Origin of the sequence: Lysinibacillus sp. CNPSo 3705, from assembly GCF_028674935.1 — a bacterium.
Taxonomy (GTDB): Bacteria; Bacillota; Bacilli; order Bacillales_A; family Planococcaceae; genus Lysinibacillus.
Genome location: NZ_JAQZSD010000029.1, coordinates 1 through 57,671, shown reverse-complemented (window position 1 = coordinate 57,671; position 57,671 = coordinate 1). Strand labels below are relative to the sequence as shown.

The window sequence follows — 57,671 nt, the reverse complement described above, 5'->3', positions numbered from 1 at the left end:
TTCAAAAATTCAAGAGCTGGAGGGGAGTAAATTTGAAAGATAAGAGCAAAGGTATTCAAAAATAATACAAATGCCATACTCCAGACAATCCATTTGACAATTGGCTTTCGTTTTTTAGGCTTTTTACCTTGCAGTAGTTCTTCTTGTTCTTGTGCCAGCGCCTTTTGCTGTTCAGCGAGGACAAGTTCTATTAATTCTTCTTCTGTCAATTCTTCATCTGTTGTTGAGCTATGTATATCATTCATAAAAACCCTCCTTACCCAAAATGAAAAGCGCCCAAGTAATTTTTATCAATTCTTTTGGGCCGCAGTTGTTAGCATTGTAGGATCTATACGATAAGGTCGATATTTTTACAAAATAGCGTTGTTGCCATTATCCACTGAGTGTGATAGCTAAATACCATCATAAAGGACAGTTGCAAATTAGACTACTTTAGCTATTTGTCTTCATTATACGTGAAGTATGTAGGTTATACGAATGTTATGAAAACCAGGTTTCTAGAAAGGTAATCTCTTTGCTAGTTGCATTGACACGTATACGTAAGCCTATGGGCATAGCATGCAAGGGATGAGTGTGGCAGCAATCAACATCAGCCATTATAGGCATAGTACGTCCATCTAGTTGCTCTAGCAACACATCATAAGGCTTTCTTCCGGTCCCTAAATCATCATATTGTTCATGTTTACCTAAAATAATTGCAGAAGCTTTGTCGAAAATGCCGTGTAGTTTTAGCATAGCAAAGTTTTTCTCAACAACCGCAATTGTTTTAGAAGTATCTTCGAGAAGTAAAATATCTCCTTTATTTATAAGAGGGAAGTAAGGCGTTCCAATGAAGCCGTACATCGTATTTATATTTCCACCTATTAAACGTCCCTCAGCAGTGCCATGTTGCACTGTAATCCATGAATTATGATGTTGAGTTTTTTCAGTCGTTTTTTCTAACCAATTTAGTCGGTCATCTGTCCAAATAGGTGGGATTGGCATAGTATAGGGAGTTGATAATGAATGTAAAAATAAATCTTTAAAATATTGCTCTGTATAATGGACAAAAGGTGGAAATTCACCAAAAGTAGAAGCAACAGAAGGTCCATAAAAGACAGGAATACTAGTCTTTGCATACATTGCGAGAAGTATAGCGGTAACATCAGACAAACCTATAAGTATTTTGGGATTCTGCTTAAATGCTTCATAATCTAGGTATGGCAGCATACTATTAGCGTTAGTACCACCCATAGTAGGTAAGATCATGTTGATATGGGAATCACGAAGTAGTGCATTCAGCTCTTCTGCTCGTTCTTTCGGTGTACCAGAGCGATAAAAATCTTCTTTTCCAGTTAATGAACCTTCCTTAATCGTAAAGCCAAGTGCTTGCAAACGTTTCTTACCTCGTTCATAGCGAGCTGTTGCAATAGTTGTAGCTGGTTTGGAGGGCGAGTAAATGCCAATGGTATCGCCTTTTTTTAATGGGGAAAACATAAAAACCCTCTTTCAATTTAAGATAAAAGCTATTATACATGATTTTTTAAAGAGTCGTATATAGATTTAAAAAGTTAGGGTTATAAAAGAGTTGAAATAATAATATTATGTAAACTTAATGTATTGAGAGTCCGGAATTTAGAAAAAATGGGTGGAGTTTAAATGTATCGCCAAGTGGATGATTTTTTACATGAGTGGTCAGCACAAGCTACTCTGCAAGTATTACCATCTAAAACTGATGATAAGCTAGAGCAAAGCGAAGTAAGGACATTGCTCACTAGGGTGGGGAGGGTGGCATTTAAATGCAAAAGTAAAAAATGGCAGTAACAATTATAAAAAAGGCACTTCTAGCTAAGTTATGATAGGAAGTGCCTATTTTTGTTGATCAAATGTTGTTTGACCATCCTTATCTTGTCTCTTTAATGGATATCCCTTTTTTAAATAATAAACCATCTAAAAATATTGCAATAAAGTCTTTGCTTTCTTGTAATAAGTCAAAATCTCTACCAAAGACTAACCAGTCATAAAGGGAACCTCGCATACAACGACTAATATAAATGACGGTTTGTTGAACATTTATTTGTACAGATAATTCACCATCTTTAATAGCTTTTTGTATAAATGAGTGTAAAATTTTATACAATTCTCGTTCAGAATAGGAAAAGAAGTTTTCGTCGTTTTCAATTAAGCCGCTTTTGTAAACAGAACGCATTAAATCCATTCCTAAATCATCTTTTAAATATTTCATTTGTGCATCAATTAAGGAGATAACCTTTTCCTTGAAGCAAAGATTGGTGGGCAGTGTAGTTATAAATTCCTCGTAAAAATGATCAATTTCTTTAAATTTTTCTAGGAAAATATCGTACTTAGACGAGAAATGACCATAAAAAGCACCTTTTGAGCTTTTGCTTTTTTGCACAATTTCATCAACTGTTACTTGATCAAAGCCTTGCGTTTCGAACAATTTAAGTGCTGTTAAATAAATATGTTTTTTCGTTTCTTGAGCCTGCAGTTTTCGCGTCTTTTTCATCTTCTTTATCACCTAATTTCCACGAGATAGTTTATTTAACTTTAGCATATAACGTATTCAACTAATGACTTTGTTTTCTGAATTATTAGAAAAAACATTGACAAATAATTGTTTTGCCAATTAATATACAGACTATAGTCTATGAAACTAGTTAAAGAAGGGGGATATCATGGATTTAATTTGGAATAGAACGAAGGGAGAGAATAGAGCAACAACCAATTAACTGGGGATAACGCTCGTATTGCTTGAAGAGAGTTATTTTTATTTCGTAGATCGTATAAAGGATATGATTAAACGTTCAGGTGAAAATGTGGCAGCGAGAAGTGAAGAGTATACTAACAGAGCATCGATTAGTATATGAAGCAGCCGTCATTATGAAGAGGATTTGATAGCGTATGTCGAGAACGCCTCGCAAAATTTAAGGCACGTACATCTGTCGGAAAAATTCAAAAACACGTTTTACGTAACGTTAGTTTTAGTTAAAACGAATGACATAAAAAATTGACTGTAGAGAGAAGGGATTTTTTGAAAAATGTGAAGATATTATTAGCAAGTTTAGCAGGATCAGTCATCGAATGGTACGATTTTTATTTGTATGGTACTGCAACGGGATTAGTTTTTACAACACTTTTTTTCCCTTCGACTAATCCAGCAATCTCGATTTTAATTGCATTTGCTACGTTTGGAGCAGGATATGCAGCTCGTCCAATTGGTAGTTTAATTTTTGGACATATGGGTGATCGTGTCGGAAGGAAAGCATCGCTTATGCTTACGTTAATAGGAATGGGCGGTAGTTCTTTTTTGATAGGTTTATTACCTACGTATGCACAAGTGGGGTTACTCGCGCCAACGCTATTAGTAATTTTGCGACTTATTCAAGGGATTGCACTTGGTGGTGAATGGGGTGGTGCCGTGTTACTAGCTACTGAATCAGCTACAAAGGGTGTACGTGGCTTTTTTGGTTCTATTCCACAGCTAGGTGTTCCAATCGGTTTAGTGTTAGGGACATTTAGTTTTACACTTATTTCTTCATTAACGACAGAAGCGCAATTTATGGCCTGGGGTTGGCGTTTACCATTTCTATTTAGCGCAGTTTTAATAGTACTGGCGATCTGGATTCGAAGTGGGATTGAAGAAACACCAGAATTTAAACGTAAAAAAGACAATGGCGAATTAGCTAAATTACCAATTGTCCAAGCTTTTAAATATAACAAAAAAGATATTCTCCGCATTATTGGATTAAAAATAGGGGATGGATTCTTTAATGTGTTTTTAATGTCGTTTATATTGGTGTATGCAACTACGTATATAGGCTATACAAGGGATGTCGCGTTATTTGCTCTAACGTTAAGCTGTGCAACAATGATTGTCACAATTCCACTTGTTGGGTATTTTTCAGATTTTATAGGTCGAAAGAAAATTTATATTGGCGGCCTTATCACAATGCTACTACTAGCAATTCCATATTTCGTAATGATTCCAATTAATTCAACTAATTTCTTTATATTGCAAATCATTTTACTTGGTGTCGTCTGGGCAGCCATTTTTGCGACTCAAGGTACGTTTTTCTCTGAATTATTCCCTGCGAATGTTCGATACACGGGGCTATCCTTTGGCTATCAAATCGCTGCGGCAATCGTCGGTTTTGGACCAATGCTATGGACATCTTTAGCAACAGAATATGGGGCATCACCATATTTATTTGGTGGTTTAATGATGGCGGGGCTATTGTTATCACTGCTACTTGCAGTATTTTCACCAGATACACGGATGATTACTCAATATGAAGAAACTGACGAGAAAGTACAAGAAAATAAACGCATGTCAGATGCCCAAGTGGAAGTAGCAATGACAACCACGTCAAAGTAATAGTGATCATACTTTGACAAGAAAAGCGAATTTAAAAAAACAGGGTTCTCCTTTTTGAATAGGAGAACCCTGTTTTGTTCTTTAGTTTAAGCCTTGGCTATCTTTCCACTCTAGGAATTCATCATAAGTTAATAGTTTATCTAAAATTGTACCGTCTTCACGGATTTCGATGACACGGTTTGCAATTGTTTGGATGAACTGATGGTCATGAGATGTGAAGAGCATTGCACCTTTGAAGCGCATAAGTCCTTCGTTTAATGCTTGGATTGACTCAAGGTCAAGGTGGTTCGTTGGCTCATCCAGTAAAATAACGTTTGCTGTTGCAAGCATCATTTTTGATAGCATACAACGAACTTTTTCGCCCCCTGATAAAACGGAAGGAGATTTTTTTACTTCTTCACCAGAGAATAGCATACGACCTAAGAAGCCGCGTAAGAAGCTTTCTGTTTCATCATCAGGAGAATATTGGCGTAACCATTCCACTAATGATTTCTCTGAACCTTCGAAGTATTTATCGTGATCATTTTCAAAGTAGCTTTGAGATGTTGTTACGCCCCATTTGAATGTACCAGCATCTGCTTTTCTTTCGTCCATTAGAATATCAAGAAGAGCCGTTTTTGCCATTGGATTACCAAGTAAAATGATTTTATCCTCTTTGTTCATTGAAAAGCGAATATCTTTAAATAGTGTTTCGCCTTCATTGCTTGCTGTAAGGCCTTCCACCGTTAACACATCATTACCGATTTCACGTCCAGTTTGGAAGTTGATGAACGGATATTTTCGGCTAGAAGGTTTAATGTCGTCTAGCTCGATTTTATCCAACATTTTTTTACGAGAAGTGGCTTGGCTTGATTTTGAAGCGTTCGCAGAGAAACGAGCAACGAATGCTTGTAGCTCTTTAATCTTTTCTTCTTTCTTCTTGTTTTGGTCTGCCATCATTTTTTGTGCTAGTTGGCTAGACTCATACCAGAAGTCATAGTTACCAACATATAATTGGATTTTAGAGAAATCAAGGTCAGCAATATGTGTACATACTTTGTTTAAGAAGTGACGGTCATGGGAAACGACAATAACCGTATTTTCAAAGTTAATTAAGAATTCTTCTAACCATTGGATTGCTTTTAAGTCAAGGTGGTTGGTAGGCTCATCTAGTAGTAGAACGTCTGGCTTACCAAATAGAGCTTGTGCTAATAATACTTTTACTTTGTCAGAACCTTCAAGGTCAGCCATTAGCATATAGTGAAGCTCGTCGCCAATCCCTAATCCGTTTAATAATGTTGCTGCTTCTGAGTCAGCTTCCCAACCATTTAGGTCAGCGAATTCACCCTCTAATTCAGCAGCACGCATGCCATCCTCATCAGAAAAGTCTTCTTTTGCATAGATAGCGTCTTTTTCAGATTTTACTTCCCAAAGACGTTTGTTCCCCATAACAACTGTATCTAATACATTAAATTCATCGTATTCAAAGTGGTTTTGTTTAAGGACTGATAAACGTTCGTCCTTACCCATCGATACGTGACCTTCTTGTGCTTCAATTTCACCAGAAAGAATTTTTAAAAATGTTGATTTACCAGCACCATTTGCTCCGATTAAACCGTAGCAATTCCCCGGTGTGAATTTTATATTTACGTCTTCAAATAGTTTACGATCGCCATAGCGAAGACCTACATTACTTACTTGAATCATGCAAGTTCCTCCTTTTTTCACAATGGCACTAGTATATCATGAAATATGTACCATAGTCTATAAACATTATTAAATCAACGTTTGTGTTATTGGTTCTCGGGTGTTTGAGTGGAATAGGAGAGTGTGAAAATGCAAATCAGCTACTTTTATATGTATTTTAACGTCACTAAGGTAAAGAACGCGAACGCGTAATAATAATGAAAGCCCTCTCTAGTAAGAAGGGCATGAGTTTACTACATTATTTCCTCATCCCTACTTTTGATTAAATTTGCCATCATACTAGCAATAAAAGTAAACTTCTCATGATTCCCTCTTAAGGTAAATATTCAAAGTTTTATTCGCATATATATCAAATGTAAATACTTTTTTGGTAATACAAGGGGATGTGGAGGTGATGAAATGCTATTAAGAAACAAATATTTTAGGCAGTTTATCTTTTCATTAATAGCAATTATAGCAATTGCTATATACAATATTTCATTTCTTAATAGAGCTTTGGAGGTTTTGTTTGTAGCTTTTCTATTAACGATAATTGCTGATCTTGCTTTTCAAAATAAAAAATTCCGAGACTTTTCATTATTACAGAAAATTGCCTTGTTTGTAGTAACTGTGGGCATATTTATATCAGTTTTCATGTACACAGAACCTGTTTATTTACCTAAATAATATCGATACTTAATGAAATTTAACTACCTGTAATTGGGTAATTTTTTTGATAAATTCTCACATAATGAAGAGACATATAGTTAAGGGACAATTAATTTTCTATAAATAAAGTAACCTTTTATAGATAGATTGGTAAAAGGTTACTTTAAATTGCTTAAAAACATTAAATATATGATTTTCTTCGATAAATACTTAGCGTCAAGCCGATAGCAACGCTGCCAAGTAGCATTGGAAAAACACCATAACTAATGAATGGGATTGGCATTGACATGAGGGGGACAAGTCCGAAAAGCATAAGTATGTGATATATAATTTGCGTTGTGACATAGGCAAGGCCACCTACAATTAATAAACGACCGTATTCGTTATGAATGGAGGCTAGTGTGTATGCTATACGGAAAATGATGAAGCCAAGAAGACATACAACGGCTACTCCTGCAATAATTCCATACGTTTGTAAAATCGTCAGTAATACATAATTAGTATGTGCCTCAATCTCCCATATTACCTTGCTGTTGCCAAACCATGTGAGGTTCTTCATCACGTTTGAAATATAGGATACACCATTATCTTCTAAACCTGGTGTATATATAGTCTTCATTCGAGCCAGCGAGAAGTTATAGGGGGCTAAAGGCACAACCATTAAGTAGCTTATTAAGGCAACAAATAGGAAACTAAAAGCTATGGTACAGGCTAGCTTTTGTTTGCGAGAAAAGCTACTCGCATAAAATAATATGGCAACAATCACCGTGTACGTACAGAATAATGAAAAGTCCGGCAATCGTATGTAGCAATATGCACCGATAGAATAAAGAATGAGCAACCACCATAATGATTTTTTTTGTTTAGCAAAAAATCCAGCAAATGCTATTAAAAAGAGAGGCAATGTCATCCAACCTTTAAGTTCAAGGGGACCTGCCTGAAAAAAGATCACATCATTCATCATTTGATTACCATTTAAGATAATAAGAAATACGAGACATCCTAGTACATACATATGCGTGGAATAGCGCTCTAGCTTGCGGAAATCGAGTCGCGTTAAGAAAATTGTCACAGCAATTCCACCAATAACAATGACGACATTACGCATGATAAAATGTCGTAACGAGAGCTCAGCTGGTAGGAGCGGTAAAAAGCTACACATCGCTGCCAGCACAAATGGAACAACGAGTAGCCAATCGATTTTCGGCTGATGAATCTGATTGAGTGAGACGCCGAGATTTGTCGCATTACCCATTTCATTTACAGCCTGTTGTTCCGCAACGGCATCGTTATAGCCCTTTTCCTGCCAAGCCTGTTTTGACTTCGCTAAATGATAGGTTAACTCCTTTTCAACAGCTTCATGTGCCTCCTTGTTCCGGATATGACCCTTTACTTGTTGAATAAATTCTTTAATCGTTCGCATAGCGTACCTCCTTCAGTAATAGCTGAAGTGAAGGGAGCTTGTCTGTTTCTTTGTTAAGCTTTGTCAGGACTTTAACGCCTTTACGTGAAAGAATATATCGCTTTTCGTTCCCGTACCATTCACTTATGATGAGTTGTTGCTGTTCAAGGCGATGCAGCGAAGCATAGATGATCCCTTCATTTAAACTAACTATCTCTTTGTTTTTTGTATATAGAAGTTGCGTAATCTCATAACCTGAGCGCATCGTTTGTAGTATTGGTAACAGCACCTGATCCGAAAGTTCCTCATGAATGCCTTTGCGCACAGCTTCCTTATGCGTCTCTGTAAATTGCATCTTTTTAAATTGGTTTTTCATAGCTTGTTTAAAACGTGTTTCCGTCAAATGGATTCCCTCCTAACGCTTTTTGTAACAAGGAACGTGCCTTACGAAGTCTTGTTTTCACCGTATTGTTATTCAATGATAAAAGGCTAGAAATTTCCTGGATCGAATAGTCCTCAAAATAATAAAAATAAATAAGTTCACGATACTTAACGGGGAGTGCCATTACTAAGTCAAATAACGCCTCGTCCTCACTATTTTTCACAACTTGCTCAAGCAAATCGCTCGTTTCTAACGTTTCCTCTAACACATTCGTTTCGATAACATCGACGTTTTTCTTGTACCAGCTCTTTATATAGTCCTTTGAATGATTAATAGCAATGCGCCATAACCAAGTTTTCAAACTGGCATGCCCCTGATATGTTGAGAGAGTCTTATAGCACTTGATAAAAATCTCTTGCGTCAAATCTTCAGCAAGAGCAGTATCATGTACATATGTATAAACAAGCTGCAGAATCGCTTGGCCATAATTGGACATTAACTCCTCAATCACCTGATCTCGTGATAAACCGCTTGCTGTTATTGTTTCCTCCATATCGTACCTCCTTACGTGTTCATTTATTAGACGATTGCCAAATAATACTGGTTTTACTTTTATTATATAAAAAGAAGTGTAAATGTGTTGTGAGTACTCGTAAGCTAAATAACCTTTAGGAAGAGTTCTAGCAGGTAAGGATGAGGGGTACATTAAATAGTAGGGCGAAATAGCAACTTTATAGTAGAAAGGGAGGGGATCTTGAAGAGACTTACATTAATTTTGATAATTACCGTAATGATTTGCATTGTCTTTAGTAAAAAAATATTTTCAATTGATGATCATATTCCCTCAGAATCTAAACTTTATATCAATGTGTTTGATCCTAAAAGTTTGAAGTTTACATTCTATCATTTTGATCAGAGTCAAAATAAAAGTAAAGTACTATTTAGTAAGGAAACGACGGATTTTACTGCTTTCGCTTATTCTGAACGTACTAATATATTGTATTTTGCTGATGGCATTTCAGATCATACAATACAATTATTTGAAAATGACCTAAACACGAATCAAATGAAACAATTAACCACTGTATTTCATAACGTTGACTTTATCCAAATAGACAAAGCGCAAAGAATTATCTTTATGAGAGTGCTATTAAGAGATGAACTTAAAAATTTTCATATGGCTACCTATAATCTTGATACGCAGAAAATACAAATATGGGACGAAGACAACAAGGATAGCAGTGTTTTAGATTTTAATTATAACCCGAACAATAATCAATTAATTGTGGTTTCTTTCTCCGAGGACGAAGATCAGAAAAAACTTGACGAGGTTAATAAAAATCAAACGAAATTACAACCGACCAAATACAGTTTAGATATTTATGATATGGAAGGACAAAAAAAGAAACATATAGCCGATGTAGAAAGATTTATTAGTGGCGCATCATTGGCACCAGATGCTAACTCTGTAATTATCAGCTATGATGAAGCTATAGACAGTCCTATTTCGCATGTTGTTGAAATAGATATCAAAACAAAAAAAAGTAAAGCACTTACTAGATAGTAGTAATATTTATTCAAAAATTCGCTCTGTTAAATTCGATGAAAAAAAAGAAGGGTTTTATTTCTTATCTAGTTTTATTGATGAAAAAAAGGGTTATAGTATTTTGGAAATACCTAAGGAGAGCGTACTCTCGTACTATGACATCAAGAAAAATAAGGTGCGAAATGTTTGGCGAGCTAAAAAAAGTGTTATTGTTAATTATTCAGCAGAACATTTTTAAGGTAAACATACATTTACTTCTTGATATTTCCGAAAAGACTGTTGACAATAATTAGTAGCTCGTGTAGAATATTTTGAAATTACAGTCAAATTCGATGAAAAAGAGAGTAGTTTATGGAGCTACTGGAAAGCGAATTAGGGATGGTGTGAGCCTAATGCAGCAGCCATAAATGAAACGCACTTTGGAGAAGGTTCTCGAATGAGTAGTAGAGAATATCGGGGAGTCACCTCGTTAACAATGGAAAGTGGTCATATTTATATGGCAACTAGAGTGGTACCACGGGATAACTATGCTCTCGTCTCTATATTTAGAGATGGGGGCTTTTTTTATTGAGAGGAGAATGAATATGCATACACAAATTGCGAAAAGTATCGCTGTGGCATTAAATAATGAGTTATCTGTTAATGACATTCAAGATCTACTAGAAAGACCGAAAAATTTGGGCTTAGGAGATGTAGCATTCCCGTGCTTTACACTGGCAAAAAAATTAAGAAAATCTCCAAACAGTATCGCATCCGACATAAAACACAATTTAAGCTGTAATTTAATACAAGAAGTTCAAGTAGTAGGTGGCTATGTCAATATATTTTACCATCAGCCAACGATTACACATCAAGTACTTTGCCAAATAGTAAAAGAAGAAAATTTATACGGGACTCATCAGGAGTCAAAAGGGAATGTAGTTTTAGACTTTTCTTCCCCAAATATAGCGAAGCCTTTTTCCATGGGCCATTTACGCTCAACAGTGATCGGGAATGCTTTGGCGAATATTGCTGAGAAAAATGGCTATCAAGCAATTCGTATAAATCATATAGGTGACTGGGGTACACAGTTTGGTAAGTTAATCGTTGCCTATCGAAAATGGGGCGATCAAAAAATAATTGAAGCTGCTCCAATAGAGGAACTGTTAAAAATATATATAAAGTTCCACGAAGAAGCGGAGCAAGATGTAACACTCAATGAACAGGGGCGTGCCGCATTTAAAGCATTAGAAGATGGTGATGGAGAGGCTTTAGCTCTTTGGCAATGGTTTAGAGATGCATCACTCGAAGAATTCAAAACCATTTATCAATTGCTTGGGATAAACTTTGATTCTTTCGCTGGGGAAGCGTTCTACAATGACAAAATGACTGCTGTTGTTAAAGAATTGAAAGAAAAAGATCTACTTGTGCAATCAGATGGTGCGTATGTCGTTGAAATAGACAATATGCCTCCATGCTTAATCACTAAAACAGACGGTGCTACGCTCTATGCTACACGTGATTTAGCAGCTGCTTTTTATCGTAAACAACAATATGATCCTAAAAAAATATTTTATGTTGTAGGGAACGAACAATCTCTTCATTTTAAACAACTATTTAACGTAATTGAGAAGATGGGATACGATTGGGCAAAAGACTTACAGCATGTATCTTTTGGGATGATTCTAAAAGACGGTAAAAAAATGTCGACGCGTAAAGGAAAGATTGTTCTATTAGTAGAAGTACTAAAAGAAGCGATAGCTACGGCGAAGCGAAATATTGAGGAAAAAAATCCAAATCTAGTGGATAAAGAGAACATTGCACGTCAGGTTGGTGTAGGAGCGGTTATTTTTAATGATTTAAAGAATGATCGTCTTCATGATATTGACTTTTCGATTGAGCAAATGATGCATTTTGAAGGTGAAACAGGGCCTTATATACAATATACGTATGCCCGTATCTCAACTCTTTTGGAAAAAGCAAATAAACATAGTTACGAAGTATCGTTTGAAGCATTAGGGGAGCAAGCATGGCCAGTTGTGTTACTACTGGAACAGTTTCCGAATGTAATTGTCAACGCTTTTGAGCAAGCAGATCCATCACAAATTGCTAAATATGCCTTACAATTAGCGCGTGTATTTAATAAATATTATGCTCAAAATAAAATATTGGTTGATGACAGCCAGAGAACATCACGATTAGCATTTTGTCATTGTGTAGCCATTGTTTTAAAAGAATCGTTAGCATTATTGGGCATTGCAGCGCCAAAAAAAATGTAAGTATCGTAAGCTGCCGTTATGTCTTATATTTTTTTCCTAATATTACCATTAAATTGACCGATACTAGAAAAAATGGTAAAAGGAAATAGTGAGAATTCTAAGGTCTAACAAATTTTGTTGAATTTTTAACCGTATCAATAGAGAGAAGGTATTTAGAAAGTATGGAGAACAAGCAATGGCGTGTTTCTATGGTACTTGTGGTTGTTAGTATTTTCTTCGTTGCGCTCAATATGCGCCCGGCAGTCACAGGGATAGGACCACTATTTAATGTACTTTTGGAATCACTCCATATATCAAATACAAAAATGAGCTTTTTAACATCTATTCCGGTGTTTTGTATGGGTCTCTTTGCACCATTTGCGGTACCTATTCAAAGGAAACTCGGAACAAAAACAGCTATTACGCTTTTAATAATGATCCTGGCATTTGCAAATGGGCTACGCTTTTTAAAAGAAAGTTATATACTACTTGTAGTCACAAGCTTTGCTGCAGGATTTGCCATTGCACTTATTGGACCCATGTTAAATGCCTATATAAAGAAAAAATTCCCGAATCGTTTTACAACCGTGGTAGGTGTTTATTCATTTGGAATAGGAACAGGGGCAACATTGAGTGCGGCACTAACCATAACATTTTTTAATCATTTTCATGAGAGCTGGACAATGGCGCTTGGTAGTTGGGCAATACTTGCAATTATTGCTCTTTGTATATGGTTACTAGCAATACAAAATCAAGAGCGGGTAGAGACAGGTGTATTGACACAAAATGCAGCACGAAATCCTTGGAAAAATGCACGTGCTTGGACCATTTTAATTTACTTTGGGATACAAACATCTTTGTTCTTCTCAATAATGTCTTGGCTAGCACCGATATTACAGGATAAGGGCTTTTCTCTTGTCGCAGCAAGCTCTATGCTAACTTTTATGTCTATTGTACAAATGGTTGGAAATATTTTGGTTCCTATACTAATGGAAAAATGGTTCAGTCGAATCGGTTGGCTCTTTTCTTTAGGGGGCTTAGGCGTGATTGGCTTTGTGTTGCTATGGTTAGGCTCAGGGACTTTGTTATGGATTGCCGTTTTCATAATAGGTATCGTATTAAGCGGCTTATTTCCAATTGGTTTATTGCTACCACTGGATGAGGCAAGAAATGACGAGGAGGCAAATAGCTGGTCATCTATGGTGCTTTCAGGAGGCTTTATGATAAGCTCCATTATCCCAATACTAATCGGCTATTGCTATGATGTGACTGGAAACCATACATTTACCTATTTAATTTTTTTACTATTAATGATTGGCATAATTACTACTACATTTATGCTTAAGAAAAAATAATGGGAAGGCATGCTTAAATGTACGAGCATGTCTTTTTTTAAAAAGCTCCATAATCGGCTTTTAGTTCACATTTTTATGATGAACTTTTATAAGATCTAGACGCCTCCGTACAATGTTCATTGTTATATATCTGAAGTAATGTTTCTGAGAACAAGTTGGTTTGGTCCATCATAATTCTATGACCGGCATTTGGAATGATAAATAATTTTTTATGGGGAGCATTAATTTTACTAAAGTATTCTTCGGCAATAACGTAGGGAGCCTGCCAGTCATCCCCACCTAAAATGAAATAAATGGGAATTTTATAATCTGAGGAGTCTGCCGCCAGGTCAAAGTCTCCTAAAAATTCATGGATTTTGCTATTTGCTTTTAGTCCTTTCGAAAATGCGAAAAGATCCGATAACTTAAAAATAGGACTTTTAAACGCTGATATAAAAACAGGAAGATCACTCTTCACAGCTAAACCATATAGCCCTTGAAGTTTTCGGATTTTCCTACATTTCTTTAAAAACTCACGATCAAATATTATTTTTTCTCCTGGATAAGTTCCTATAGCTTCAAGCTTTTTTAAAGCTTTTTTATCATTTGCCTTTACTATTTGTTCCTTCATTTTTGCATAAGCAACACGCTCATTTTCAAGAAGGGAGACAACTTGTGCCACGCCAATATAATAAGCAATATCTTCAGGATATAGCTTGATATATATACTTCCTAAAATAGTGCCCCAAGACCTTCCGAGTAAAACAATCTTTTCTTTATTATATTTCTGCTTTAAATATTGAATAATTCCATATAAATCTTCTAGCATGACATCAATTGAAGGGTACTTATCGGGGTTTTTAGTAAGCGTTTTTCCAGCACCACGCTGATCCCAATGTACAATCGTAAACGTTTCTTCTATTTTATATTGGAAAGCATGGGCAAAAAGAGATTCAACACTACCAGGACCACCATGTAAATAAAGCAATACTGGGTTATCATAATTAGTACCTGAATGAAATAAATAATGATTTACACCGTTAACCGAGACATATTCTTCACTATTAATTAACTTCTCGAATTTATTGTTCATTTCTCATTCTCCCTTTATATGATTTCTTCGTCTTTCAAACTCCTTTAAAACCTGTAGCTGAACGTCCATTTGATTTTCATCCATTGTCAAGTTACTGTGCTCTTCAAAACCATCTTGTTCTTCGCCATCAAAACTAAATAACTTCTTTAATAGCGTCCACATTGTTTCGAGCTCATTAGTAGAAAAATTTTTAAAAAGATCCGCTAAAAAATATGTTCCTTTTTCTCCTGCCTCTAACGCTACTTGTTTACCAAACGTAGTAATCGTCGTGTTGACCGCACGTTTATCATGCTGACTAGGGGCAATTTCGACATAGCCTTTATTTTTCATAGTAGTGACTAGCTGTTTTACATTCTGTTTAGTCGTTCCTAGTTTTCTTGCAATATTGTTGAACGATGCTTGATCTTCAGGTAAATGGGCAATAGCTAAAATAACCATAAATTGTCTAGATGTTAGTTTTTCTAAATATTGATCGGATTGTACTTGAATTTTATTGCCAACAGAAAAGAGGGCTGAATATATTTGTTGCATTAGAAATAAGTCATTGTTCATAAAGAAGTCCTTTCTTTTAGACAATATATTGTCTAAATTCATCATAATAAAATGGACAATATATTGTCTATAAAATTTATGAACGGTCATATTAGTAAGAAGACTTCTTTTATTAATAACATTTTAAGCGCAAATTATAAGCCATTTTTCATAGCAAATGTAAAAAAGAGATGTTTTTTATAGGTATAACGGAATGAATAAAAGGTAAGAGCAATATTCTTATAACAAATATCCTTAAATAATATTATTATGTAAACTTGAAACGTTTTGTAACCTTGTTTATGATAGTAAAGAAAGATGTTTAACTGGCATTTAGCTCTAAAAGTCATCACCACTATTGGTGATAAGTGGGTGCAGGGTGAGGTTATTGTTGCGGGTTTACAAATAACCGCTACTAAGATAGCGGAACTTAGGCTTTGAACTTGAATGCTAAAGTGACCAACATCGTGCCTTTGCGGAGGCAGATTTGATAGAAAGTTTTGGTGAATGTATGCGGAAAAAAATGCTCATTCTTGGAGCAACAGCTTTATTATTAACGGGCTGTGAAAATGAAACATTAACAGAGGTGTTTCATACTGAAAAGACCGATGTAAAATCGGAAAAGGCTGTGACGAAGCAGCAAGAAAAAATTGTACCAGAAGTAAAAGTAGTTGGGGAGAACGGAATCGGTGCAGGAGTCATTATTAAAAAAGAAGACACGAAGCTCTATATTTTGACAAATGGTGCGCTCGTCGCTTCCAAGCCAGTTGCGCTCGTGCAATTTAATAATGATAAACTGATGGAAGCCGAGGTGCACTATATATCTACCGCTTATAATATAGCCATTTTAGAAGTACCATATAACGCATCGGTAAAGGTGCCGAACGTCTATAAAGGTGAATTGAATCAGTTAGCTGTTTATGTTGATAGCTTACCATACATCATTAAAAAATATAGTGACAGCGTAGCAGCTTATTACATAGATGCAAAACAAAATACACTTATTGGGAGCCCGGTTCTAGAAGCAGAGAATGGTGAACTTGTGGGCATCTATTTTAAACGCCAGCAAAACGGTGGATCACAGCCGTTTATATTACCCTATAAAGATATTGTACAGTTATTGGATGAATGGATCTCAGGTACTATGAAGACAAGTGATCGACTAACCCAATCCAAAAACTTAAATCCATATATTGAACAAGGCGATAAAGAAGCAGTCCAGCAAGCTATTGATCAATACGGGAAAAATATTTTTGTTTATAATGCCGATGAAGTAAAACTTTTTTTAGATACATTTTATAAGCATTTAAAAGCGGCTGTTGAAAATCATGATGCTAGTGTCATGAAGCCTTTTGTAGGTTCAGACGATTTACAAAGCACGCTGGATAATATGGTAGCGCATTACGCAACTAAACAAGCGAAAATTCGTTTTTACAATACATCGATTAAAAACATCAGCATAAAGGGCCAAACTATCGTTATTCGTGCCAATATAGAATATGTACTAACAAATTCTGCTGGTCAAGAGGCATTTGCGAACTCTATGATGGTATATGAAATAAATAAAAATGAACAGGGCGAGTATAAGCTTATTCGCCTAACAACAGAGGAGTGAAAAGTTGGATGGAGCAAGCAAGACAAATGCTACAACATCATTTTGGCTATGATTCATTTCGCAATGGACAAGAACCAATTATTGAACAAACATTACGAGGTCAATCAAGTCTTTGTGTGATGCCAACTGGCGGAGGTAAATCAATTTGCTATCAAATTCCGGCACTCATGCTAGATGGCCTTACAGTCGTCATATCTCCGTTAATTTCTCTTATGCAAGATCAGGTAGAAGCATTACGTGCTGCAAATATTCCGGCCGCGTATATAAATAGTACTTTAACCGTGCAAGAAGTGAACGAAACAATGCAGCTAGCGAGTGCAGGTTATTTAAAGCTTCTTTATATAGCACCTGAGCGATTAGAGAGTGCAACATTTTTACAGGTATTATCGAATTTATCAGTACCTTTACTTGCAGTGGATGAAGCACACTGTATTTCTCAGTGGGGGCATGATTTTAGACCAAGTTACCGAGCAATCCAAAAATTATTTACATTATGGCCGCAAAAGCCAACTGTCTTAGCACTTACAGCAACAGCTACACCGGCTGTATGTGACGATATTAGACAATTATTAGGGATTGATGAGCAATCGACGGTGATTACCGGCTTTTCACGCGACAATTTATCTTTCTCGGTGTTAATTGGTGAAAACAAAGAGCGTTATATTAAAAACTATTTAGTGAAAAATAAAAATGAAGCAGGCATTATTTATGCAGCTACACGAAAGGCTGTAGACGCAATCTATGAGCTTTTAAGTCGCTCGGGCGAAGCTGTGGCAAAATACCATGCGGGCCTATCAGAGGACAAGCGTATGTCTGAGCAGGAGCGCTTTTTAAAAGACGAGGCACGCATTATGGTAGCGACCAATGCATTTGGAATGGGTATTGATAAGAGTAATGTACGCTTTGTTATTCATTATCAAATGCCACGCAATATGGAGAGCTATTATCAGGAAGCGGGACGAGCAGGACGTGATGGCTTGCCAAGTGCCTGTATTTTGCTTTATGCATCAGGTGATGTTCAAACACAGCGCTTTTTAATTGAACAGACGCAGGATGAAACACGCATTGCACAGGAATTAGCGAAGCTACAAACGATGGTTGATTATTGTCATACGGAAGGCTGCTTACAAAATGCCATCTTAACGTATTTTGCCGAGAAAGCAGGGGCACCTTGTAGTCGTTGTAGTAATTGTAATGATGGGCGAGAAGTCAAAGATGTAACGGTAGATGCACAAAAGGTATTAGCATGTGTTGTAAGGATGGGGCAAAAATTTGGTAAGACGATGGTAGCCCAAGTGTTAATTGGCTCCAAAAATCAAAAGGTCTCGGAATTTGGCTTTGCAAGGCTGTCTACCTATGGCATTTTAAAAGGACAATATTCCTCAAAGGATGTCTCAACCTTTATTGAGTTTTTAATTGCTGAGGGTGTACTTGCCGTTAAACATGGCACTTTTCCAACTATTTATGTATCAGAGGAAGGCAAAGAAGTTCTACTCGGGAATCGACAGGTCATGCGAAAAGAAGCTGTTACTGTTCGTAAGCTTGTTGACAATGATCCGTTATTTGAACATTTACGATTATTACGTAAAGAGATTGCGGATGAGGAACAAGTACCACCATTTGTTGTGTTCTCTGATAAAACATTGCGTGATTTATGTGACAAAAAACCGACGGAACTAGAAGATTTACGATATGTTAGTGGGATTGGTGAAGTAAAATTCAAAAAATATGGGAAGCGTTTCTTCGATGCTCTTCACTCTTTTTTGAAAACAACATGATATAGGAAGAAAGGGAAGTGCTTAATTCAAAAGAATTTTGCACCTCCTTTTTATTTTACAAAGTATGACAACCGCTATTTTTCGCAAAGCTCCGATTAGTCGACCATCAGGATCCTTAATCCAAATTAACTTTCAGAATTTGCTGATTTATTTTTTCTTTTCAAGAGAGTACACCAATTTGATCAAGATGGTTAATAGTCTCGGTTAAATGATGTACTTGGAAATTCAACATCACTTATTGTTCTTTATATTCATCCTAAGGCTCAAACACCTGTCTTTCTTTAAATGTTAATTTTTTATTGCTAATGAGGTGATTAAACAAAAAAATAACCCGGAATAATAATTATTCCGGGCTTGATTCTCACTTACTTATAGTGCTCCATGACACACTGCCTCGCTTCCGCATTCATCTTAAAATTCTTTAAGACAACTGTGCTTTAGCTTTATCCAGCTTTGATGGTCCTTCTGAGTTACCGGTCAGCCCCACTCATCGGGTTAACCCTCCTTGTCATTGGATTTGAAGTGAAATCTTTAATAGTATAAACTGTTTATTATTTTCTATACACGTTATTTAAAAAATGAAAAAATCCATTGAAAACGGCTATATATCGAGAGAGTATTTTGACTGGGCATAATTGTAGTTGTCGCTTTTTCGCTACAACGGGTCTAGGGTCGGCTTTGTGTATAGGCCAGCAGATTTTTGTGTGAAAGCGTAGCGGCAGCAACCAAAAGTAACATGAGGGACGACACAATATAAAGTATAAAGAGGTGATTAAACAAAAAAATAACCCGGAATAATTATTATTCCGGGCTGATTCTCACTTACTTATAGTGCTCCATGACACACTGCCTCGCTTCCGCATTCATCTTAAAATTTTTTAAGACAACTGTGCTTTAGCTTTATTCAGCTTTGATGGTCCTTCTGAGTTACCGGTCAGCCCCACTCATCGGGTTAACCCTCCTTGTCATTGGATTTGAAGTGAAATCTTAAATAGTATTGGCTATTTATTATTTTTTATACACGTTATAGAAAGATCAGAAGCTTTTAATCATATGTTTTACGGGCATTAATGTAAAAAAGTCGAATTTTTCGCGTACGAGAATTCGACTTTTTTAGCTTGAGATCTTCATCTAATTAGAAATGAATAAAAGCGGTTATATTGAGTCAAGGTAGTGAATCGTCTATCGAACTAAATGATTAAAGTGGGCTATTTCTCCCAATGCTTATTGATGAACTGATCTCGACCAGAAAGTGCTCGATCATTTTGATAATGCTCCGACTCTTTTTTATAATAGTCTTGATGATAATCTTCTGCAGGGTAGAAGGGCTTGGCATCGCGAATTGTGGTTACAATAGGTTTATCAAAGCGACCACTTGCTGCTAGTTTTTCCTTGGAAGCTTCTGCAATGTGCTTTTGCTCTTCTGAATATGTAAAGATTGCCGTTGTGTATGATTCACCACGGTCATGGAATTGACCATACGCATCCGTTGGGTCGATTTGCATCCAGTAAATATCAAGGAGCTGCTCATAACTAAAAATGTTAGGGTCGAATTCAATTTCGACGACTTCTAAATGGCCAGAAGTACCTTTTTTGACATCCTCATAAGTAGGGTTGTCTAAATGGCCACCCATGTAGCCCGAAGTGACCTTATGTATACCATCCCACTCAACAAATGGCTTTACCATACACCAAAAACAACCGCCAGCAAACGTAGCTTTCTCAATCATGTACATCATCCTTTCTTTCGTGAAAATATTATAGCATTATTTTGTTCATAACTGGCAAATAGGGTGTAAAATAACCTATAAATAGTTGTTGTTAGGATTCATTATATAATATAAAATGAACCTTTCTTTATATGGAATCGTTACATTAACTATAAAAAATAGAGGAGTTAACAGTTATGGAAGAGCAAGATTATACAAGACGCTCACAACGTCCAAAAAAACGTCGCTTGCGTAAAGGGAGAGCATTGTTCACATTGCTATTACTTTGTATCATTGTTATTGTAGGTTATTCCGTTATGCAATACCGCAGTGGACTAGAAATGGCAAGTGATACAAAGGTAGCCCAAGAGGATTTTAAAGGTGATGCAGTAAAAGGCGATGTTGAAAATTATTTATTATTAGGAATCGATACACGTGGTGAAGAAAAATCACGTACAGATACAATGATGGTATTATCTTGGAATAAGAAAACAAATGATGTGAAGCTTGTGTCATTAATGCGAGATATTTATGCAGATATTCCAGGTTATAAATCCTATAAGCTTAATACGGCTTACTATTTAGGCGGTGTCCAATTATTAAAGGATACGATCGGTAATATGTTTGGCCTGCCGATTAATCATTATGCAATTATTGATTTTAAAAATTTTGAATCTCTTGTAGATATTTTAGCGCCAAATGGAGTTGAAATGAATGTAGACAAGGATATGTCTGAAAAAATTGGGGTTTCATTAAAACAAGGTGTGCATAACTTAAACGGTAAAGAATTACTTGGTTTTGCCCGATTCCGACACGATGAAAAAGGAGATTTTGGTCGGGTAGAACGTCAGCAAAAGGTTATCGAAGCGTTAAAGAATGAAGTTTTATCACCTCAAAATATGTTGAACTTACCAAAATTCGTTGGTGCAGCACAAGGTTATGTCACAACCGATTATTCATCTTCAGGAGAGATTCAACAAGTGCTGAAAATGGTGTCGAAAGGTAAAGTCAAAATTGAAAAAGCGACTATTCCAATTGAAGGTAGTTATAGTTTCAAAAGCTTTAGTGGTGTCGGTGATTCAATTGTTATTAATGTAGAGAAAAATAAAGAATTTTTACGTAATTTTTTAGGCATTTCCCTAGAGTGATTTTTCGCAAAATCCAACATTATCCTGTACTATATGGATATAGGATTTGTATTGGGGTGAGTAGATGGAGAAAGAAAGACCAAAAGAGCGTTCGAATTTCTTTTCAACGAAGTTCATTCGCTTTTTAGGTGGTAAAAACTTATTTTTTACACTGATAATTTTATTATTGCTAGCATGCGTTATTTTTATGTTCCAAAAAGTTTCCTTTATATTTACCCCGCTTAAAGTTTTATTTGAGGTAGTTATTCTACCGGGGGTACTTGCCATTATTGGGTATTATTTATTACGCCCAATCGTAGGGCTATTCGAAAGATGGCGTATCCCAAGAGTTTGGGGTATCTTTCTTCTATACATCATTTTGATTGGTATTATTACGTTATTAGTAGTACTTGTCTATCCGTTTTTACGAGATCAGTTTACTAATTTAGCGCAGGAATTCCCAGGATATTTTATGGCGTTTACACAAAATATTGCTGATTTCCTGAACAATGCACGTATTAACGAGTACCTAGATAAAATTAATTTAAACTATGATGCAATGGTGAAAAATTTTACTACGGATATGGTGGAGACAGTAAAAGATACGGCTGCTAATTTAGCGCAAGGCGTGGCTTCTGGTATTACTGGCTTTGTTTCAGCCTTAACAGGAATTGTTCTGTCATTAGTAACGGTGCCATTTATTTTATTTTACTTACTTAAAGATGGCGAAAAACTACCAAACTTTATTTTAAAAATATGCCCGCCACGTATGCGTAAAGAAGTACACGAAATTTTCCATGACATGGACAAGCAAATAAGTTCCTATATTCAAGGGCAAATTTTAGTGTCAATGTGCATAGGTGCCATGGTGACAATTGGCTTTTTAATTATCGGTATGAAATATGCTTTATTGCTAGGGTTCCTTGCTATGATTACGAGCGTTGTTCCATACTTAGGTCCAGTTATCGCCATTACACCAGCGGTCATTATTGCTCTTGTAACATCACCATTCATGCTTATTAAGCTAGCCATAGTGTGGACGGTCGTACAGTTGATAGAAGGGAAATTCATTTCTCCGCAAATTATGGGTAAATCACTTAGTATCCATCCAATAACTATTATTTTCGTGTTATTAACGGCTGGTTCTTTGTTTGGTGTACCGGGTGTTATTTTAGGTATTCCAGGCTATGCTATTATTAAAGTGCTTGTGACACACTTATTTAAGCTATTTAAACATCGTTACAATCGATACGAGGATGAAATACATCAAAAATATGATGTGTAAAAAGAGACAGCTACTGCGAACGTGCAGTAGCTATTTTTTTTATATGGTTATATTAAAAGTTGGATTTATTGCGATTAGCTTTAGCAATTACATCAATGTAATTTTATCAATATAATCATAAGTCGGCTTATACAAACGGTAGGGTGGAACAACCCCTGCCGTTCATAAATGTTTTTATAATTCTGAAGGTTATAAGCTCACCGCATATATGTCGGTAAGGCAAGCGGAGAAGATTTTGATCGCCCGTAGTATTGAGTCGAAAAAATAATACTGGACTAATCGTTCCGGAAATATTATAGTATTCTTATTGAAAGGAGGAATTTACCATCGGACGTTCAAAAGAGTTTGACAAGGAGCGTGTACTCCATAAGGCAATGTTAGTATTTTGGGAAAAAGGGTACGATGCAACAAGTATACCGGATTTGTTAAAAGCTATGGAATTAAGCAGATCAAGTTTGTACGAAACTTTTACGGACAAACAGACACTTTATATTGAGGCAATACACCAATACAAAAAATTCAATCAAAATAAACGCAACCTCTTGGTAAATGCGCCATCTGCGAAAGTCGGAATACAGCAGTATTTTGATTGGCATATTTCTTCTGCATTTGATGATGATTTGCCGAAAGGATGCTTGCTTACAAAAGCAAGCATTGGCTTGGATTCACCGGATGAACAACTAAGCAATTTGATACGAGACAGCTTTGAGGAATTAGAACAGGCTTTCTATGAACTATTAAGTAAAGGGCAGCAGACGGGAGAAATCGACGCAGAGAAAGATATTAAGGCTTTATCACATTTATTGCTTAATCTAAATCATAGTATCAAAGTAGTATCCAAGGTGAAAAACAACAAAAAAATTATTTATGACATGATGAATACAGTAATTGAGATGCTATAAATAATTTTTTTGCGATTACTGGAATGATCATTCCGGAATTGAGACCCAAAAAAACTGAGGGAGAGTTTTCTATGAGTTCAATCACAAAATCAAAAATAGAGAAACCAGCTTCATCGTGGATTATACTCATTCTTGCCATAGCTTGTGGCGTGATTGTTGCTAATCTTTATTATGCGCAGCCTTTAGTAGGACCTATCAGTTCTACACTCGGATTATCTTCTGGCGCAGCGGGCCTTATCGTCACGCTGACTCAAATTGGTTACGGAATCGGATTGTTATTTATCGTTCCTCTGGGAGATATCCTTGAAAACCGAAAACTTGTTGTTACGTTATTGCTTTTCACTGCAGTCGTGTTGGCGATTGCTGCTGTAGTTAAAAGTGCTACGTTATTTCTTGTAACTTCACTGTTTATCGGATTAGGCTCAGTCGCTGCTCAAGTACTAGTACCGTATGCAGCTCATCTTTCGCCCGAAGCCACACGCGGCCGTAATGTGGGTAATGTTATGAGCGGCTTGTTGCTTGGTATCATGCTAGCTCGTCCAATATCAAGTGTTATGACGGAGTTTATGGGCTGGCGGGCTATATTCGTCTTTTCCGCAGCAATAATTTTTGTTCTGGCACTTCTATTAGTAAAGTTACTTCCGACAAGGCAGCCGATGACAACAACACAATATCCAACACTGCTGAAATCGATGTTGCAGTTACTCAAAACGACACCAGTACTGCAACGTAGAGCATTCTATCACTTTTGTGTGTTCGGAACTTTTAGTTTATTCTGGACAACTGTTCCTATGTTATTAACAAGTCCAATTTTTCATTTTTCACAAAAAGAAGTTGCGCTGTTCGCATTGGTCGGGGTATCTGGGGCCGTCGCTGCACCTGTAGCTGGCCGTCTTGCTGATAAAGGTTGGGTTAGACCAGCTACTGGATTAGCTTTAGCTTTAGTTATCATTTCTGTAATGTTACCCCTTATGATTCAAAGCGGCTCGACGTTTGCTTTAGTAACTTTGGTAGTTTCGGCCATTCTTTTAGATATGGGGGTTTCTGCTAATCTAGTTCTTGGTCAACGCGCTATTTTCTCATTGGGTGCCGAGTTTCGAAGCCGACTAAATGGTTTATATATGGCCATATTTTTTGGTGGCGGCGCTATAGGCTCTGCGATAGGAGCATGGGCATACGCTATGGGTGGCTGGAAAGCAGCAATATTGATTGGAATAGCTTTACCGACCATTGCGATGGTTTATTATGCGACGGAGAAAAAAAGTAATTGAACAAAAGTGTCGATAGTTAAAAAGATGAAACCAACAAGTTTGACACGCTTTTGCTACAAAAATTTAGACTGTTTTCTAAAGGATCATTTCTCAAAAATAAATGAATTAAATGGAAGACGTACTATAATTAGTACGTCTTTGGTTGTTTATACGAAAAGATCCTTTGCTAATTTGCCATTTATAACATTTATCGACCACTCCCATTTTATTCAGTTGATGAGCAATTATCAGCTGAGCATTCAGAAATTCTATAATTTCTTTACTGCCTCTGTTGCGTATCCTTATTTTGTCTGATGGATTAATCCCATACTCTAATTCAACTATATTTTTCAAATTGTTGAAAGTTGCTTATTCTCAATAATTGGAACCTATGATAAACTCGATTTATCAAAATTTTCCACTTAGAAGAATAATATCAGAGGGGAAAGAGAATGAAAACAACTGAACTACCAAAAGTGTATTTAAGAGAATTAACTTTTAATGATGTTGAAGACCGTTATCAATGGTGTCTTGATCAAGAAGTAATTAAAGCATTTAAATATGCCAGAGAAATATCCACCTTTTAGTAGAGAAGAAACAAAAAGGTGGATTAAAATGTGTATGACTAAAACAAATGGATATGAACAAAAAGCCATCGTTACAGAAGAAGGCATACATATAGGTTGGATAGATTTGAAGAATATCGATAATCTCAACAAACACGCAGAATTAGGGGTAGCTTTAGGTGACAAAACCTATTGGGGTAAAGGCTATGGATTATCCGCAATGAAAGAAATGCTTTTATGGGGCTTTAATGAATTAAACCTTAACAAAATATGGCTTAGAGTAGAAGTTGATAATGAAAAGGCGATTAAGTCTTATAAGAGAATTGGCTATATTGAAGAAGGTATATTAAGACAAGACAGACGAAGGAATGGAGAATTTGTTGATCGTTTAAGAATGAGTATTCTTAAACACGAGTTCTTTAGTCTAACAAGGGCATAAATAGAAAATGGGGACTCGAAAAAATGTAGGTTCCTTCTTTATTTAACAGCCACAAAACAGTTTCGTGAATCAATATTGAAAGCAGATGGCATTTTTTTAATGACAACAACGTCTTGATATTACAGAAAGCCAATTTTCAAGATCTACTTGAATATATAGATAAGGGCTTTAAAAATTTAAATGAATCAACACAAAAGTAGACTGGAGACTATAAATCTGTAAAAGTCCCAGACAGTTTTAATGAATAAGAGCGTTTTACAAAATTCAAAAAAATGGAGGGTTTTATGGGCTATATTAAGGATTTGCGCAAAGTAGTTGGAACTAGCCCCATAATTATGTGTGGTGCTTGCGTATTAGTCATTAATCATCGTCAACAGGTTTTAATGCAGCTTCGGAAAGATAACGGATGTTGGGGGTTAATTGGGGGTTCAATGGAGCTAGGGGAAACATTAGAGCAAGTTGCTCATCGAGAATTATTTGAGGAAACAGGACTAACTGCTAAAAGTCTACAATTAATCAACACGTATTCCGGACAAGATTTTTATTATCAATATCCGCATGGTGATGAAGTTTATATCGTTGTTACAGCATTTGAATGTAAAGAATATAGTGGTCTCCTTGTTCATGATCCAAATGAGGCAACAATGCTACAATTCTACGATTTTGATGATTTACCTAAAAATATTAGTCCTCCTGATAGACCGATCCTTGAGGATTATATCGTAAACTATAGATAGAAAAAGCCCTTCTAACCAATAAAGTTAGAAGGGTTTTCATCTTTTTAATATGTTTATTTCTGTGATGTAATTTGCACTTGTGCTAAACGATCAACAGCTTCCTGCAACAATTCTTTCGGTTGTACTAAAGCTAAACGTAAGTAACCTTGTCCAGCTGAACCAAATACTGTACCAGGGACTGTCACGATACCAGCTTGTTCAATTATTTTAAATGCAAGCTCTGTGCAGTCAATATCGTACGGATATTTTGCCCAGACAAACATGCCACCGTCAGAAGGGGCTGCATCCCATCCTAGTTCACGTAAGCCGTTCATTAATGTTTTATGGCGTTCTGAGAATATTGCACGTAGGTTTGCTGTAATTTCCTCTGCGTTATCAAGCGCCACGACCGCAGCATCTTGAATTGGTTCGAAAATACCGAAATCTAAATTTGATTTTAATTGTTTTAAAATCGAAATCATCTCGGCGTTACCCGCGATATAAGCGATACGTGTACCAGCAAGGCTAAAGCTTTTCGATAATGAGTTAATTTCCATCCCGACTTCTTTTGCTCCAGGAGTGGATAGGAAGCTAATCGGGCCATCACCTGTAAAGTAGAACTCAGAGTATGCCGCATCATGTAGAACGATGATGTTATATTTTTTAGCAAATGCAATGACTTTTTCAAAATAGGCTATTGAAGGCATTGCAGGTACCGGATTACCTGGTAAGTTTAGAATTAGTAACTTAGCTTTTTGTGCAATATCTTCAGGAACAGCATCTAAGTCAGGTAAATAATCGTTGTCAGCTGTTTGAGGCATATAGTAAGGTGTTGCCCCTGCTAGATGAATTCCTGCATCATAGGCAACGTAAGCTGGATTTGTGGATAATACGATATCTCCTGGATCACAAAAGGCGATTGGTAAATGTACTAATCCTTCTTGAGAGCCAATTGTTTGAATGATTTCAGATGCGGGATCTAAATCTACATTGCTACGACGTTTATAATAACGACTAACTGCATCATAAAAACGTTGTGTGCCTGTTAAGGTATAGCCATAGGATTCTGCTAAACCGGCTCTATACGATAAATGCTCGCGAATTTTAGCGTCTGGGGGAAGGTCGGGGCTACCTAAGCTTAAATCAATGATTTTCATGCCTTTAGCTTCCTGTTGTTTAGCATGATTTTTTAAATCTCCGAAAATTGCTTGTGTAAATAATGACATTTTTTTAGATGGTACGATTTTCAAACTAGTACACTCCTTATAGTTGTATAACAGAATAGTAGTTCACATTTTATCATACTAAAGCACATAAAGGGAAAGTTATTCTGAAAAAAGAATATATTTCTAAATAAAAGAAGATGTGTGCCTAGGCTAGCGAAATGATTTAACTTATGTTGGGAATAATAATTTTAACGGAAAAAATGTTAGGTTTCTGCTATCATGAAATGGAAAGGAGCTGTATAACATGAACGTATATTCTTTAAGTGGCCCAAGCGGAACAGGGAAAAGTACAAGCGCACTTGTTTTCGCCCATAAAATTGGGGTAGAGGCGCTTATTGATGATGGTCTTCTTATTATTAATGGTGTGAAAGTAGCGGGTATTTCCGCAAAATTTGAGAAAAATACGATAACAGCCGTTCGTCGTGCTATTTTTACAGATGATACACACTGCGAGGAAGTAAAAAACGCACTCGATACATATAAAGTACAGACAATTTTACTAATCGGCACGTCCGATAAAATGACAAAAACGATAGCTCGACAGCTAGAGCTTGGTCCTATCGATAAATATTACTATGTTGAGGATGTGCGTTCCCAAAAAGAAATTGCAAAAGCGCGCTTTATTCGACAGACGCAGGGGAAGCATGTAATGCCTATACCGTATCGACAAGTCGAGCAAAACTTTTTTAAACGACTCGTTCAAAGAGGGATCGAGATTTTCTCGACAAAGCGTGAAAAAATAGGGGAGACGACAATTGTTCGCCCTGATTTTCAACAAGAGTATATCGATATTAGTAAGCATGTTTATGTGCAACTACTAACGTATTGCTGTGCAAAGCAAGATAATGTACAGAAAGTCGAGCACGTACATTTCGTATTAGGCGATCTAGCGCAAGCAACGTTTACATTGCAGCTAAAGCTACCTATTCATTATTCCTTACCAGATCGATTGCATACATTACAAAAAACGATACAGGAGGAATTTCATAAGCATTTTGGTTATGAATTAGATGCCATTCATCTTCACATTAAGTCGGTAGCGTTAAAGCGAAAAGACTAAAAACAGGTACCTCCAATCGCTAATTGGCGAGCAGAGTACCTGTTTTTTTTATGTTGATTGACGTGTAAATTGTGGCTGACGTTTTTCTACAAAGGCACGGCAGCCTTCCGCAAAATCCTTTCCGACAAACGGTGTTGAGCCTTGCCATAATGTGGGTACACTGTCCACGCATTCTTGAACAGATTGCTTCACAGCCAGTAAAGATTCAGGTGACATCCCTGCAACAAGTTTACCCATGCGAATCATGTATTTATTTAAATCTTTTTCCGTTACTAAATAGTTAAGCATGCCAATCTTGAAGGCTTCTTCAGCTTTAAACATACGACCAGTAAATACTAAATCTTTCGTCGTAGAAGGGCCAACTAGTTGAACTAAACGTTGTGCAAATTTGTTATTTAAAGTGATCCCTAATTTACCGACAGGGATACCGAGCTTTGCTTTTTCAGAGCCGATGCGAATATCACAAGCTAGCGCAAGCTCTAAACCAGCACCCATTGCGGGACCATTAATGACGCCGATCGTTGGAATCGGTAAACGCTCAATTGTGGATATCGTTTTTTCCATATGTACAAATGCTTCTTCGGCTTTTTCAAGGGATATGGCGTTGAATTCTTTAATATCAGAACCTGCCGTAAAATTTTCACCAGAGCCGCGTAAAATCAATACTTTATTTTTCGGATTATTTAATACTTGTAAGGCAATTTTTGCTAATTGATCCCACATATTTGCTGTTAGTGCGTTTTTAGCCTGTGGGCGATGGATCGTAATTATTGCTAGTCCAGCCGTTTCTTGATAAATAATTTTTGCGTCTTCTGCTTCAAGTCGAGTTGTTTTTACTTGCATACTTGAAAAGCCCCCTACATGTATAGTTGATACTCTTATTATATAACACAAACAGCAATAAACACTAAATTATACGAATTTTCATGTAAATTAGCCCGGTTATACAAGAATAGGGTCATTTTAAAGAAATTGTCCTACAACAATGTGCGGAAAATTACTATTGTAAGAAAACAAAAGATGTGGGACACTGCTATAAGATCATTTGTTTCCTATTTTGAAAGAAGCATTTGAACACGGGAAGCGGGATCATGTATAAATACTACAGATTATCCGACATTATAATTTAAATAAATGAATTTTAACTAACGCCCCAAAAATATAGTAAACTAAAATAAAACACGCACAGTAACTAAGGGGGGCACAAGATGGTCACACTAGTGGAAGCATGGAATAGCTATTTTTTACTTTTAAACTCTTTGAAGAAAAGTGCGGCTACGAAAAAACAATACAATATAGATGGACAGCAATTTTTAGCGTTTGCTCATGAGAACAACTACTTGAATGTAGATCATCATTTAAAAGAATTGTTATATATATATAGTAATTATTTGAAAGAGACCTACGCAAATGTCAACACGTTTAATCATAAAATTGCTACTTTACGGGGTTTTGTTGACTTTGTCTTTTTAAGAGAGTGGGTAGAGCCCTTTGACTATGAGGGCATTTTACAGCCAAAAAAGAGACAAAAAAAGGCTTTGAGATTACTGACGAAGAAACAATTGCTGCAAATTGCGAATGTCTGGCCAACTTATTTTCAATACGCTAAAACAAAGGAGCATGCTTGGCTAGCAAGACGTAATGGCTGCATTGTCCAACTACTCATGGAAACAGGATGTAAGCCAGCAGAGCTTGTCTGTATGAAATGGTCTCATATTGATTTTGAATCTTCGGTAGTTTTCATTGCTAATCAAAACGGGCGTAGAGCAATAAAGCTTTCTCCAATTTTAATGGGCATGTTGGTGCACTATAAAGAGGCAACTGAGGAATTACATGAAGATAAGCTAGGAGAATGGGTTTGGGTAAGCGAGGCGAGTCAATCAAAAGCTATCTCAACAAAAACAATTGAGCGAATTTTCCAAACTGTTTCGAAGGATATCGGTACAAATGTGAGAGCTACGGATTTGCGCTATACCGTCATGCAAAAGGCATTTAAAAGTGAAAATACAATCGAAAGTATTCAAGAAAAGATGGGCTATGTACGAAAATGGGTGCTTACTGAAAGACAGGGACGTTTTGAATAAAGATGGATATTTGTTTCGTCTATTGAATTGCTATTAAGCGTGTACAAAAAATAATGGAAAATAAGGGCACGCTTTCTGATTATTTTTTAAGGAGGTTATCATGGATTACTTTAAAAGTAGGGAATTTGAGAAACATAGAAAAAATACATATAGCATTTTAGAACAAATACCTATTGCTAAAAGCCCGGTTGGTTGGACTTTTAGGGGTAATTTTAGTATTAGTGGTTTTGAATATTTTGGGTTTGATGAATCATCCGACTTATTACTTGTTGTATCTAGCGATGGTAGAGGGATTATAGATTTAGCAAAAGCAGAAAAAATTTCTCGAGATTATACAGATGACTTTGATTTAGATGAAACTTTGTTAATTTGTAAAGGTTTCGACGTTTTAGAAGACAAATCGATTAAATTGGCAGGGAAATATGGTGGGAGTATACTGCCTATCAGTAATAAATTCGGGGATAGTTTACAAAGAGTATCTCCTCTTTATCCTTGTGAAGATATAATTTATCAACCTGCCTTTGAGGACTGTTTGATCGAAGGACACAATAAAAATTGTGTTCGCATTTATAGAGGTTTTTTGTATTGCTATGGATTTTCATTTAGTGGAAATTATTTTGTAATTGCAGATGACGGCGGTATTTTATTTTGGGAGAGAAATAATGTCGTATAACTGATAATATACACATTTATTTGAATAAAGCAATCGCTTCTTGTGCAACGAAACATTAGTTTAATAAGATTAGTTATGGTAATGCATGAAGCAAATAACTTCTGTAACACCGATACTTTAAATGTAAATAATTCTGTATTTACCATGGAAATAATATTAGTGGTCATAATTTTTGTATTGAATTTTAGTTTGGGATAGTATAAAATTTACAAAATTGCATATAAAAAGCTGTGAAAAGAAGAGTAAACATACGTACTATCTACAGAGACCTCTAGTAGCTGAAAAAGAGGGTTAGGAAATGTGTTGAACCAAGCCTTTGAGCTGTGTATAGGATTTGTTTATTGGAACAATGATGATGCAACGTATTCTCACGTTATAGAGATAGAGTATCGCAGGTGATTTATTCACAAAGCCGTACTCGATAAGGTTTCTGCAGCAATGTAGAAATGAAACTGGGGTGGCACCGCGATATGACTCGCCCCCAAGATAAATATCTTGGGGGTGAGTTTTTTATTTTGTTTTTAAAAAAATAAAATAGGAGTGGTGATTATGTCCAGATGGAAATATCCTTTAATACTATTAGGAGGAATAGGCATTTCAAATGTGGGTGCATGGGTTTACCTAATTGCACTGAATTTAATAATATTGAACGAAACAGGTTCCCCGCTTGCAATTGCTTTATTATATATACTAAGTCCAATTGCAACTATATGTTCTAATGCTTGGTCAGGTAGTTTAATTGATCGGGTAAATACACGGCGACTTTTGATGGGGTTAGACGTTTTCCGAGCAATATGTATTGCGTTAATTCCATTTTTACCTTCACTTATTTATGTTTATGTACTAGCGTTTATCATTAATATGGGAAGTGCTATTTTTCAACCTACATCTATGGTTTATATGACTAAACTTATACCAGAACAAGATCGGCAACGCTTTAATGCACTACGTAGTTTTATCAACTCTTGTGGTTCACTAATAGGTCCTGCTATTGCTGGGATTTTATTTTGGATGGGTACTCCTTATACTGCCATTCATGTAAATGCAGTAGCTTTATTTATTTCAGCACTTATTATAATGATGCTGCCTAATGTTGATTCAAGACTCAAAGAGATAGAGGGGCGAAGATTTACATGGGATATGATAAAAAGTGATGTTCGAATTGTTTTTAAGTTCAGTAAGGACAATATCTATGTTACAAAAATATATGTATTATTTTGTTGCACTACTCTATTCATGACTGCAATAGATTCTCTCGAGGCAGCTTTTGCTAAAGGCGTACTTTCAATATCAGACACCAATTATGGGTTTTTATTAAGTGTCTTTGGAGCTGGAATAATAATAGGCTCAATTATTAATTCCGTATTTTCAAAACAACTTGCAGTTAATCATTTAATAGGTATTGGTACCATTTTTACTTCACTAGGTTATATAGTACTTTACAGTTCGAGTGGCTTTATTAGTGCAGTGCCTGGTGTATTTTTAATCGGTTTTGCTGTAACGTTTGCAAATACAGGGTATTTAACTTTCTACCAAAATCATGTCCCTGTGACAATGATGGGAAGATTTGGAAGCATCTTTAGTGTCATTGAGGCAGTTTTCATTGTTGCTTTCACGGTTTTAATAGGTTTAGCTGCTGAATTAACTTCAATCCGTCCTGTGGGGTTAATAGGTTCATTTTCCTTCTTCTTATTAGGGTTATTGGCATTAAAAGCTGTATCAGGTGCAAAACGGCAGGAATATTTTAAAGAAGGTGCTTCTTCTTTAAACAGTTAATTAAAAAAGGGCAAAAGTGATGAATAAAGGTATTAGGAAATTTATTAAATTAAAATCGTATAAAGGGGGAGAATAAATGAAATACATTGAATCTGAAAAAGTCACTGAAGAAGAAAAAGAACATATTTTTCAAGAGTTATTAAAATACAATCTTAATAACATTGAAGATAAGTTAGTAAAAGATATTGGTCTTTTTGTAGACGATGAAGAAGGAAATAGAGTTGCGGGGTTGATTGGTGATACACATGGAAATTGGTTAGAAGTAGAGTATTTATGGGTAAGTGAAAAACTCTGTGGACAGCATATTGGTACGGAATTGATGCGTAAAGCTGAGAAGATTGCTATTAATAGAGGATGCAAATATGCCTTCCTCAATACTTTTAGTTTTCAAGCACCTGATTTTTACGTGAAGCTAGGCTATAAAGAAGAATTTGTACTCAATGATTATCCGCTAACGGGTAAGCGATACTATTATACAAAAAAACTTTAAGATTCAATTGTAATGAGAACGCTGAATAAGGTTAGTTTATTAAAGCAGACCGAGGTGATACGGAGAAATTTAAGTAAGTAGAGGACTATTCTCATCTAGGACTTGTGAGTAAAATAACACACAAGTCCTTTTGTCATACTTTCTCAATCGCTCCTAAAGTGCCTCCTACAAGGCATATTTTTTCATTCTATTTTTTCTAGTTGTCGCCGCGTTTCTCTAAATTTTTAGCAGTTTTACTTTGCTCAACATCCTTTTGTTTTTTATAGGTACCCATGATAAAATCATAGGCTGGGTTCGTAACACCATACCAGTAATTTTCATTTTTAAAATGATGCCATAAATGAACTTTTTTCATCCAACGTCCCCATGGAGATATTGGCCGAAGGGGGCGGTGCGCGATATAATGCTTCCACTCATAAAATAATAAAAAGAGCATGATACCTGCAATAAATGCGTTTGTCATTACAAAGCTAGATGAAAAAATATAAAAAATGGCTGCTGCAATTGCAATGTTCGGCACACTATACCATAAAGGTAAAAATAATAAATGTAATTCATTCGGCTTTGAATGGTGGTCATAATGTAAACGTTTAAGCATTTTTAACAAAAATGCACTTTTTGGTGGTTTCAGATGAAAAAGAAACCTGTGTGTAACATACTCAGCCAAGGAATACATAATCATTCCTAGAATAAAAACACCTAAAATTCCGATAGACGTTAAATGTAGTATCATCAATCCAAAACTAATAAGGAATAGACAGGTCATGATTAATATATCAGGATAGGAAAAATATTCTTTAAAATATTTCAATTTCATTTATCACGCCTCCAGTATTCGTTATTTTTATCTATCTTTCCAGAGTGCTAAGCTTTTCGTCATGGTTGACGTAGACAGCCTTTCTGCTTCCATTGCATCTCCCTTTAATGCAGCGTTTAATAAGTCGTGGTAATAGTTGAAGGACAACACACGATGTTCTTTTTCAGAAAAATATCTTTTTGCCATATCCATATAAATGGAATCGAGGCTATTTAAAATGAGTAGAAAGATTGGATTGACTGCAAGGTCAGCACATCTCTTTTGCAAATCCCAATCAAATGCTGCATAGCTTTCAGCACTATCTTCAAGGCGCTCTAGATTGGCAAGAAGAGCAACTACTTTAGGCTGATTAAACGTGACAGCATCACGAATATAAGTCGGAGCCAAAGAACTTCTTAATTCTAATAAGTACATGATAAATTCATCTGTAATGGTATGATGATTCTCAATAATATTAACAAGCGTCGTTAGATTCCCATTGCGCCAATAATCATTTACAACCGCAGGCATTCCTTTTCTCCCTGTTATCCATCCACCCCTTCCTAAACGTTGAAGAGCCTCCCGAATAGTTGGTCGACCAACACCCAATTTTTTGGCAAGCTCTCTTTCCGGCGGTAAAGTACTTCCTACAGAATAAACGCCAGCCAATATCGATCTAATTAATTCAGTTTCAATTTTATCTGAGGAGCGTTCCTTTTCTTTCACATCCTCGCCTCCTTTGCTTTGTGGTAATACAAATTAAATACAGTGGTAATACCAAAAATTATATATCTAGTCTGAATTTTCTGTCAATGGTATTTATAAAAAGGATTATCAACAAGCCAGTAAAATACTTTGTAGATAATTATTTGCATCAAATAATTAATAGTAGGAGGGAAGAGTATTAAATCAGCCTTCGCTAAGACAAATGAAATTCTCATCCATAGCTTTGAGGGCCATAGTGGTTGTAAAGAGAAAAAATATTTTAGTGGAACAATTATAGTTAAAATTTAGTCGATCAACACACCATATAGGATTGAAAGAATCGTCAGGGGCTTCTTATAACTGACCAAAAATAATATTCTGAATTATAGAAATTTTAATGATTTCTATCAATAAAAGTCCTAAAAAATTCCTATATATTCCTCGATGATCTGAATTTTTTTATGTGTACAATATGTTATTTTGACGTATCTATTAGCAAATTTAATAGGAGTTCATTCTATTATTAATATAAAATACCTCCGAGTGCATTATTATTCATTTTTTATAATAATTATTAATTCATTGCAAAACGTTACACTTAGTAATTTTTAGGTCAAAAGAGTAAATGAATAATTTTCATAGCGATTAATTATAAAAAAATAAATTGACACTCAAATGTTTATGACTTAATATGAGTCTCAGCATAATAATATAGCTCTTATTAATAACCGTTGAGACGAGGGGTCGAAGATACGGTGGCCAAACAATTTAGTTCATTATGAATTAAATCCAGTGGGCCGAACCTGAGCACAAAATTAAACTTTTGTGAACAATAAGAGGAACAGCAGCTGATAGTATTCGAAGCTTTCCTTAAAATTGGGTGAGCTTTTTTTTATGCCCTAAAAATCTATAATTGTTAGGAGCAGTTAAAATTGTCAGAAAAAGTATTATTCACATCGGAGTCTGTTTCGGAAGGACATCCAGATAAAATTGCAGACCAAATCTCAGATGCAGTATTAGACGCAGCATTATCGCAAGATCCGCTATCACGTGTGGCATGTGAAGTATTCACAACTACAAACACAGTAATTGTTGGTGGAGAGATCACTACAAAAGCAGAACTAGATATCGAAAAAATTGCCCGTAATACCCTAATCGGCATTGGTTACACAGATGATAAGTTCGGCATTGATGGTCATAACTGCAATGTACAAGTTTTAGTACATACGCAATCTCCTGATATCGCAATGGGTGTTGATTCTTCAAGCGATACAAAAGAAGTAGGTGCAGGTGACCAAGGTATTATGTTCGGTTTTGCGACGAATGAAACTGAAAACTATATGCCTTTAGCAATTGAAATGGCACATATGCTTGTCAAACGTGCAACTGAGTTACGTAAAAATGGTCAATTCAAATGGGCTCGACCAGATATGAAATCACAAGTAACCATTGATTATACGGATAGTATGCAACCTAAAATTGATACTGTTTTAATGTCAATCCAACATGATGATGATTTTGACCGAGTAGCATTCATTGATTACGTTACAGAAAATGTAATTAAAGCTGTTGCGAAGCAATTTGGTATGAATGAGGACTTCCGAATTTTAATTAATCCAACTGGTCGTTTCGTAGTAGGCGGACCACACGGAGATGCAGGTTTAACAGGACGTAAGATTATTGTTGATACTTATGGCGGCGCAGCTCGTCATGGTGGTGGCGCATTCTCTGGTAAAGACTGTACAAAAGTTGACCGTTCAGCGGCTTACGCAGCGCGATACGTTGCAAAAAATATTGTTGCAGCAGGCTTGGCAGATAAATGTGAAATCCAATTATCATATGCAATTGGTGTAAGTGAACCAATTAGTATCGCTTTAGAAACATTTGGTACAGAAAAAGTAGCGAAAGAAGAAATTTTAAAAGCGATTCGTCAATTATTCGACTTAACGCCAACTGGCATTATTAACATGCTAAATCTACGTAAACCACAATATCAACAAGTTGCAGCTTATGGTCACTTTGGACGTAGTGATGTCAACGTAACTTGGGAAAAAACAGACAAAGTTTCTGAAATAGAGCAACTTTTAACAGTTGCTATGGGACAATAATGCAATGCGTGCAAGATCGAGTGGCTACAGCGGAATTTTTAGCCACTCAGGACCGCATGCCATTATTTGAAGCTTTAGTCAATTATACTAAACAAGATGTTACGCCATTTGATGTACCTGGTCATAAAATGGGGCTACATGATAACCCATTAAAATGGACGCTTGGAGAAATGACATTAAGAATGGACGTAAACTCGATGAAGGAACTTGATTTATTAAGTCATCCGGAATCGGTTATTAAAGAAGCTCAACAATTAGCTGCACAAGCGTTTAATGTAGACTACGCTTACTTTTTAGTAAATGGCACTACTGTAGGTATTCTCGCGATGATTTTAGCGACATGTAAACAGGGGGATACGTTGATCGTACCTCGCAACTGCCATAAATCAGTGATGAACGGCATTATATTAAGCGGAGCAAAACCAGTATTTATTCAACCTGAAGTTGATCAACATTTTGGTATTGCACACGGAATATCAGTTGAAAATGTAAAAGTGGCACTTGCAGAAAATCCACAAGCGAAAGCTTTACTTGTAACGTATCCAACATACTTTGGGTCGATGAATCAACTGCAAGAAATTTGTAAGCTTGCACATGAACAAAATGTAACAGTTATTGTTGATAGTGCACACGGAGCGCATTTAACATTTTTACCTGATGCAAACGATGCCATTAGTGCTGGTGCCGATGCAGTAACGGTCAGTATGCATAAAACAGGGGGTTCATTAACACAAAGTTCGCTTCTATTGCTACAAGAAAAACGAATCGATTCGAAGCATTTGCAAAAAGTATTAAATATGCTGCAAACGACGAGTGCAAATTATTTATTAATGAGTTCTTTAGATGTAGCACGAAGAGAATTAGCGGTGTATGGACAACAACGTTATAGCCAATTAAAGTCAATTGTTGATACGGCAATTGAAGAAATTGAACATAATTCACGCTATGAAGTGCTAAAAGCTGACTATGTACAACAAAATTTTAATCAATCCTATGATTGGACGAAACTTGTTATTCGTGTGAACGATCTCGGTTTAACTGGTTTCGAAGTTTACACAATATTGAAACAACAGTACGGCATTCAAATAGAACTTGCTGAAGGATATGTCATAATGGCAGTCATTAGTCATGTTGATACGAATGAAACAATCGGTAAATTAGTACATGCATTAAAAGATATTGAACTTAATCATGCAAAAAAAGATGCGATTCAGTCAGCTTATGTGACAGCGAATCACATTAATAAATTAGCCATGACACCGCAACAGGCGTGTAATGCTGAAACAGAAACAATGTTAATTTATGATGCGGTAGGTAGAATTAGTGCAGATTCATTAATGATTTATCCACCGGGAATACCACTAATTATCCCTGGTGAAGTTATATCAGAGGAAGTAGTAGAATTATATAACTTCTATTTTCTTAATTTTGGGAATGTTCTGTTCGAAACGAAAGAAGAAAACTATATTACAGTCGTAAGGGAGACAAATAAATGAGCATTGAATTATCAACATTAGGAAGACACGTATTAATTGAATTTTATGGTTGCCCAAGTGAAATTATTGAGCAAAATGCATTAATTGAGCAGTTTATGAATGAAGCTGCTGACTATTCTGGGGCAACAATTGTAGAATCTTGCTTCCATCATTTCAACCCATATGGTGTTTCGGGTGCAGTAATTATTGCTGAATCCCATTTAACGATTCATACTTGGCCAGAATACGGATTTGCCTCTGTAGATGTTTATACTTGTGGCGACTCAGTAAGTCCTTGGAAGGCAGCAGAATATTTAGAACAAAAACTGCAAGCGAAAAAGACAGAATCATTTGAAGTACCACGTGGAATGGCAGATAAAATTCGCCAATTTGCAGAACAAGAAATTGATACAATTTTAGTGAAACAAGAAGTATTAGAGGACGTGATTTAATGAAATGGTATACAGAACAATGGAGCGATAACTGTAAATTTTCAATCGGATACAACGAAGAGATTCATAGTGAACAATCTCCGTTCCAAAAAATCGATTTTTATAAAAGTGAAGAGTTTGGTACTTTCTTCACGTTAGACGGTTTGATGATGGTTAATGAAAAAGATGAGTTCGTTTATCACGATATGATTACACACCCAGCATTCGCGACTAACCCAGATATAAAAAAGGTATTAATTATTGGTGGTGGTGATGGTGGTACTGCTCGTGAAGTACTACGATACGAATCAGTAGAAAAAGTAGTTATGGTTGAAATCGATGAGTTAGTATTCCGTTTAAGCCAAAAATACCTTCCAATTACAGCTGCTGGTGTCGAAGAGGATCCTCGTATGAAATTAATTTTCGATGATGGCTTAGCTTACGTTCAAAACGCAGCGGATCAATCATTCGATTTAATATTAGTAGATTCTACTGATCCAATTTCTGTCGGTGAAGGTTTATTTACAACAGCTTTTTATAAAGAATGCTACCGTGTATTAAATGAAAAAGGAATTTTAATTAACCAACACGAATCACCATACTTCACGGAGTATGCAGAAAACATGCGTAAAGCACATAAAAAAATTAAAGGTATTTTCCCAATCGCAAGCGTATATCAATTCCATATGCCAACGTATCCATCAGGACACTGGCTATTCGGATTTGCTTCAAAAGCATTACATCCAATTAAAGATATTCAAGTAGATGCTTGGGACAAATTTACTCTAAAAACGAAATATTATAATACAGATTTACACGTTGGTGCATTCGCACTTCCTACATTTGTGAAAGAAGCACTTGATCGCGATGAATAAACCTTTAAACGTAAAAGCTTACTCTTACGTAAGAGGAATATAAACCAGAAGCTTAAACTTATTGTATAAAAAAGTGAATAAACAAAAAAATTCGCCTTATGGGTTCTGTTTTAAGTACAAAAAGCAAAATCGCAGGGTAAAAAGACAATTAATTAGCATATTAAAAGGTACTGCAAATGCAGTACCTTTTTTGTCCAACTCCAAGTACTCATTTAAGTTTGATTTTTTAATGAAAATATCTGATGAACAAACTCAATCGCTGTAATATGTGAAAAAAGAGAACCAATCGTGTTTGAACTGCTAATTTGGTAAATAATTCAAATCACTTCGACTTAAATCTGGGAGTTTCTCTCAAAGTAAAATTCCTTGTATATTCAAGTATCTAATTTTATCAGAATAATTTTCCTTCGAGGCCATTCTATCATCAATATAAATTACCCTCCAATTTACTCATATTAAGTTCTTTTTTCGAACCATAATAGAAAACAATACTCTAGGTTTACCACTTCTTTCATATTTGTTTTTCCTTTGCGTTAAGTTTTTTTAATTTCATTTAGTAAAAATAATACTAAAGTTGTAACAGTAATAAACAAGAAGGGTATAAAGAATTTAAAATGCCCTGATGTGAATAAGTATAATGTGGATAAGGTTAATGTACCTGCTGAAAAAAATAAAATTCTTTTCGTCTTATCATTCATCTTTTACCTCTCTTTTTATCAATAGAGTACGTAAATGTGAAAGTTATAGAAGGAGCTATTAAATTGTGGCAACATTAAAGTTCTTTCACATTAACATTTTTTGTTAGCTTTAATAGTTAGTATATTCTACTCAAATAGATAAATTCCTTCTTCCGCTAACCTGCCCAGTAAGTTGAATAGTTCCTTCCATTTAAATTATCACATTAACTAATTCGAGCGAAAAGAAGATTAAGTATTCGCATCGTTATAGAAATTTCTATAATGTAGCTTTATTAATGTGATTTGGATACCAAATCGTATGAAAATTGTTAAACTTTATAATGTTTTTTTAAGTTTGTACTAGAAAACAGAACCTGTTAGCCTTATGGGCGACTTTTTTGTAGGTCTTAAGGTAGAAGATAATTAGTATTTAATAGGATTATTACCAAAATGTGTGGTTGATTTCCGTTCCGACTGGGCGCTTTGTTGCTGTCGCTTCGCTTTCGCACAGATAAGAGCATTTGTTGCTGTCGCTTCGCTTTCGCACAGATAAGAGCATTTGGGTCTCGGGCCAACACGATGTTGGTCACGAAGGCGTTATCACAGGATGTGATGCTTTTAGCCTTCGTTCCTCTATTGCTAATCCCCGAGGAGTCGCCCAGTCGGAACGAAGGTCAACTATTTACATAGTAGACGTTTTAACAAAAGTAGTCATCCACAACTTTTGGTGATGAAACATTTAATGGGTATATTGACAATTATTTTTCGGACAACTAAGCTTAATTAAAAGTAGAGCTGGAGAGGGGATTGCCAGTGGAATTCATTAAATTAAATTGTCCGAATTGTAATGGAAAAATTGAATATAGAGAGGGACAATCATTCAAATGTCCTTATTGTGAAACTGAAATAATGTTGAAAGAAAATAAAGTTTATTATGTTGATCAGACGATTAATAATTATTATGGTACAACTTCTGCGCATAAAGATACACGTCCAAAAACGAATTTAAAAGCGCTTTTAATAATACCGATTGTCTTCCTTTGTGCATTTCTTGGCTATTTTCTTTTGAGTGGCAATCAAACAGAATTTGATAAACATAAGGAAATACCTATTCGGAAAATGCCAGAAAGCGAAGTTCTTTTATTCTTTTTAAAAGATATTTTTGATAAAGGTGAAGCAATGCCGTCTAAAGAAGAAATCGCAAGTATCCGTTATTTGAAGGCATACTATTCTGAAGATCAATGGCATTTTGATTACAGTCTTGACGATCCGTTTACAAATAAGCAAGCCAAAATTTCTACCTATATTATTATGGATAAGCTATTAAATACACAAAAAATTGAACAAAAAGATTTTGAAGCCTTTACAGGTTTGACGGTATTGAATCTGATGGGGGATTATGAAATATCACAAAGTGAAAATGTAAGCTTCCGACATCTGGAAGGATTAAAAAGTTATACAGGCCGCTTTAATGAATCATTTAGTAAAATTGCTGACTATTTTAGCGATAAGTCCAATGTTGTAGAGCTCTCTATTCAAATTCGAAGTAATGATGAACTTGCTTTACTATTACAATTTCCTAATCTTCAATCACTTGAAATTTCGTATCACACCGAGGAGGTTACAGATTTCCCACTGCTGAATAAACTGCCGTTAAAATCATTGTCTATAAAATTTGCCAACGATTTGAAGTGGTTGTCGTTATTAACTGATTTAGAGTCGTTAGCAATAGATTATAGTGAAGCAACAGATTTTAGCTCGTTCTATTCACTGAATCAATTACAAAATTTGAAACTTACAGCAGTAAAAAACTTAAAAACGCTTGATTTTATACAAAACATGCCTAATTTACAAACGCTTGATCTTGAAAATATAGATATTACGAATGTAGAACGTCTTAGAAATAAGTCTTCATTGACAAAGTTGCGTTTAGCTTCTCTTTATAAATTAGAATTGCTTGATATCGTGAGCAGCCTGACTTCACTGACCGATTTATCGATAACTGGTTATAGTGGCCAAATAGCACCGATTGTAGCACCCCATTTAACAAAAGCGGAATTAAAAAATACTTTCTTACCCAAGTTAGAGGCACCTGCTTTAAAAGATTTAACTGTTGATATAAGTGGGGGACAGTCGTATTTGAATGGAGCTGAATTATTGAAATACCCACAGCTAGAACAACTTACAGCAATGGAGTCTGGCGATTTTATAGGGATCCGTTCTTTAAATCGTCTACCTAATCTGCAAACAATAAATTTAAAAGAGACCACTTTTTATGAAGAGACGAGTGAGTTATTCAATTTACAGCATGTAAAAACGTTAAATTGTTATGAGTGTAAGTTCCAATTTAATAGTCAAAATTCATTTAGCAACAACAAATTGGAACATTTAACTTTGAATAATGTATCCTTCCGAATAGATAATGGTGATTGGGTACATGAAGTTGATCAGGTAATGCCTTACTTTGTTGGCCTTACAGCTCTGCATTCATTCACTATCCAAGATAGTTCACTACAATCATTGAGTTTTATGGAAAAATGGCACCAAATTGAGGTGCTTCACTTGGAAAATAACGCCATTTCGAATGTAGAGCCATTAGTGAATTTGCCTAATTTAAAAAAACTATATATTTTAGGAAATCAGGTGCAAAATAAATCTGTTCTAGACAATGGAATTATGATTTATTGAGGTAATATGACTATATTGTGAATGAATTAAATCTCAGCAAAGTGATTAGTGTACTATATAACAGTGGTTTTTCCAGAGAAGAAAAATACAATTGACGTTTCATACTATTTTTTGTATTATATTGAAAAGAATGCCCGGACTAGATCGGGAGAGGTTCATAGCAAATACCCTCTATAAAAAACTATGGAAACATGACAATAATGCCATGTCCATATTGGACGTGGCTTTTTTTTTATGTTTTTACTTATGTTTTAATAGAATGATTGGTAATGCCTCTCTTGAAAAGTGTTGGGAAACATTTTACAAGGAGGTTTTTTTATGTTTTACCGAAGTTACCGAAGCCGTAATTGAATTGAACTTTTTGATACTAAGGCACACAATATTCGTTAAAAAAATCGATATAAGGGAGTTTTTCTAGATGAAGCAGGAAAAAGCAATTGTTGTATTTAGTGGAGGTCAGGACAGTACAACTTGTTTGTTCTGGGCAAAAGAACGTTTTGAAGAAGTTGAGGCTGTTACTTTTGATTATGGTCAAAGGCATCGTCTTGAAATTGAATGTGCGAACGAGATAGCTCGGGAGCTCGGAGTTAAGCATCACATTCTAGATATGTCACTCCTGAATCAGCTTGCTCCGAATGCGTTGACACGACAAGACATAAAAGTAGATGACGGAGAAAATGGTGAGCTTCCCTCGACCTTTGTACCTGGTCGAAATCTTCTCTTTCTTTCATTTGCGGGCGTTTTAGCGAGTCAAGTAGGAGCTAAGCATATTGTCACTGGCGTTTGTGAAACGGATTTTAGCGGATATCCGGATTGTCGAGATGTTTTTATTAAATCCTTGAATGTAACGTTAAATTTATCGATGGATGATTCCTTTGTGATTGATACACCGTTGATGTGGCTGAATAAGGCACAGACATGGGAGCTAGCTGATCAGTTTGGGGCACTTGAATTTATTCGGGAAAGAACGCTGACTTGCTATAATGGTGTAATAGCAGATGGCTGTGGTGAATGCCCGGCATGTAAACTGCGAAATAAAGGGCTTGATGAGTATTTGAGCTTCAGGAAGGAGTCTTAAGGCATGTCAGAATTTATAATCGTCGATAAACTCCAAAAAATAGATGAAGATATTCAAAGAAATCAATTGAACTATCATGCAAAGCGTGTACTCATAAGCAAAGAATTTACTTTCGATGCGGCTCATCATTTACACAATTATGAGGGGAAATGTAAAAACCTGCACGGTCATACGTATCGCGTAGTATTAGGACTGAGTGGATACACAGATGAACGCGGTTTGGTGATTGATTTTGGCGATATAAAAGCAATATGGAAACAAAAAATAGAAATTCATTTGGATCACCGTTATTTAAATGAAACGCTGCCACCCATGAATACGACGGCAGAGAACATTGTTGTTTGGATTTACGAAAAATTGACTGAGGCCTTGCTTGATGAACAAAGATATAACGGTGCGCGTGTAGAGTTTATCAGACTATATGAAACTCCGACAAGCTATGCCGAAGCTAGACGGGAGTGGATGGAAGTTGAGTAAGGTACCTGTTATCGAGATTTTTGGACCGACGATTCAAGGCGAGGGAATGGTCGTTGGCCAGAAGACTATGTTTGTGAGAACTGCAGGCTGTGATTATTCCTGTTCTTGGTGTGATTCATCATTTACGTGGGATGGTAGCGGAAAGCATCTTATCGTCCAAATGACAGCAGAAGAGATTTGGTCTGAGTTGAAACGCCTTGGAGGCAGTGGTTTTTCATTTGTCACGATATCAGGCGGCAATCCTGCACTCCATCAAAATTTGGAAGAACTTATTGCGATTTTAAAAGAAAACGACATTAAGGTCGGGGTGGAAACACAGGGAAGTAGATGGCAAAAATGGATGTATGAGATTGATGAACTGACAATCTCACCTAAGCCACCTAGCTCTGGAATGACCACAGACTATTCGATGCTCTCTAATATGTTCGAAAAGCTTAAAAATCGCAACAGTAATCATCATATATCTCTCAAAGTAGTCGTTTTTAATCAAGGAGATTACGAATATGCTAAACAAATTCACCAACGATATCCAATGATTCCCTTTTATCTCCAAGTCGGTAATGATGATCTCACAACGACTGATAATTCTCAATTGATACTCCATTTGTTGGATAACTATCATGCGCTGATTGATAGAGTGATAAACGATGAGGAATTCAGAGATGTCAAAGTACTACCACAGTTGCATACCCTCGTTTGGGGGAATAAAAGAGGTGTATAAATAGTGTGTCGAAATTGTATGATGTTATCATTATTTATTTGACTTCCATCAAATACGTGTTGTAAAAACCTTCAAATCGAAAGGGAAAAGATTATAACTTGGGAAGGTGTGAGAGTATAGGTTAATTTGGCCTATACTTTTTTTGTACGTTCCAACATGTATATAAGCTATAGAGTAAATAGTTGAATCGTGAAGACAGCAGTAGTAACTAGCCAAGTGCAGGTGTTCACATGCCGATGCGGATATAAAGGTTGAAATAAATATGTACAAAAATGCTTGTTTAACCAATTACATTTTTGACTCCCTTTGTATATTACAACTTTACAGGAGTGGCGAGCATAATAGCATCGGCTAGCCATTGATGTAGCTGGGTTCTAGCCTAGCGAATCATGCGAGTAGAGGCTCCGTGTCAAGTTGTAATTATTCACACACTTGTAAAGAAACGTAGTTAATCAGCGAAAGTGTACATGTTTAGACGAGCAAAAATGTACATTATTATTTTGACAATTACATACGGAATCTGAAAAAAGTATCTAGTTTGAGATACACGAACTTCATTTTGTAACCTCCTAGTGATCATTAACAAAACCTCATTTTCACAAATAATAAAAATTCCTACCAATTTATCTACTTTCCTATCTTTATTTGTGTTAACTTAATATTAATGAAGGTTAACTCAAATCGAGAGAATAGGAGGCAATGACATCAAGTATTTAAAAAGTAAGATGGAGGAATAAAATGATTCGAAAGTTTTCTACATATGATCTTGCGCAGATTTCATTGCTAGCTTGTCTTATTATCGTTACAGGCATGTTTAAAATTCCAACAGGTTTTCCTGGGTCTGACTTTCAATTATCAGCACCTATTGCCGTTGCGATTGCAGCGGTATTTGGATTTAAGCGGTATTTTCTAGCGGGGATCATTGCAAGTTTAATCTTATTTTTACTAGGTATACACTCGATCTTAAATGTGGAGATTTCCTTCATTTTTCGATTGACTGTAGGCCTACTTATTGTATTATTTGGGACTTCAATTCCGGTACTTGTTTTGGCAGGCCCAATTGGCACAACGATTGCTAGATTTGGTTTGGCTTTTACGTTAGGAACTCCATTGTTACCGTTAGTAGTTTTGGCTATTCCAGGTATGGTAATCACAGCTGTTAGTGTTTATCCTATAACGAAAATATTACAGACAATAAATAGGAAAGTAGCAGGTAATAATCATGTTAAAAACGTGTTATAGCATTCGCATGCGTGCGGCAGAGAGAAGCCCTGAACTAGGGGAAAAGCATATATCTGGTGGTGAACGGATAGGTAGTAAATCTCAGATAGAGCCAATTGTAAAGCAGTTATTGAACAAAGCAAGTAATCATTCACGTGGTGATGCTGACTTTATACAAATTACCGTTGAAAAAATTGCACATAATCAGATACAGTATTTGCCGCCTTTAGAAATTACCACAGTTGAGGCCGGTTCAATTGAAAAGGCCCATAGTGAGGCAAGAAAGATACTAACCTCCTTAGGTGTTTCGGAGCATGCATTGAATGTTGCTTTTCACCAACTTAATAGTCATCAAAACCTCCGTGGCGCAATTATTTTAAATAGTAAAACCGGCTTACGGCTTGACAATCGGGGGGAGAAGGGTGTTCGAGTATCACGAATCGATTGGCAAGACGGTAATGGGGAGCTGAATGAGCGTGTCCGTGAAGCGTTGGCTCTGGCGACGAAAGTGGCAAATTCTCCGTTTACAATTGCAGAATTATGTTGGTCTGATGATCCAGATTACGTCACTGGATATGTAAGTAATCGTGCCATTGGTTATGTCAGAATTACACCGTTAAAAAGGGAAGGCTGCGAGAGCGGAGGGCGTATTTATTTTGTGTCAGATGAGGTTGAACTAGCATCTTTTATAAACTATTTAGAAAGCGTACCGGTTCTCATTAGGAGGGATTAAAAAATGGATCAGTGGTTTCAGCAGGAACTACAATTAATAGAAGAGAAAGGATTGACAAGAAAATTACGTTCGTTTTCCAATGGCAATGAGAGCGAGATCATCATGAATGGTGAGAAATTTTTGCTTTTTTCATCTAATAACTATTTAGGTCTTGCAACAGATTTTCGGTTGAGAAAGAAAGCATTTGAAGGTATTAGTAAATACGGTACAGGGGCAGGTGGCTCGAGATTAACAACTGGAAATTTCGTCATTCATGAACAGCTTGAATGTGAAATTGCGGATTTGAAAAAGACTGAAGCCGCCATTGTTTTCAGCAGTGGTTATTTAGCGAATATTGGTGTGATTTCGAGTGTGATGAAGGCAGGGGACATAATTTTTTCTGATGCTTGGAATCATGCGAGTATAATAGATGGTTGTCGACTTAGTACAGCAAAGACAATTGTTTATGAACATGCGGATATGGTAGATTTAGAGCAAAAACTAAGGAAATCACATGGAGATGGAAAGAAGTTTATTGTGACAGATGGCGTCTTTAGTATGGATGGTGATATCGCTCCACTTCCCGAAATAGTTGCACTAGCAAAGAAATACAATGCTTACATAATGATTGATGATGCACATGCGACAGGTGTTTTAGGAAATGATGGCCGCGGTACTGCCGATTATTTTGGATTGAAAGATGAAATTGATTTGACAGTTGGCACGTTGAGTAAAGCGATTGGTGCAGAGGGTGGCTTTGTAGCGACGTCGTCCATTGCAAAGAACTATTTACTGAATAGCGCTAGATCTTTTATTTTCCAAACAGCTTTATCTCCAAGTGCAATTGAAGCAGCGCGAGAAGGAATTTCCATTATTCAACATGAACCCGAACGAAGGGAACAATTGCTGAGTAATGCTAAGTATTTACGTTTGAAATTGGTGGAATCAGGTTTTGTAGTTAAAGGAGGGGAAACGCCAATTATATCTCTTCTTATTGGTGATGCCCATGAAGCTATGCGATTTTCTGAGAAATTAATGGATGAAGGTGTTTTTATTCCAGCGATTCGACCACCAACTGTGCCAAAAGGGTCAAGCCGGTTGCGAATTACAGTGATGGCTACACATACAATGGAGCAACTCAATGTAGTCATAAATAAAATTAAGGAAATAGGAAAAGAAATGGGTATTGTATCATGATCAAAAATGATACCTAGATAAATTCTTTTGATATACTGCAAAATTCAAGATTAAAATCATCTTACTAAAACCCCTGATTCTTCTGCTTGGCGTAGAAAATCAGGGGTTTAATTTATACCGTTTTTATAAATGATTCAATGCTTTGACGCTCACTTTAACTGTTAAATCATGTTTCCCACCTGAATAAACGCCTTCAACAGGGCTTATATCGGAATAATCACGGCCGATGCATAAAATAATGTGATTTTCTAACACTTCTACATTATTAGTTGGATCGAGACCAATCCAGCCGATTCCTGGTATCATGACTTCTACCCAAGCGTGGGTTGCAATATCACCGATCAAGGCAGAGTTTTCATCGACGTATAAATAACCACTAACATAGCGTGCTGGAATTCCTTTAGCTCTTAGCACTGCAAGCATGACATGTGTGAAATCCTGGCAAACACCTCGCTTAAGAGAAAAGGCTTCGCTTGCAGTTGTCGTAACATCGGTTGCACCTGGAACGTATTCAAAAGTCGAGTATAAATATTGCATTAAATTTAATGAAAATAATACAGGATTTTCAGCATGACCAATTGCATGATAAACTTCCTCTAACTGATTTTCTGTCATAAACGTAAAATGTGTAAACTTTAAATAGGGTAAATAATGTTCATAAAACAGTTTCGAGTGAAAAATTGTCTGCATTTCTGGTGAATATTGAATGCGATGAATAAATGGTGCACGTTGAATGCTGACAATAGAGGTCGTTTGAATTTCTAGCTCTTGATGCTGCTCAGGTATATAAAATGTGCCAACCGTATTGCCCCATATATCTGTATGCTCACGCGTTAAAGATGAAGGAGTGATGGCAATTCGATAAGATAGTAAGCGCTGACGCTCATCGCCCCTTGGTTTTAAGCGGATTGTATTTAAGCTTTGATCGACTTCAGACTCATATTGAAAAATATTTGTATGTTGAATTTCAAATTTCATTGTGTCTGCTTCCTTTGGATTACTGACTTGCTTGTTGAAAGGGAGCTGTTGTTGATTCCTTTCAAGGTTGTACGCTGGGTTCATATAAATGATAAATTGTTGAAAATGTATTGCCAAAATCAATACATTGACACAATCTTTCCTCCATTAACAAAATAGTTTCCTCTAACGTAATATTCCATAAATCTACATTCATCACGGCAAATAATAAACTCTTTAATGGGGTATGAAGCGCTAAAAATCTTGCTGAAAGAGGGTCGCTGTCTAAACAGATAAAAGCTTCTTCTAATTTTTTTAAGCAAAACATCACTGAACGTGGGAAATGCTTATCCTGTAATAAATATTGCATAACATAGAGTAAATTGGTTTGGCAATGCTTGCGTAAATAAGACTCCGTCGCCTCCGATAAATCGAGTAAAAACGATCCATCCGCTTCTTTTAAAGAGATGGCTATTTCCTTATGTTGCTCCAGTATAATTAAAGCCATACGAATCGTCTTTTCTACACGTTCTAACCATTTCCCAACTTGCATGAAATAAAACGGTAAATCTCGATCCATCGAGCCTTCGATAAGCCCCGTTACCGTCAAAGAAGTCTTACGAACATTTTGTAAAAAAGAGTTAAGGACGATAAGTGGAATTGGTCTTTCACGTTTCAACATGTCTTGCTGTAATGATAAATAAAAGGCATTTTGCAATTCCCAAAGCTCAATGGGTATGCTATCGCGGGTTGTACGGGCGTTTTCTCGAACTGCACGTAAAGTAGCATGGAGGGCGTTGCAGTTATTATTAGAAAAGAGTAGATATTCGATAAGTGGATTGACTCGAATCGACTCATAAAAGGACAAGTATTCTTCCTTCGAGGCACAAATATTTAACACCGCTTCCCAATGATCGATGTATTCATTTTCTTTGCCAGATTGCTCCAACATATTCAACAGCTGTACTTGTAATATATGTGCATTCGTTTGTGATCGTTCACTATATCGTGCCATCCAGTATAGTGCATCGGCTACTCGACTTAGCATATTGCAATTCCTCCTTTAATATCCATGTATCTTTAGCTCCTCCGCCCTGGGAAGAGTTCACGACTAAAGATCCTTCTTTTAATGCGACACGCGATAAACCTCCAGGAAGCACATAAGTATCCTCGCCCTTCATGACATAAACACGCAAATCGACATGACAAGGATAAAATCTACCATCTTGAAAAGCTGGTGCTCTAGACAGGCTAATTGTTGGTTGTGCAATGTATTGAATCGGGTTTTCCAATATTTTTTCTTTAAAAATAGCCATTTCTTCATCACTGGCATGCGGACCAATTAGCATATCATAGCCCCCTGATGCACTAACGTTTTTTATAACAAGCTCTCTCATATGCTCAAGAACCCACCCTCGCTGTCTATCGTCAGCTAGATGATAAGTCTCCACATTACGTAAAATAGGTTCCTCTTTCAAATAGTAGCGAATCATATCCGGTACATAGGCATACATCGCCTTATCATCAGCTACACCATTACCAACAGCATTTAAAATAGCAATATTTCCGGCCTTATAAGCAGCCATAATATGAGGAACGCCAAGTAAAGAATCCTCGCGAAAAACAACAGGATCTAAGAAATCATCATCAATTCGACGATAAATAATATCAATTTGCTCTAGACCGTAGATTGTCTTCTTGTACACCTTATTATCTCGGACAACTAAATCTCGCCCTTCAACAAGCTGAATATTGAGCTGTTGTGCTAAAAAAACATGATCGTAATAGGCCGAATTATACATACCTGCTGTTAAGAGGACAGCTTTAGGTTCTCTATCTGGGTTCATAGAAGGTGGACGATGGGCAAGAAGTGCCTTCTTCATAAAGGCCATTTGTTTGTCGAGTGACTGGATCGTATGTTTAGAAAAAAATTCAGGATACACTTCCTTCATCACAGATCGATTTTGAAAAACATAGGATATCCCTGAAGGATTGCGTAAATTATCTTCTAACACGTAGTAAACGCCATGTTCATCACGAATCAAGTCTATGCCTGCTAAAAAAATATGATTATCAATAGGTACTTTTACACCAAGCATTTCTTTAAAATAATACCGATTGTTTTCAATGAGTTGTTTCGGAATAAGCCCATCCTCAAAAATGCATTGTTCATGGTAAACATCATGTAAAAAACAATTTAAGGCTTTCACACGCTGCTTCATACCAGCTTCTATTACTGCCCACTGTTTATAAGGAATAATAATAGGTATAAAATCAAAGGGCATTGTGCGCTCTGTTCCACCTTGTGCACCATATACGGTAAATGTAATGCCTTGTTTAAGGAATGTTGATTGTGCTTGCTGATATTTTTCATCTAATTGTTCCTTAGTAAAAGCATGGAGCTTATGGTGGAAAGATCGATAATGAGGCTTCGGTTGATTACCTTCGAACATCTCATCAAAAAACATACCAGATTCATAGAACTTCATCATATGGATCGCCCTCCGAATTTAAGTAGTAGAGAAAACGTGTTACACTTAGTAAGAATCAATATCGCCTTGGCGACATTGTAGTAAATAGGTACCAATTGAAAAGGCACCACATCCGTATTCATCTATGAAGATAAATACATATAAAAGGAGCTAATAAAATGACAAGCATTAATTTAATGCAAGCGTATGAGCTAGACAAGCTTTCAAAATTAGAGTTTACTGATGAGGAGATTTTACGCACATTGCAAACAGGGGATGTATCCGTTTGGCAGGAACAAGTACCAAACTATGAATTTTCCGAAACAATGGCACTTTACCAAGAAGGGGAGCAAATTTTCATAGATGCTCTGCACGGAAACTACAGTATCAAATATGTAACTTTGCCAGGCATTAAGCGCTTATTGTATATTCGTTTCCAATTAGAAGAAGGCAAGGATTATCAATTATTAGAAACGGGAATCCAGCATTTAACTTGTGATGAGGATATTATCGCTAAACTTCAACATATGCTATCAACAAACTGGTCTCTAGCCAAACAAGTAGATGGGACGTATAGTATTTTTGTAAAGTAACGATTTTCATACCAAAATCGACAAAAATCCAAATAATACCATGCGTATTGTGAGAAGAATCGACACGTACAGTTACCCATCTTTTTATTTTTCGAATCGTCTCAGAGCATTTAACTCACTAGATTTAAATATTCATTTTTTTTGCTCTTTATGCTTAAAAAATGGAACTTTCATAAAAACTTTTAAAAAGGTGATTTTCTTTCTAAAGAGAATCATCTTTTTTATCGCTCATGGAGAGAACGTTTGTTCCGGGTTGTAAGAAAGAGCACTTTTTTCATTATAAAGTTCCCAAATTTATATTTGGGAACGTTTTTTCGTGGTAAAATAGAGAAAATGGAGGTGATTTTATGGAAATGACGAAGCTTCCTAAAATAATGAGAGATTTCCTTGTTTATTTAACGACGATTAAAGGGAAGTCTCATCGCACAAGAAAAGAATATGAATACGATTTGACTTTATTCTTCCGATTCTACATAGCAGTTCAGCATGATCATGAACTATCAGATTTAACGAAAATCGATATTTCTAGTATTTCTATAGAAGAAATTCGTGAAATGACACTAGAGGATCTATATTTATTTATGGAATATTGCGAGGTGCAGCGAGGGAATTCAGCATCTGCGAGAGCGCGTAAAGTAGCAACGTTAAAATCATTTTTTAAATATCTAAAAGGGAAACGACGTCTACTAGAGGAAAATCCGGCAGATGAATTAGAAACGCCAAAAATAGGACGGAAAAAGCCTATCTATATGAACATGGAGGAAGCTACGCAATTTATCGATGGCATCCAGCCAAATCGTGCTTCACCGAGGAATTATTGTATGATGATGTTTTTCTTAAATTTAGGGATTCGTGTGACAGAGCTTTGTCAGCTAAATAGGTCATCTATACAAGGTCGCTATTTAACGGTTGTTGGTAAAGGGAATAAGGAGCGGACAGTATATTTGAATGATAGCTGTATCCAGGCACTTGCAGACTATGAAAATGGTAGAAAGACAGCATATAAAGGAGGGGGAGAAGAGCCTCTTTTCGTCTCACAAAAGGGAACTCGCTTCACTCGGCAAACCGTTGCAAAAATCGTTAAACAAATTAATCAGCAATCAGGACTTCAAAAAGAACGCCTGACACCACATAAGTTACGGCATACATCTGCGACAATGATGTATAAATCAGGGGCAGATATTCGAAGTCTCCAGCATATACTTGGCCATTCAAGTGTTGCAACGACACAAATCTATACGCATATTGAAGATGAAGAGCTACAACATGTACTCGAAAATAATCCGTTCAATATTGTTCGAACTAGAGAACTTCACATTGAATAAAACAAAAGCCGATTATCCTTACTTGCAGGAGTCGGCTTTTGGTTCTCTTTTCTATTGTTAGCTTCCATTTCATCAATAAGAATTTGTTAGCTCAATAAACTGTCTTTCAATTGGCGTAAACTCGTGATGTAACCGAGTAATTAAATATAAATCAACGAATCTAAAGGTTGATGGTACTTCTAAGTATTGTTCAATGTTGTATCGACTTGCTATACGTTTAGAAACTAACGTAATTCCCATGCCCATCATGGCAAATTGTAACAAAGTTTCTGGATCTCCCACTTCAATTATTTCTCCCTGCGTAATAGCTAAATTCTTACATATGTCTCGCAATATTGAAAGATAAAAACAGTTATCAGATAGCACAAGTAAGTTTTTTTCACATATATAATCCTCGAAGATTGTACTCCGATCAATACCTTGACCTATGATAACCATTTCTTCAATAGCAACTTTTTTATACTTTATATGATTATTTTTTAATGTACCAATTGTATAGGCTAGATCAATTTTCCCTTGCAGAATTTGATTTTCTATATACGCTGTTGAACCTGTTTTTAAGGTTACCGATAAATTAGGGTATGTTTGATAAAGCTTATTTAAAGCTTGTGATACTTGAGTTCCTCCCATTGAAATCATCGTACCAACTCGTAGTTTTTCCTCATGTTTTTTCATCATATTTTCTGTTTCTTCCCAAAAAAACAATATTTTCTTAAATTGATAATATAATTTTTCTCCATCTTTTGTTAGTGTTACACCTTTAGAATTTCTCATAAATAATTGTTGATTATAATGATTTTCTATTTTTTTAATTTTTGCCGTCATATTTGATTGTAGGTGATTCAATTTAGCGGCAGCAGCTGATATACTTTTCAATTCTGCAACTGACACAAATGCTTTCATGTTTTCAATATCCATTTCTATTCACATCCATCAAAAAAAGTGATAAGACCATCATTAATAAACATTTAAAATGATGTCTTGTTGTCATTATACTTTGTATAAGGATATAGAGAAACTTATTAATGGAGTTTGTCATTCCTAACTAGTCTTTATTTTGAGGGGGAGTCTTAGTAGCTTGTCGCTTCGATTTCGCTACAAATATATTACTACCAGTTAATAGGAGGTATAGTTAATGAAAAATAAAATTATCAATGTAGGGATTATAGGTGGATCTTTGAATAATCAATGGGCAAGTCAAACGCATATTCCAGCACTAAAGAACAATCCTTTCTACAACATAACAGCAATTGGAACTTCCAATATTGTTACTGCCGAAAAAAGTGCTAAAATTCTGAATGCACCTCATGCTTTTACAAACTATAAGGAATTAGCACAATCGAAAGATGTTGACTTAGTAGTTGTAAGTATCAAAGTCCCTCATCATTATGATGCTGTACTAGCAGTATTAGAAGAAAATAAACATATTTATTGTGAATGGCCACTAGCTATTCATACGCATCAAGCAGAAAAAATGGCTCAATTAGCAGAAGAAAGACATATTCATCACGCAATTGGACTACAAGGTAGGCAATCTCCAGAAGTTAACTATGTAAAACAAGCCATTCACCAGGGGGATATTGGTAAGGTTATTTCCTGTACTATGCAAGTTGCAACACAAGGAAAAGGTGGCATAACAGATGAAAAAGGTCGTTATCTATTAGACGAAGATAATGGAGCCACTCTTCTTTCTATTAACGGCGGGCATTCACTAGATGTACTCTGTTATATTTTAGGTGATTTTAAAGAACTATCTGCTACAATGAATGTCCACTATACCGAAGCGTTCGTACAAGAAACAGGTCAATCAATAGAAAAAAATACAGCTGATCAAATATTAATACACGGGACGCTCGTAAATGATACTTCAGCATCTGTACATATCCAAGGAGGGGTTTATCCTGCTTTTCAATTAGAAATTAGGGGCGAAAAGGGAGCATTTCGCTTAACACAGAAAAATTCCTATGGCCATGTCCAATTTGGGAATCTTATCATTGAAAAAACGATATATCCAAATAATTTGTTTAAAGCTAAAGATATTTTAATGGAAGAAGTAAAAATATCAGAACAAAACAATGACGCAATCAGCTATGTGAATCAAGCTTATACGATGTTGGCAAAAGATATTGTGGAGAGCAGCAAGCATATTCCCGATTTTAATGACGCTGTCAAACTGCATCGATTGTTAGATGTAGTTCGAAAATCCGCAAAGACTGGTAAACGAATATTCATAAAGCAACTATAAAAGAATATTTCGCAATGTATAAAACATATACAGAAAAGGGAGTAAAAAAACGAGTGGAGGAGATACCTATGAATCAATTAATAAACGATCATCTATGTGAAACAAGAAATAACTTAGTTGAGGAAATACACTTATTAAGTGATAGTCAATTCAATGCTAAGCCTGATGCAAATTGTTGGAGTATCGCCCAAGTTTGCCATCACTTAACTTTAACGGAGGAGTCTTTTATAAAAGTGATTGCTTGGGGTTTAAAACAAGAGAATAGTCAGCAAACAGAACGTAAAAATGTTCACCTTATCTTAGATAGAACAACGAAAGTTCCAGCACCAGATTTCCTTGAACCAGCAAAAGACTTTTTGACAGTTCAACAAATCATTGCGCTGCTTGACGATTCTAGAAAGAAATTTACAATTTTCCTTGATACAATTGAAGATCCATCCCTATTAACAGAAAAAATCTTTAAACATCCATTTCTGGGCGAATTACCCCTTGATCAATGGATAGAACTAGTTTATATTCATGAACAACGGCATATTGAACAAATAAAAGAAATCAAAGCACTCATCAAAGTTGAGCATTAACGAATTTATTGGAGACTGAATACAAAGAATGATAAAAAAAGCACGACATTATGTTAAAGAATTTATAATTGAAATTTTAAATTCAATCGTATTTGAAGTAATTGGGAACATCTTAATTTTTATTCCTAGAATAATTATTAGATTATATGGTGAAAGTCTAATTTCTCATGGGCAACAAAAGAGCTTGATAGATTGATAGATAGACATAAAAAGAAGGAAGGACCAAGAGCTTTCCTTCTTTTTTATGTTGTAGAAGAGGAAGAGCCACCAATTAATTTACAACTAAAGGTAAAGATAAAAATCCTTCATTAATATGTGAAATTAGCAAAAGCCATTGTTTTGATCAATCTTTTTTCAAAACAATGGCTTTTATTATGTTTTTAATAAAACTATTTAGTAATACTTGAC

The 57,671-nt window shown here is 35.9% G+C and carries 51 protein-coding genes, 2 pseudogenes, 1 riboswitch and 2 other annotated features (1 of these 56 running past the window's edge); of the genes and pseudogenes, 34 read left to right on the top strand and 19 right to left on the bottom strand.

Annotated elements, in window-relative coordinates; all coding sequences use genetic code 11:
- Together PVA17_RS13695 and PVA17_RS13690 are read right to left on the bottom strand one after the other, a co-directional pair.
- A protein-coding gene (locus tag PVA17_RS13695; protein WP_132364832.1) for a S1C family serine protease crosses the window boundary here: on the bottom strand, positions 1 to 245 show its 5' end (the start). Its footprint begins 565 nt before the window's first position; 245 of the gene's 810 nt are visible here — the first part of the coding sequence; its start codon is at positions 243 to 245; its stop codon lies off the left edge, out of view.
- A gap of 235 nt (positions 246 to 480) precedes the next feature.
- Positions 481 to 1,476, bottom strand: a complete 996-nt coding sequence (locus PVA17_RS13690) for a S66 family peptidase (protein ID WP_274068008.1) — start codon at positions 1,474 to 1,476, stop codon at positions 481 to 483.
- A gap of 162 nt (positions 1,477 to 1,638) precedes the next feature.
- Between PVA17_RS13690 and PVA17_RS13685 the strand changes: the two genes are divergently transcribed.
- On the top strand, positions 1,639 to 1,803 hold the full coding sequence (locus PVA17_RS13685; RefSeq protein WP_274068007.1) for a hypothetical protein: 165 nt from the start codon (positions 1,639 to 1,641) through the stop codon (positions 1,801 to 1,803).
- Between the two features lie 79 nt (positions 1,804 to 1,882).
- Here PVA17_RS13685 and PVA17_RS13680 read toward each other — a convergent pair whose 3' ends face one another.
- Positions 1,883 to 2,506, bottom strand: coding sequence for a TetR/AcrR family transcriptional regulator (locus PVA17_RS13680; RefSeq protein WP_274068006.1), 624 nt, complete (start codon positions 2,504 to 2,506; stop codon positions 1,883 to 1,885).
- 534 nt (positions 2,507 to 3,040) lie between these two features.
- On the opposite strand from PVA17_RS13680, the gene PVA17_RS13675 reads away from it, so the two are divergent.
- Positions 3,041 to 4,375 (top strand): MFS transporter, encoded by a 1,335-nt coding sequence (locus PVA17_RS13675; RefSeq protein ID WP_274068011.1) that lies wholly within the window; start codon positions 3,041 to 3,043, stop codon positions 4,373 to 4,375.
- 81 nt (positions 4,376 to 4,456) lie between these two features.
- Here PVA17_RS13675 and PVA17_RS13670 read toward each other — a convergent pair whose 3' ends face one another.
- Positions 4,457 to 6,061 (bottom strand): ABC-F family ATP-binding cassette domain-containing protein, encoded by a 1,605-nt coding sequence (locus PVA17_RS13670; RefSeq protein ID WP_100541926.1) that lies wholly within the window; start codon positions 6,059 to 6,061, stop codon positions 4,457 to 4,459.
- Positions 6,062 to 6,460: 399 nt separating this feature from the next.
- Between PVA17_RS13670 and PVA17_RS13665 the strand changes: the two genes are divergently transcribed.
- Positions 6,461 to 6,727 (top strand): hypothetical protein, encoded by a 267-nt coding sequence (locus PVA17_RS13665; RefSeq protein ID WP_132362433.1) that lies wholly within the window; start codon positions 6,461 to 6,463, stop codon positions 6,725 to 6,727.
- Between the two features lie 163 nt (positions 6,728 to 6,890).
- On the opposite strand, the gene PVA17_RS13660 is transcribed toward PVA17_RS13665, so the two are convergent.
- From PVA17_RS13660 to PVA17_RS13650, 3 genes are read right to left on the bottom strand one after another with little or no spacing between them, the layout of a single operon-like run.
- Complete coding sequence (locus PVA17_RS13660; protein WP_274068005.1) at positions 6,891 to 8,132, bottom strand: FtsW/RodA/SpoVE family cell cycle protein; 1,242 nt, start codon at positions 8,130 to 8,132, stop codon at positions 6,891 to 6,893.
- The gene (locus PVA17_RS13655) at positions 8,119 to 8,514 is read right to left on the bottom strand and encodes a helix-turn-helix transcriptional regulator (RefSeq protein WP_132362429.1); all 396 of its coding nucleotides are present in this window, start codon (positions 8,512 to 8,514) and stop codon (positions 8,119 to 8,121) included. Before PVA17_RS13655 ends, PVA17_RS13660 begins: the two co-directional genes overlap by 14 nt.
- Positions 8,495 to 9,046, bottom strand: a complete 552-nt coding sequence (locus PVA17_RS13650) for a sigma-70 family RNA polymerase sigma factor (RefSeq protein WP_132362427.1) — start codon at positions 9,044 to 9,046, stop codon at positions 8,495 to 8,497. The genes PVA17_RS13655 and PVA17_RS13650 overlap by 20 nt, the downstream gene beginning before the upstream one ends.
- A 201-nt stretch (positions 9,047 to 9,247) precedes the next feature.
- On the opposite strand from PVA17_RS13650, the gene PVA17_RS13645 reads away from it, so the two are divergent.
- The 3 genes from PVA17_RS13645 (at position 9,248) to PVA17_RS13635 (ending at position 13,631) form a co-directional block, all read left to right on the top strand.
- On the top strand, positions 9,248 to 10,057 hold the full coding sequence (locus PVA17_RS13645; RefSeq protein ID WP_274068004.1) for a hypothetical protein: 810 nt from the start codon (positions 9,248 to 9,250) through the stop codon (positions 10,055 to 10,057).
- Between the two features lie 305 nt (positions 10,058 to 10,362).
- Positions 10,363 to 10,583, top strand: a binding site (T-box leader).
- Positions 10,584 to 10,617: 34 nt separating this feature from the next.
- Complete coding sequence (gene argS, locus PVA17_RS13640; RefSeq protein WP_483308023.1) at positions 10,618 to 12,297, top strand: arginine--tRNA ligase; 1,680 nt, start codon at positions 10,618 to 10,620, stop codon at positions 12,295 to 12,297.
- Positions 12,298 to 12,458: 161 nt separating this feature from the next.
- Positions 12,459 to 13,631 carry an MFS transporter gene (locus PVA17_RS13635; protein ID WP_274068003.1) on the top strand — a complete coding sequence of 391 codons (1,173 nt, stop codon included), beginning with the start codon at positions 12,459 to 12,461 and terminating at the stop codon, positions 13,629 to 13,631.
- A gap of 73 nt (positions 13,632 to 13,704) precedes the next feature.
- Here PVA17_RS13635 and PVA17_RS13630 read toward each other — a convergent pair whose 3' ends face one another.
- Together PVA17_RS13630 and PVA17_RS13625 are read right to left on the bottom strand one after the other, a co-directional pair.
- The gene (locus PVA17_RS13630; protein WP_274068002.1) at positions 13,705 to 14,703 is read right to left on the bottom strand and encodes an alpha/beta fold hydrolase; all 999 of its coding nucleotides are present in this window, start codon (positions 14,701 to 14,703) and stop codon (positions 13,705 to 13,707) included.
- Positions 14,704 to 14,706: 3 nt separating this feature from the next.
- A complete protein-coding gene (locus PVA17_RS13625; RefSeq protein ID WP_274068001.1) occupies positions 14,707 to 15,255 on the bottom strand; it encodes a MarR family winged helix-turn-helix transcriptional regulator in 549 nt (182 codons plus the stop codon).
- Between the two features lie 466 nt (positions 15,256 to 15,721).
- Here PVA17_RS13625 and PVA17_RS13620 point away from each other — a divergent pair, with 466 nt between their 5' ends.
- Together PVA17_RS13620 and recQ are read left to right on the top strand one after the other, a co-directional pair.
- Positions 15,722 to 16,849: a TcaA NTF2-like domain-containing protein gene (locus tag PVA17_RS13620; RefSeq protein WP_274068000.1), complete on the top strand. Its 1,128-nt coding sequence runs from the start codon at positions 15,722 to 15,724 to the stop codon at positions 16,847 to 16,849.
- An 8-nt stretch (positions 16,850 to 16,857) separates the two neighbouring features.
- Positions 16,858 to 18,627 carry a DNA helicase RecQ gene (gene recQ, locus PVA17_RS13615; protein WP_274067999.1) on the top strand — a complete coding sequence of 590 codons (1,770 nt, stop codon included), beginning with the start codon at positions 16,858 to 16,860 and terminating at the stop codon, positions 18,625 to 18,627.
- A gap of 150 nt (positions 18,628 to 18,777) precedes the next feature.
- Here the strand turns inward: recQ and PVA17_RS13610 are convergent.
- Positions 18,778 to 18,862: pseudogene (locus tag PVA17_RS13610) on the bottom strand (VOC family protein); the annotation flags it as partial.
- A gap of 973 nt (positions 18,863 to 19,835) precedes the next feature.
- Positions 19,836 to 20,357 carry a peptide-methionine (S)-S-oxide reductase MsrA gene (gene msrA / locus PVA17_RS13605; protein ID WP_132362415.1) on the bottom strand — a complete coding sequence of 174 codons (522 nt, stop codon included), beginning with the start codon at positions 20,355 to 20,357 and terminating at the stop codon, positions 19,836 to 19,838.
- Between the two features lie 176 nt (positions 20,358 to 20,533).
- Here msrA and PVA17_RS13600 point away from each other — a divergent pair, with 176 nt between their 5' ends.
- From PVA17_RS13600 to PVA17_RS13575, 6 genes and pseudogenes are all read left to right on the top strand, one after another.
- Entirely contained in the window at positions 20,534 to 21,484 is a 951-nt protein-coding gene (locus PVA17_RS13600; RefSeq protein WP_132362413.1) for an LCP family protein, read from the top strand.
- A gap of 64 nt (positions 21,485 to 21,548) precedes the next feature.
- On the top strand, positions 21,549 to 22,748 hold the full coding sequence (locus PVA17_RS13595) for an AI-2E family transporter (protein WP_274067998.1): 1,200 nt from the start codon (positions 21,549 to 21,551) through the stop codon (positions 22,746 to 22,748).
- A 374-nt stretch (positions 22,749 to 23,122) separates the two neighbouring features.
- Positions 23,123 to 23,650 (top strand): TetR/AcrR family transcriptional regulator, encoded by a 528-nt coding sequence (locus PVA17_RS13590; protein WP_274067997.1) that lies wholly within the window; start codon positions 23,123 to 23,125, stop codon positions 23,648 to 23,650.
- Positions 23,651 to 23,721: 71 nt separating this feature from the next.
- A complete protein-coding gene (locus tag PVA17_RS13585; protein ID WP_274067996.1) occupies positions 23,722 to 24,921 on the top strand; it encodes an MFS transporter in 1,200 nt (399 codons plus the stop codon).
- Between the two features lie 431 nt (positions 24,922 to 25,352).
- Positions 25,353 to 25,905 (top strand): annotated as a pseudogene (locus tag PVA17_RS13580) (GNAT family N-acetyltransferase).
- 284 nt (positions 25,906 to 26,189) lie between these two features.
- Complete coding sequence (locus PVA17_RS13575) at positions 26,190 to 26,642, top strand: NUDIX hydrolase (RefSeq protein WP_132362399.1); 453 nt, start codon at positions 26,190 to 26,192, stop codon at positions 26,640 to 26,642.
- Between the two features lie 53 nt (positions 26,643 to 26,695).
- Here PVA17_RS13575 and PVA17_RS13570 read toward each other — a convergent pair whose 3' ends face one another.
- Entirely contained in the window at positions 26,696 to 27,871 is a 1,176-nt protein-coding gene (locus PVA17_RS13570; RefSeq protein WP_132362396.1) for an aminotransferase class I/II-fold pyridoxal phosphate-dependent enzyme, read from the bottom strand.
- Between the two features lie 220 nt (positions 27,872 to 28,091).
- On the opposite strand from PVA17_RS13570, the gene PVA17_RS13565 reads away from it, so the two are divergent.
- On the top strand, positions 28,092 to 28,907 hold the full coding sequence (locus PVA17_RS13565; RefSeq protein ID WP_274067995.1) for a hypothetical protein: 816 nt from the start codon (positions 28,092 to 28,094) through the stop codon (positions 28,905 to 28,907).
- 48 nt (positions 28,908 to 28,955) lie between these two features.
- Here the strand turns inward: PVA17_RS13565 and PVA17_RS13560 are convergent, their stop codons facing one another.
- Positions 28,956 to 29,750: an enoyl-CoA hydratase/isomerase family protein gene (locus PVA17_RS13560; protein WP_132362390.1), complete on the bottom strand. Its 795-nt coding sequence runs from the start codon at positions 29,748 to 29,750 to the stop codon at positions 28,956 to 28,958.
- Between the two features lie 365 nt (positions 29,751 to 30,115).
- Here PVA17_RS13560 and PVA17_RS13555 point away from each other — a divergent pair, with 365 nt between their 5' ends.
- The 4 genes from PVA17_RS13555 to PVA17_RS13540 all read left to right on the top strand — a co-directional run bounded on the left by PVA17_RS13555 (position 30,116) and on the right by PVA17_RS13540 (position 33,930).
- On the top strand, positions 30,116 to 30,991 hold the full coding sequence (locus PVA17_RS13555; protein ID WP_274067994.1) for a tyrosine-type recombinase/integrase: 876 nt from the start codon (positions 30,116 to 30,118) through the stop codon (positions 30,989 to 30,991).
- A 100-nt stretch (positions 30,992 to 31,091) separates the two neighbouring features.
- Positions 31,092 to 31,664, top strand: a complete 573-nt coding sequence (locus tag PVA17_RS13550) for a hypothetical protein (protein ID WP_274067993.1) — start codon at positions 31,092 to 31,094, stop codon at positions 31,662 to 31,664.
- 221 nt (positions 31,665 to 31,885) lie between these two features.
- Positions 31,886 to 32,150 (top strand) — a binding site (T-box leader).
- Between the two features lie 63 nt (positions 32,151 to 32,213).
- Positions 32,214 to 33,440 (top strand): MFS transporter, encoded by a 1,227-nt coding sequence (locus PVA17_RS13545; RefSeq protein ID WP_274067992.1) that lies wholly within the window; start codon positions 32,214 to 32,216, stop codon positions 33,438 to 33,440.
- 76 nt (positions 33,441 to 33,516) lie between these two features.
- Positions 33,517 to 33,930, top strand: coding sequence for a GNAT family N-acetyltransferase (locus tag PVA17_RS13540; protein WP_274067991.1), 414 nt, complete (start codon positions 33,517 to 33,519; stop codon positions 33,928 to 33,930).
- A gap of 196 nt (positions 33,931 to 34,126) precedes the next feature.
- On the opposite strand, the gene PVA17_RS13535 is transcribed toward PVA17_RS13540, so the two are convergent.
- A complete protein-coding gene (locus tag PVA17_RS13535) occupies positions 34,127 to 34,747 on the bottom strand; it encodes a sterol desaturase family protein (protein ID WP_274067990.1) in 621 nt (206 codons plus the stop codon).
- A gap of 27 nt (positions 34,748 to 34,774) precedes the next feature.
- Positions 34,775 to 35,452 carry a GntR family transcriptional regulator gene (locus tag PVA17_RS13530; protein WP_274067989.1) on the bottom strand — a complete coding sequence of 226 codons (678 nt, stop codon included), beginning with the start codon at positions 35,450 to 35,452 and terminating at the stop codon, positions 34,775 to 34,777.
- A 911-nt stretch (positions 35,453 to 36,363) separates the two neighbouring features.
- Between PVA17_RS13530 and metK the strand changes: the two genes are divergently transcribed.
- The 11 genes from metK (at position 36,364) to bioF (ending at position 49,091) form a co-directional block, all read left to right on the top strand.
- Complete coding sequence (gene metK / locus PVA17_RS13525; RefSeq protein ID WP_248719107.1) at positions 36,364 to 37,539, top strand: methionine adenosyltransferase; 1,176 nt, start codon at positions 36,364 to 36,366, stop codon at positions 37,537 to 37,539.
- Entirely contained in the window at positions 37,539 to 39,035 is a 1,497-nt protein-coding gene (locus PVA17_RS13520) for an aminotransferase class I/II-fold pyridoxal phosphate-dependent enzyme (protein ID WP_274067988.1), read from the top strand. The genes metK and PVA17_RS13520 overlap by 1 nt, the downstream gene beginning before the upstream one ends.
- On the top strand, positions 39,032 to 39,466 hold the full coding sequence (gene speD / locus PVA17_RS13515) for an adenosylmethionine decarboxylase (RefSeq protein WP_082172725.1): 435 nt from the start codon (positions 39,032 to 39,034) through the stop codon (positions 39,464 to 39,466). The genes PVA17_RS13520 and speD overlap by 4 nt, the downstream gene beginning before the upstream one ends.
- Complete coding sequence (gene speE, locus PVA17_RS13510; RefSeq protein WP_274067987.1) at positions 39,466 to 40,320, top strand: polyamine aminopropyltransferase; 855 nt, start codon at positions 39,466 to 39,468, stop codon at positions 40,318 to 40,320. The genes speD and speE overlap by 1 nt, the downstream gene beginning before the upstream one ends.
- A 1,490-nt stretch (positions 40,321 to 41,810) precedes the next feature.
- Positions 41,811 to 43,685 (top strand): leucine-rich repeat domain-containing protein, encoded by a 1,875-nt coding sequence (locus tag PVA17_RS13505; protein ID WP_274067986.1) that lies wholly within the window; start codon positions 41,811 to 41,813, stop codon positions 43,683 to 43,685.
- A gap of 144 nt (positions 43,686 to 43,829) precedes the next feature.
- Positions 43,830 to 43,876: riboswitch (PreQ1 riboswitch) on the top strand.
- Positions 43,877 to 44,103: 227 nt separating this feature from the next.
- Positions 44,104 to 44,763, top strand: coding sequence for a 7-cyano-7-deazaguanine synthase QueC (gene queC, locus PVA17_RS13500; protein WP_274067985.1), 660 nt, complete (start codon positions 44,104 to 44,106; stop codon positions 44,761 to 44,763).
- Between the two features lie 3 nt (positions 44,764 to 44,766).
- Positions 44,767 to 45,240, top strand: a complete 474-nt coding sequence (gene queD, locus PVA17_RS13495; RefSeq protein WP_274067984.1) for a 6-carboxytetrahydropterin synthase QueD — start codon at positions 44,767 to 44,769, stop codon at positions 45,238 to 45,240.
- Complete coding sequence (gene queE, locus PVA17_RS13490; RefSeq protein WP_274068010.1) at positions 45,233 to 45,961, top strand: 7-carboxy-7-deazaguanine synthase QueE; 729 nt, start codon at positions 45,233 to 45,235, stop codon at positions 45,959 to 45,961. The genes queD and queE overlap by 8 nt, the downstream gene beginning before the upstream one ends.
- 738 nt (positions 45,962 to 46,699) lie before the next feature.
- Positions 46,700 to 47,203: a hypothetical protein gene (locus PVA17_RS13485; RefSeq protein ID WP_274067983.1), complete on the top strand. Its 504-nt coding sequence runs from the start codon at positions 46,700 to 46,702 to the stop codon at positions 47,201 to 47,203.
- Complete coding sequence (gene bioW / locus PVA17_RS13480; RefSeq protein ID WP_274067982.1) at positions 47,184 to 47,915, top strand: 6-carboxyhexanoate--CoA ligase; 732 nt, start codon at positions 47,184 to 47,186, stop codon at positions 47,913 to 47,915. Before PVA17_RS13485 ends, bioW begins: the two co-directional genes overlap by 20 nt.
- Positions 47,916 to 47,918: 3 nt before the next feature.
- Positions 47,919 to 49,091: an 8-amino-7-oxononanoate synthase gene (bioF, locus tag PVA17_RS13475; protein ID WP_274067981.1), complete on the top strand. Its 1,173-nt coding sequence runs from the start codon at positions 47,919 to 47,921 to the stop codon at positions 49,089 to 49,091.
- A gap of 123 nt (positions 49,092 to 49,214) precedes the next feature.
- Here bioF and PVA17_RS13470 read toward each other — a convergent pair whose 3' ends face one another.
- The 3 genes from PVA17_RS13470 to PVA17_RS13460 all read right to left on the bottom strand — a co-directional run bounded on the left by PVA17_RS13470 (position 49,215) and on the right by PVA17_RS13460 (position 52,540).
- A complete protein-coding gene (locus tag PVA17_RS13470) occupies positions 49,215 to 50,069 on the bottom strand; it encodes a transglutaminase family protein (protein WP_274067980.1) in 855 nt (284 codons plus the stop codon).
- 61 nt (positions 50,070 to 50,130) lie between these two features.
- On the bottom strand, positions 50,131 to 51,096 hold the full coding sequence (locus PVA17_RS13465; protein WP_274067979.1) for an alpha-E domain-containing protein: 966 nt from the start codon (positions 51,094 to 51,096) through the stop codon (positions 50,131 to 50,133).
- A complete protein-coding gene (locus tag PVA17_RS13460) occupies positions 51,050 to 52,540 on the bottom strand; it encodes a circularly permuted type 2 ATP-grasp protein (protein WP_274067978.1) in 1,491 nt (496 codons plus the stop codon). The genes PVA17_RS13465 and PVA17_RS13460 overlap by 47 nt, the downstream gene beginning before the upstream one ends.
- 158 nt (positions 52,541 to 52,698) lie before the next feature.
- On the opposite strand from PVA17_RS13460, the gene PVA17_RS13455 reads away from it, so the two are divergent.
- Together PVA17_RS13455 and PVA17_RS13450 are read left to right on the top strand one after the other, a co-directional pair.
- Entirely contained in the window at positions 52,699 to 53,112 is a 414-nt protein-coding gene (locus tag PVA17_RS13455) for a hypothetical protein (RefSeq protein ID WP_274067977.1), read from the top strand.
- Positions 53,113 to 53,459: 347 nt separating this feature from the next.
- Positions 53,460 to 54,437 (top strand): tyrosine recombinase XerC, encoded by a 978-nt coding sequence (locus tag PVA17_RS13450; RefSeq protein ID WP_274067976.1) that lies wholly within the window; start codon positions 53,460 to 53,462, stop codon positions 54,435 to 54,437.
- 72 nt (positions 54,438 to 54,509) lie between these two features.
- Here PVA17_RS13450 and PVA17_RS13445 read toward each other — a convergent pair whose 3' ends face one another.
- On the bottom strand, positions 54,510 to 55,355 hold the full coding sequence (locus tag PVA17_RS13445) for a LysR family transcriptional regulator (protein WP_274067975.1): 846 nt from the start codon (positions 55,353 to 55,355) through the stop codon (positions 54,510 to 54,512).
- A 217-nt stretch (positions 55,356 to 55,572) separates the two neighbouring features.
- Here PVA17_RS13445 and PVA17_RS13440 point away from each other — a divergent pair, with 217 nt between their 5' ends.
- Both PVA17_RS13440 and PVA17_RS13435 read left to right on the top strand, forming a co-directional pair.
- Positions 55,573 to 56,682 carry a Gfo/Idh/MocA family protein gene (locus PVA17_RS13440; protein WP_274067974.1) on the top strand — a complete coding sequence of 370 codons (1,110 nt, stop codon included), beginning with the start codon at positions 55,573 to 55,575 and terminating at the stop codon, positions 56,680 to 56,682.
- A gap of 68 nt (positions 56,683 to 56,750) precedes the next feature.
- Positions 56,751 to 57,263: a DinB family protein gene (locus PVA17_RS13435; RefSeq protein WP_274067973.1), complete on the top strand. Its 513-nt coding sequence runs from the start codon at positions 56,751 to 56,753 to the stop codon at positions 57,261 to 57,263.
- The last annotated feature ends 408 nt before the right edge of the window (positions 57,264 to 57,671 follow it).

What these genes read in the sequence shown, in the direction of transcription:
- PVA17_RS13440 (WP_274067974.1), top strand. Translation starts at nt 55,573, where the DNA reads ATGAAAAATAAAATTATCAATGTAGGGATTATAGGTGGATCTTTGAAT.
- bioW (WP_274067982.1), top strand. Translation starts at nt 47,184, where the DNA reads ATGTTAAAAACGTGTTATAGCATTCGCATGCGTGCGGCAGAGAGAAGC.
- PVA17_RS13435 (WP_274067973.1), top strand. Translation starts at nt 56,751, where the DNA reads ATGAATCAATTAATAAACGATCATCTATGTGAAACAAGAAATAACTTA.
- PVA17_RS13595 (WP_274067998.1), top strand. Translation starts at nt 21,549, where the DNA reads ATGGAGAAAGAAAGACCAAAAGAGCGTTCGAATTTCTTTTCAACGAAG.
- PVA17_RS13635 (WP_274068003.1), top strand. Translation starts at nt 12,459, where the DNA reads ATGGAGAACAAGCAATGGCGTGTTTCTATGGTACTTGTGGTTGTTAGT.
- speE (WP_274067987.1), top strand. Translation starts at nt 39,466, where the DNA reads ATGAAATGGTATACAGAACAATGGAGCGATAACTGTAAATTTTCAATC.
- queD (WP_274067984.1), top strand. Translation starts at nt 44,767, where the DNA reads ATGTCAGAATTTATAATCGTCGATAAACTCCAAAAAATAGATGAAGAT.
- recQ (WP_274067999.1), top strand. Translation starts at nt 16,858, where the DNA reads ATGGAGCAAGCAAGACAAATGCTACAACATCATTTTGGCTATGATTCA.
- PVA17_RS13560 (WP_132362390.1), bottom strand. Translation starts at nt 29,750, where the DNA reads ATGCAAGTAAAAACAACTCGACTTGAAGCAGAAGACGCAAAAATTATT.
- PVA17_RS13450 (WP_274067976.1), top strand. Translation starts at nt 53,460, where the DNA reads ATGGAAATGACGAAGCTTCCTAAAATAATGAGAGATTTCCTTGTTTAT.
- PVA17_RS13650 (WP_132362427.1), bottom strand. Translation starts at nt 9,046, where the DNA reads ATGGAGGAAACAATAACAGCAAGCGGTTTATCACGAGATCAGGTGATT.
- PVA17_RS13460 (WP_274067978.1), bottom strand. Translation starts at nt 52,540, where the DNA reads ATGATGAAGTTCTATGAATCTGGTATGTTTTTTGATGAGATGTTCGAA.
- PVA17_RS13685 (WP_274068007.1), top strand. Translation starts at nt 1,639, where the DNA reads ATGTATCGCCAAGTGGATGATTTTTTACATGAGTGGTCAGCACAAGCT.
- PVA17_RS13665 (WP_132362433.1), top strand. Translation starts at nt 6,461, where the DNA reads ATGCTATTAAGAAACAAATATTTTAGGCAGTTTATCTTTTCATTAATA.
- PVA17_RS13690 (WP_274068008.1), bottom strand. Translation starts at nt 1,476, where the DNA reads ATGTTTTCCCCATTAAAAAAAGGCGATACCATTGGCATTTACTCGCCC.
- PVA17_RS13555 (WP_274067994.1), top strand. Translation starts at nt 30,116, where the DNA reads ATGGTCACACTAGTGGAAGCATGGAATAGCTATTTTTTACTTTTAAAC.
- PVA17_RS13445 (WP_274067975.1), bottom strand. Translation starts at nt 55,355, where the DNA reads ATGGATATTGAAAACATGAAAGCATTTGTGTCAGTTGCAGAATTGAAA.
- PVA17_RS13455 (WP_274067977.1), top strand. Translation starts at nt 52,699, where the DNA reads ATGACAAGCATTAATTTAATGCAAGCGTATGAGCTAGACAAGCTTTCA.
- msrA (WP_132362415.1), bottom strand. Translation starts at nt 20,357, where the DNA reads ATGATTGAGAAAGCTACGTTTGCTGGCGGTTGTTTTTGGTGTATGGTA.
- PVA17_RS13535 (WP_274067990.1), bottom strand. Translation starts at nt 34,747, where the DNA reads ATGAAATTGAAATATTTTAAAGAATATTTTTCCTATCCTGATATATTA.
- PVA17_RS13465 (WP_274067979.1), bottom strand. Translation starts at nt 51,096, where the DNA reads ATGCTAAGTCGAGTAGCCGATGCACTATACTGGATGGCACGATATAGT.
- speD (WP_082172725.1), top strand. Translation starts at nt 39,032, where the DNA reads ATGAGCATTGAATTATCAACATTAGGAAGACACGTATTAATTGAATTT.
- PVA17_RS13585 (WP_274067996.1), top strand. Translation starts at nt 23,722, where the DNA reads ATGAGTTCAATCACAAAATCAAAAATAGAGAAACCAGCTTCATCGTGG.
- PVA17_RS13550 (WP_274067993.1), top strand. Translation starts at nt 31,092, where the DNA reads ATGGATTACTTTAAAAGTAGGGAATTTGAGAAACATAGAAAAAATACA.
- queC (WP_274067985.1), top strand. Translation starts at nt 44,104, where the DNA reads ATGAAGCAGGAAAAAGCAATTGTTGTATTTAGTGGAGGTCAGGACAGT.
- PVA17_RS13630 (WP_274068002.1), bottom strand. Translation starts at nt 14,703, where the DNA reads ATGAACAATAAATTCGAGAAGTTAATTAATAGTGAAGAATATGTCTCG.
- PVA17_RS13470 (WP_274067980.1), bottom strand. Translation starts at nt 50,069, where the DNA reads ATGAAATTTGAAATTCAACATACAAATATTTTTCAATATGAGTCTGAA.
- argS (WP_483308023.1), top strand. Translation starts at nt 10,618, where the DNA reads ATGAATATGCATACACAAATTGCGAAAAGTATCGCTGTGGCATTAAAT.
- PVA17_RS13590 (WP_274067997.1), top strand. Translation starts at nt 23,123, where the DNA reads ATGTTAGTATTTTGGGAAAAAGGGTACGATGCAACAAGTATACCGGAT.
- PVA17_RS13565 (WP_274067995.1), top strand. Translation starts at nt 28,092, where the DNA reads ATGAACGTATATTCTTTAAGTGGCCCAAGCGGAACAGGGAAAAGTACA.
- PVA17_RS13680 (WP_274068006.1), bottom strand. Translation starts at nt 2,506, where the DNA reads ATGAAAAAGACGCGAAAACTGCAGGCTCAAGAAACGAAAAAACATATT.
- PVA17_RS13660 (WP_274068005.1), bottom strand. Translation starts at nt 8,132, where the DNA reads ATGCGAACGATTAAAGAATTTATTCAACAAGTAAAGGGTCATATCCGG.
- PVA17_RS13540 (WP_274067991.1), top strand. Translation starts at nt 33,517, where the DNA reads ATGAAATACATTGAATCTGAAAAAGTCACTGAAGAAGAAAAAGAACAT.
- PVA17_RS13625 (WP_274068001.1), bottom strand. Translation starts at nt 15,255, where the DNA reads ATGAACAATGACTTATTTCTAATGCAACAAATATATTCAGCCCTCTTT.
- PVA17_RS13670 (WP_100541926.1), bottom strand. Translation starts at nt 6,061, where the DNA reads ATGATTCAAGTAAGTAATGTAGGTCTTCGCTATGGCGATCGTAAACTA.
- PVA17_RS13485 (WP_274067983.1), top strand. Translation starts at nt 46,700, where the DNA reads ATGATTCGAAAGTTTTCTACATATGATCTTGCGCAGATTTCATTGCTA.
- bioF (WP_274067981.1), top strand. Translation starts at nt 47,919, where the DNA reads ATGGATCAGTGGTTTCAGCAGGAACTACAATTAATAGAAGAGAAAGGA.
- PVA17_RS13545 (WP_274067992.1), top strand. Translation starts at nt 32,214, where the DNA reads ATGTCCAGATGGAAATATCCTTTAATACTATTAGGAGGAATAGGCATT.
- PVA17_RS13600 (WP_132362413.1), top strand. Translation starts at nt 20,534, where the DNA reads ATGGAAGAGCAAGATTATACAAGACGCTCACAACGTCCAAAAAAACGT.
- PVA17_RS13520 (WP_274067988.1), top strand. Translation starts at nt 37,539, where the DNA reads ATGCAATGCGTGCAAGATCGAGTGGCTACAGCGGAATTTTTAGCCACT.
- PVA17_RS13575 (WP_132362399.1), top strand. Translation starts at nt 26,190, where the DNA reads ATGGGCTATATTAAGGATTTGCGCAAAGTAGTTGGAACTAGCCCCATA.